Annotated in this window: 64 protein-coding genes, 1 tRNA gene and 1 riboswitch (1 of these 66 cut by a window edge); of the genes, 49 read left to right on the top strand and 16 right to left on the bottom strand. The window is 34.1% G+C overall.

The window, feature by feature from the left end; genetic code table 11:
* From ACCQ42_RS01400 to ACCQ42_RS01320, 17 genes are all read left to right on the top strand, one after another.
* Window positions 1–267, top strand: partial view of a YebC/PmpR family DNA-binding transcriptional regulator gene (locus ACCQ42_RS01400; protein WP_106460642.1) — the end only. 462 nt of this gene lie to the left of the window's left edge; 267 of the gene's 729 nt are visible here — the last part of the coding sequence; its start codon lies off the left edge, out of view; it ends in the stop codon at window positions 265–267.
* 1 nt (window position 268) lies between these two features.
* Window positions 269–1,069: a prolipoprotein diacylglyceryl transferase gene (lgt, locus tag ACCQ42_RS01395; RefSeq protein ID WP_106460641.1), complete on the top strand. Its 801-nt coding sequence runs from the start codon at window positions 269–271 to the stop codon at window positions 1,067–1,069.
* A gap of 108 nt (window positions 1,070–1,177) precedes the next feature.
* The gene (gene mraZ / locus ACCQ42_RS01390; protein ID WP_410035116.1) at window positions 1,178–1,591 is read left to right on the top strand and encodes a division/cell wall cluster transcriptional repressor MraZ; all 414 of its coding nucleotides are present in this window, start codon (window positions 1,178–1,180) and stop codon (window positions 1,589–1,591) included.
* 1 nt (window position 1,592) lies between these two features.
* On the top strand, window positions 1,593–2,516 hold the full coding sequence (rsmH, locus tag ACCQ42_RS01385; RefSeq protein ID WP_106461131.1) for a 16S rRNA (cytosine(1402)-N(4))-methyltransferase RsmH: 924 nt from the start codon (window positions 1,593–1,595) through the stop codon (window positions 2,514–2,516).
* Between the two features lies 1 nt (window position 2,517).
* Window positions 2,518–2,889 carry a hypothetical protein gene (locus ACCQ42_RS01380; RefSeq protein ID WP_106460639.1) on the top strand — a complete coding sequence of 124 codons (372 nt, stop codon included), beginning with the start codon at window positions 2,518–2,520 and terminating at the stop codon, window positions 2,887–2,889.
* 18 nt (window positions 2,890–2,907) lie between these two features.
* Window positions 2,908–3,855 (top strand): phospho-N-acetylmuramoyl-pentapeptide-transferase, encoded by a 948-nt coding sequence (gene mraY, locus ACCQ42_RS01375; protein ID WP_106460638.1) that lies wholly within the window; start codon window positions 2,908–2,910, stop codon window positions 3,853–3,855.
* A complete protein-coding gene (gene murD / locus ACCQ42_RS01370; RefSeq protein ID WP_106460637.1) occupies window positions 3,852–5,168 on the top strand; it encodes a UDP-N-acetylmuramoyl-L-alanine--D-glutamate ligase in 1,317 nt (438 codons plus the stop codon). The genes mraY and murD overlap by 4 nt, the downstream gene beginning before the upstream one ends.
* Before the next feature lie 2 nt (window positions 5,169–5,170).
* Entirely contained in the window at window positions 5,171–6,256 is a 1,086-nt protein-coding gene (gene murG, locus ACCQ42_RS01365) for an undecaprenyldiphospho-muramoylpentapeptide beta-N-acetylglucosaminyltransferase (RefSeq protein ID WP_106460636.1), read from the top strand.
* Window positions 6,256–7,047, top strand: a complete 792-nt coding sequence (locus ACCQ42_RS01360; RefSeq protein WP_106460635.1) for a cell division protein FtsQ/DivIB — start codon at window positions 6,256–6,258, stop codon at window positions 7,045–7,047. Before murG ends, ACCQ42_RS01360 begins: the two co-directional genes overlap by 1 nt.
* 42 nt (window positions 7,048–7,089) lie before the next feature.
* Window positions 7,090–8,193 carry a cell division protein FtsZ gene (gene ftsZ, locus ACCQ42_RS01355; protein ID WP_106460634.1) on the top strand — a complete coding sequence of 368 codons (1,104 nt, stop codon included), beginning with the start codon at window positions 7,090–7,092 and terminating at the stop codon, window positions 8,191–8,193.
* 1 nt (window position 8,194) lies between these two features.
* Window positions 8,195–8,662, top strand: coding sequence for a transcriptional regulator NrdR (gene nrdR, locus ACCQ42_RS01350; RefSeq protein WP_106460633.1), 468 nt, complete (start codon window positions 8,195–8,197; stop codon window positions 8,660–8,662).
* Window positions 8,663–8,689: 27 nt separating this feature from the next.
* Window positions 8,690–10,009, top strand: coding sequence for a replication-associated recombination protein A (locus ACCQ42_RS01345; protein WP_106460632.1), 1,320 nt, complete (start codon window positions 8,690–8,692; stop codon window positions 10,007–10,009).
* Window positions 9,999–11,387 (top strand): asparagine--tRNA ligase, encoded by a 1,389-nt coding sequence (gene asnS, locus ACCQ42_RS01340; protein WP_106460631.1) that lies wholly within the window; start codon window positions 9,999–10,001, stop codon window positions 11,385–11,387. The genes ACCQ42_RS01345 and asnS overlap by 11 nt, the downstream gene beginning before the upstream one ends.
* An 8-nt stretch (window positions 11,388–11,395) precedes the next feature.
* Entirely contained in the window at window positions 11,396–13,798 is a 2,403-nt protein-coding gene (gene leuS, locus ACCQ42_RS01335) for a leucine--tRNA ligase (RefSeq protein WP_410035115.1), read from the top strand.
* 191 nt (window positions 13,799–13,989) lie between these two features.
* Complete coding sequence (locus ACCQ42_RS01330; RefSeq protein ID WP_106460629.1) at window positions 13,990–14,583, top strand: TVP38/TMEM64 family protein; 594 nt, start codon at window positions 13,990–13,992, stop codon at window positions 14,581–14,583.
* Between the two features lie 8 nt (window positions 14,584–14,591).
* Window positions 14,592–14,930: an SdpI family protein gene (locus tag ACCQ42_RS01325; protein ID WP_106460628.1), complete on the top strand. Its 339-nt coding sequence runs from the start codon at window positions 14,592–14,594 to the stop codon at window positions 14,928–14,930.
* A 77-nt stretch (window positions 14,931–15,007) separates the two neighbouring features.
* Entirely contained in the window at window positions 15,008–15,319 is a 312-nt protein-coding gene (locus ACCQ42_RS01320; RefSeq protein ID WP_106461130.1) for a glutaredoxin family protein, read from the top strand.
* An 85-nt stretch (window positions 15,320–15,404) separates the two neighbouring features.
* Here ACCQ42_RS01320 and ACCQ42_RS01315 read toward each other — a convergent pair whose 3' ends face one another.
* The 6 genes from ACCQ42_RS01315 to ACCQ42_RS01290 form a co-directional block, all read right to left on the bottom strand.
* Entirely contained in the window at window positions 15,405–15,812 is a 408-nt protein-coding gene (locus ACCQ42_RS01315) for a DbpA RNA binding domain-containing protein (RefSeq protein ID WP_410035114.1), read from the bottom strand.
* Between the two features lie 8 nt (window positions 15,813–15,820).
* Window positions 15,821–17,026: a DEAD/DEAH box helicase gene (locus tag ACCQ42_RS01310; RefSeq protein ID WP_410035113.1), complete on the bottom strand. Its 1,206-nt coding sequence runs from the start codon at window positions 17,024–17,026 to the stop codon at window positions 15,821–15,823.
* A gap of 170 nt (window positions 17,027–17,196) precedes the next feature.
* Window positions 17,197–17,610: a DUF2871 domain-containing protein gene (locus ACCQ42_RS01305; protein ID WP_106460626.1), complete on the bottom strand. Its 414-nt coding sequence runs from the start codon at window positions 17,608–17,610 to the stop codon at window positions 17,197–17,199.
* Entirely contained in the window at window positions 17,603–18,268 is a 666-nt protein-coding gene (locus ACCQ42_RS01300) for a hypothetical protein (protein ID WP_106460625.1), read from the bottom strand. Before ACCQ42_RS01300 ends, ACCQ42_RS01305 begins: the two co-directional genes overlap by 8 nt.
* Before the next feature lie 66 nt (window positions 18,269–18,334).
* The gene (locus ACCQ42_RS01295) at window positions 18,335–18,883 is read right to left on the bottom strand and encodes a TetR/AcrR family transcriptional regulator (RefSeq protein ID WP_106460624.1); all 549 of its coding nucleotides are present in this window, start codon (window positions 18,881–18,883) and stop codon (window positions 18,335–18,337) included.
* A gap of 40 nt (window positions 18,884–18,923) precedes the next feature.
* On the bottom strand, window positions 18,924–19,244 hold the full coding sequence (locus ACCQ42_RS01290; protein ID WP_106460623.1) for a DUF4491 family protein: 321 nt from the start codon (window positions 19,242–19,244) through the stop codon (window positions 18,924–18,926).
* 159 nt (window positions 19,245–19,403) lie between these two features.
* Here ACCQ42_RS01290 and ACCQ42_RS01285 point away from each other — a divergent pair, with 159 nt between their 5' ends.
* Window positions 19,404–19,808: a helix-turn-helix domain-containing protein gene (locus tag ACCQ42_RS01285; RefSeq protein WP_106460622.1), complete on the top strand. Its 405-nt coding sequence runs from the start codon at window positions 19,404–19,406 to the stop codon at window positions 19,806–19,808.
* Between the two features lie 9 nt (window positions 19,809–19,817).
* The gene (locus ACCQ42_RS01280; protein WP_106460621.1) at window positions 19,818–20,165 is read left to right on the top strand and encodes a hypothetical protein; all 348 of its coding nucleotides are present in this window, start codon (window positions 19,818–19,820) and stop codon (window positions 20,163–20,165) included.
* Window positions 20,166–20,208: 43 nt separating this feature from the next.
* On the opposite strand, the gene ACCQ42_RS01275 is transcribed toward ACCQ42_RS01280, so the two are convergent.
* The 3 genes from ACCQ42_RS01275 to ACCQ42_RS01265 form a co-directional block, all read right to left on the bottom strand.
* The gene (locus ACCQ42_RS01275) at window positions 20,209–21,969 is read right to left on the bottom strand and encodes an ABC transporter ATP-binding protein (protein ID WP_106460620.1); all 1,761 of its coding nucleotides are present in this window, start codon (window positions 21,967–21,969) and stop codon (window positions 20,209–20,211) included.
* A complete protein-coding gene (locus ACCQ42_RS01270; RefSeq protein ID WP_106460619.1) occupies window positions 21,966–23,705 on the bottom strand; it encodes an ABC transporter ATP-binding protein in 1,740 nt (579 codons plus the stop codon). Before ACCQ42_RS01270 ends, ACCQ42_RS01275 begins: the two co-directional genes overlap by 4 nt.
* A 167-nt stretch (window positions 23,706–23,872) precedes the next feature.
* Entirely contained in the window at window positions 23,873–24,484 is a 612-nt protein-coding gene (locus ACCQ42_RS01265; protein WP_106460618.1) for a hypothetical protein, read from the bottom strand.
* Window positions 24,485–24,536: 52 nt separating this feature from the next.
* Between ACCQ42_RS01265 and ACCQ42_RS01260 the strand changes: the two genes are divergently transcribed.
* Window positions 24,537–26,729: a DNA internalization-related competence protein ComEC/Rec2 gene (locus ACCQ42_RS01260; RefSeq protein WP_106460617.1), complete on the top strand. Its 2,193-nt coding sequence runs from the start codon at window positions 24,537–24,539 to the stop codon at window positions 26,727–26,729.
* Window positions 26,726–27,739, top strand: coding sequence for a DNA polymerase III subunit delta (holA, locus tag ACCQ42_RS01255; RefSeq protein ID WP_106460616.1), 1,014 nt, complete (start codon window positions 26,726–26,728; stop codon window positions 27,737–27,739). Before ACCQ42_RS01260 ends, holA begins: the two co-directional genes overlap by 4 nt.
* A gap of 746 nt (window positions 27,740–28,485) precedes the next feature.
* Here the strand turns inward: holA and rpsT are convergent.
* Complete coding sequence (gene rpsT / locus ACCQ42_RS01250) at window positions 28,486–28,752, bottom strand: 30S ribosomal protein S20 (RefSeq protein WP_106460615.1); 267 nt, start codon at window positions 28,750–28,752, stop codon at window positions 28,486–28,488.
* Window positions 28,753–28,897: 145 nt separating this feature from the next.
* Here rpsT and lepB point away from each other — a divergent pair, with 145 nt between their 5' ends.
* On the top strand, window positions 28,898–29,458 hold the full coding sequence (gene lepB / locus ACCQ42_RS01245) for a signal peptidase I (RefSeq protein WP_106460614.1): 561 nt from the start codon (window positions 28,898–28,900) through the stop codon (window positions 29,456–29,458).
* Between the two features lie 16 nt (window positions 29,459–29,474).
* Window positions 29,475–31,286, top strand: a complete 1,812-nt coding sequence (gene lepA, locus ACCQ42_RS01240; protein ID WP_106460613.1) for a translation elongation factor 4 — start codon at window positions 29,475–29,477, stop codon at window positions 31,284–31,286.
* 21 nt (window positions 31,287–31,307) lie between these two features.
* Here lepA and ACCQ42_RS01235 read toward each other — a convergent pair whose 3' ends face one another.
* Both ACCQ42_RS01235 and ACCQ42_RS01230 read right to left on the bottom strand, forming a co-directional pair.
* Window positions 31,308–32,153 (bottom strand): zf-HC2 domain-containing protein, encoded by an 846-nt coding sequence (locus ACCQ42_RS01235; RefSeq protein ID WP_158698380.1) that lies wholly within the window; start codon window positions 32,151–32,153, stop codon window positions 31,308–31,310.
* Window positions 32,146–32,628 carry an RNA polymerase sigma factor gene (locus ACCQ42_RS01230; protein ID WP_106460611.1) on the bottom strand — a complete coding sequence of 161 codons (483 nt, stop codon included), beginning with the start codon at window positions 32,626–32,628 and terminating at the stop codon, window positions 32,146–32,148. The genes ACCQ42_RS01235 and ACCQ42_RS01230 overlap by 8 nt, the downstream gene beginning before the upstream one ends.
* Window positions 32,629–32,732: 104 nt before the next feature.
* Here ACCQ42_RS01230 and ACCQ42_RS01225 point away from each other — a divergent pair, with 104 nt between their 5' ends.
* The 9 genes from ACCQ42_RS01225 (at window position 32,733) to rpsU (ending at window position 41,308) form a co-directional block, all read left to right on the top strand.
* Window positions 32,733–33,593, top strand: coding sequence for a GNAT family N-acetyltransferase (locus ACCQ42_RS01225; protein ID WP_410035112.1), 861 nt, complete (start codon window positions 32,733–32,735; stop codon window positions 33,591–33,593).
* Entirely contained in the window at window positions 33,586–34,707 is a 1,122-nt protein-coding gene (hemW, locus tag ACCQ42_RS01220; protein ID WP_106460609.1) for a radical SAM family heme chaperone HemW, read from the top strand. Before ACCQ42_RS01225 ends, hemW begins: the two co-directional genes overlap by 8 nt.
* A 70-nt stretch (window positions 34,708–34,777) precedes the next feature.
* Entirely contained in the window at window positions 34,778–35,794 is a 1,017-nt protein-coding gene (gene hrcA / locus ACCQ42_RS01215) for a heat-inducible transcriptional repressor HrcA (RefSeq protein ID WP_321160849.1), read from the top strand.
* 18 nt (window positions 35,795–35,812) lie between these two features.
* A complete protein-coding gene (gene grpE / locus ACCQ42_RS01210; RefSeq protein ID WP_199792159.1) occupies window positions 35,813–36,346 on the top strand; it encodes a nucleotide exchange factor GrpE in 534 nt (177 codons plus the stop codon).
* A gap of 12 nt (window positions 36,347–36,358) precedes the next feature.
* Window positions 36,359–38,173, top strand: a complete 1,815-nt coding sequence (gene dnaK / locus ACCQ42_RS01205) for a molecular chaperone DnaK (protein ID WP_106460606.1) — start codon at window positions 36,359–36,361, stop codon at window positions 38,171–38,173.
* Between the two features lie 96 nt (window positions 38,174–38,269).
* The gene (dnaJ, locus tag ACCQ42_RS01200; RefSeq protein ID WP_410035111.1) at window positions 38,270–39,391 is read left to right on the top strand and encodes a molecular chaperone DnaJ; all 1,122 of its coding nucleotides are present in this window, start codon (window positions 38,270–38,272) and stop codon (window positions 39,389–39,391) included.
* Entirely contained in the window at window positions 39,388–40,689 is a 1,302-nt protein-coding gene (mtaB, locus tag ACCQ42_RS01195) for a tRNA (N(6)-L-threonylcarbamoyladenosine(37)-C(2))-methylthiotransferase MtaB (protein ID WP_410035110.1), read from the top strand. The genes dnaJ and mtaB overlap by 4 nt, the downstream gene beginning before the upstream one ends.
* A 55-nt stretch (window positions 40,690–40,744) precedes the next feature.
* Window positions 40,745–41,086, top strand: coding sequence for a histidine triad nucleotide-binding protein (locus tag ACCQ42_RS01190; RefSeq protein ID WP_106460603.1), 342 nt, complete (start codon window positions 40,745–40,747; stop codon window positions 41,084–41,086).
* Between the two features lie 39 nt (window positions 41,087–41,125).
* Window positions 41,126–41,308, top strand: coding sequence for a 30S ribosomal protein S21 (gene rpsU, locus ACCQ42_RS01185; protein WP_015778089.1), 183 nt, complete (start codon window positions 41,126–41,128; stop codon window positions 41,306–41,308).
* Between the two features lie 277 nt (window positions 41,309–41,585).
* Here the strand turns inward: rpsU and rsmI are convergent, their stop codons facing one another.
* Together rsmI and ACCQ42_RS01175 are read right to left on the bottom strand one after the other, a co-directional pair.
* The gene (rsmI, locus tag ACCQ42_RS01180; protein WP_410035109.1) at window positions 41,586–42,404 is read right to left on the bottom strand and encodes a 16S rRNA (cytidine(1402)-2'-O)-methyltransferase; all 819 of its coding nucleotides are present in this window, start codon (window positions 42,402–42,404) and stop codon (window positions 41,586–41,588) included.
* Window positions 42,404–43,114 (bottom strand): tRNA1(Val) (adenine(37)-N6)-methyltransferase, encoded by a 711-nt coding sequence (locus ACCQ42_RS01175; protein WP_410035108.1) that lies wholly within the window; start codon window positions 43,112–43,114, stop codon window positions 42,404–42,406. Before ACCQ42_RS01175 ends, rsmI begins: the two co-directional genes overlap by 1 nt.
* A 91-nt stretch (window positions 43,115–43,205) precedes the next feature.
* Window positions 43,206–43,319, top strand: a riboswitch (FMN riboswitch).
* Window positions 43,320–43,403: 84 nt separating this feature from the next.
* Here ACCQ42_RS01175 and ribD point away from each other — a divergent pair.
* Genes ribD through ACCQ42_RS01150 form a run of 5 tightly spaced genes read left to right on the top strand, consistent with a single transcriptional unit; the run spans window position 43,404 to window position 47,332 of the window.
* Window positions 43,404–44,480, top strand: a complete 1,077-nt coding sequence (ribD, locus tag ACCQ42_RS01170) for a bifunctional diaminohydroxyphosphoribosylaminopyrimidine deaminase/5-amino-6-(5-phosphoribosylamino)uracil reductase RibD (RefSeq protein WP_410035107.1) — start codon at window positions 43,404–43,406, stop codon at window positions 44,478–44,480.
* Window positions 44,458–45,072 carry a riboflavin synthase gene (locus ACCQ42_RS01165; RefSeq protein ID WP_410035106.1) on the top strand — a complete coding sequence of 205 codons (615 nt, stop codon included), beginning with the start codon at window positions 44,458–44,460 and terminating at the stop codon, window positions 45,070–45,072. Before ribD ends, ACCQ42_RS01165 begins: the two co-directional genes overlap by 23 nt.
* 1 nt (window position 45,073) lies before the next feature.
* Complete coding sequence (gene ribA / locus ACCQ42_RS01160) at window positions 45,074–46,285, top strand: GTP cyclohydrolase II (RefSeq protein ID WP_410035105.1); 1,212 nt, start codon at window positions 45,074–45,076, stop codon at window positions 46,283–46,285.
* Window positions 46,278–46,739, top strand: coding sequence for a 6,7-dimethyl-8-ribityllumazine synthase (ribH, locus tag ACCQ42_RS01155; protein ID WP_410035103.1), 462 nt, complete (start codon window positions 46,278–46,280; stop codon window positions 46,737–46,739). Before ribA ends, ribH begins: the two co-directional genes overlap by 8 nt.
* Complete coding sequence (locus tag ACCQ42_RS01150) at window positions 46,736–47,332, top strand: HAD family hydrolase (protein ID WP_410035102.1); 597 nt, start codon at window positions 46,736–46,738, stop codon at window positions 47,330–47,332. Before ribH ends, ACCQ42_RS01150 begins: the two co-directional genes overlap by 4 nt.
* Window positions 47,333–47,411: 79 nt before the next feature.
* Here ACCQ42_RS01150 and ACCQ42_RS01145 read toward each other — a convergent pair whose 3' ends face one another.
* Window positions 47,412–48,836: an aldehyde dehydrogenase family protein gene (locus ACCQ42_RS01145; RefSeq protein ID WP_410035100.1), complete on the bottom strand. Its 1,425-nt coding sequence runs from the start codon at window positions 48,834–48,836 to the stop codon at window positions 47,412–47,414.
* A 97-nt stretch (window positions 48,837–48,933) separates the two neighbouring features.
* On the opposite strand from ACCQ42_RS01145, the gene glmM reads away from it, so the two are divergent.
* From glmM to ACCQ42_RS01090, 11 genes are all read left to right on the top strand, one after another.
* Entirely contained in the window at window positions 48,934–50,283 is a 1,350-nt protein-coding gene (gene glmM, locus ACCQ42_RS01140) for a phosphoglucosamine mutase (RefSeq protein ID WP_410035099.1), read from the top strand.
* 40 nt (window positions 50,284–50,323) lie between these two features.
* Complete coding sequence (locus tag ACCQ42_RS01135) at window positions 50,324–50,599, top strand: aspartate 1-decarboxylase (aspartate alpha-decarboxylase) (protein WP_410035098.1); 276 nt, start codon at window positions 50,324–50,326, stop codon at window positions 50,597–50,599.
* An 80-nt stretch (window positions 50,600–50,679) separates the two neighbouring features.
* Window positions 50,680–50,829, top strand: coding sequence for a 50S ribosomal protein L33 (gene rpmG / locus ACCQ42_RS01130; RefSeq protein WP_106460592.1), 150 nt, complete (start codon window positions 50,680–50,682; stop codon window positions 50,827–50,829).
* 8 nt (window positions 50,830–50,837) lie between these two features.
* Entirely contained in the window at window positions 50,838–51,020 is a 183-nt protein-coding gene (gene secE / locus ACCQ42_RS01125) for a preprotein translocase subunit SecE (RefSeq protein ID WP_106460591.1), read from the top strand.
* A gap of 7 nt (window positions 51,021–51,027) precedes the next feature.
* Entirely contained in the window at window positions 51,028–51,615 is a 588-nt protein-coding gene (gene nusG / locus ACCQ42_RS01120; RefSeq protein ID WP_106460590.1) for a transcription termination/antitermination protein NusG, read from the top strand.
* Between the two features lie 52 nt (window positions 51,616–51,667).
* The gene (rplK, locus tag ACCQ42_RS01115; protein WP_106460589.1) at window positions 51,668–52,096 is read left to right on the top strand and encodes a 50S ribosomal protein L11; all 429 of its coding nucleotides are present in this window, start codon (window positions 51,668–51,670) and stop codon (window positions 52,094–52,096) included.
* A 37-nt stretch (window positions 52,097–52,133) separates the two neighbouring features.
* Window positions 52,134–52,844 carry a 50S ribosomal protein L1 gene (gene rplA, locus ACCQ42_RS01110; protein WP_106460588.1) on the top strand — a complete coding sequence of 237 codons (711 nt, stop codon included), beginning with the start codon at window positions 52,134–52,136 and terminating at the stop codon, window positions 52,842–52,844.
* A 194-nt stretch (window positions 52,845–53,038) separates the two neighbouring features.
* Window positions 53,039–53,587, top strand: coding sequence for a 50S ribosomal protein L10 (gene rplJ / locus ACCQ42_RS01105; protein ID WP_106460587.1), 549 nt, complete (start codon window positions 53,039–53,041; stop codon window positions 53,585–53,587).
* Window positions 53,588–53,616: 29 nt separating this feature from the next.
* The gene (gene rplL, locus ACCQ42_RS01100; RefSeq protein WP_106460586.1) at window positions 53,617–54,000 is read left to right on the top strand and encodes a 50S ribosomal protein L7/L12; all 384 of its coding nucleotides are present in this window, start codon (window positions 53,617–53,619) and stop codon (window positions 53,998–54,000) included.
* A gap of 232 nt (window positions 54,001–54,232) precedes the next feature.
* Window positions 54,233–54,676 carry a Fur family transcriptional regulator gene (locus tag ACCQ42_RS01095; RefSeq protein WP_106460585.1) on the top strand — a complete coding sequence of 148 codons (444 nt, stop codon included), beginning with the start codon at window positions 54,233–54,235 and terminating at the stop codon, window positions 54,674–54,676.
* A gap of 52 nt (window positions 54,677–54,728) precedes the next feature.
* A complete protein-coding gene (locus ACCQ42_RS01090; protein ID WP_106460584.1) occupies window positions 54,729–55,745 on the top strand; it encodes a YeiH family protein in 1,017 nt (338 codons plus the stop codon).
* Window positions 55,746–55,820: 75 nt separating this feature from the next.
* Here ACCQ42_RS01090 and ACCQ42_RS01085 read toward each other — a convergent pair.
* A tRNA-Thr gene (locus ACCQ42_RS01085) sits at window positions 55,821–55,896 on the bottom strand.
* A 129-nt stretch (window positions 55,897–56,025) separates the two neighbouring features.
* Here ACCQ42_RS01085 and ACCQ42_RS01080 point away from each other — a divergent pair.
* On the top strand, window positions 56,026–56,272 hold a 247-nt coding region (locus ACCQ42_RS01080; RefSeq protein WP_410035097.1), incomplete at its 3' end, for a GTP-binding protein.

Here is a 56,272-nt window from a genome sequence, read left to right as displayed (position 1 = left end):
GATGCCCTAGAAGTAGGTGCTAGTGATGTTGATGATTTAGATGGTTTTTATGAAGCGCTCACAGAAGTAAGCGACTTCAATGATTCAGTAGAAGGCCTAAAGAAAATGGGCTATGAGATAGAAAGAGCAAATATTTCATATATAGCTAACAATATCGAAGTAGATGCTTCTCATCATGAAAAGCTAAACAAATTAATAGATGCTTTAGAAGATCATGACGACATCCAAGAAGTATATCACAATTGGGATATGCCAAGCGAGGAATAAGATGGAATTTAATATAGATAGGGTAGCCTTTTCTATTTTTGGCCTAGACATATATTGGTATGCCATAATAATAATTGGAGGAATATTAATTTCCTCCCAATTTGCCAAGAAAGAATTTGTAAGAAGAGGTTTTGAAGAAGACTTTATTTACGATATACTTTTTGTAATCCTCCCAATAGGAATTATTGGAGCAAGGCTTTGGTATGTAGCTTTTGAATGGGATTTTTATGGAGCAAACCCAAGCCAGATACTAAACTTCAGGGCAGGAGGCCTTGCCATCCACGGCGGAATATTTGCAGGACTTATAGCCTTATGGATATATGCTAAGCATAAAAATATTCCAATATTAGATCTTACAGATGTTATGGTTCCATCCCTTATTCTTGCCCAAGCTATAGGCAGGTGGGGCAATTTTGCAAATTCTGAAGCTCACGGTGGTCCAACAAACTTGCCTTGGGGAATTATAATAGATGGGGTCAAGGTTCATCCTACCTTCCTCTATGAATCAATTGGAGATTTTCTAATATTTCTATTTTTAATATTTTATAGAAAGAAAAATCCAAGCAAGGGCAAGCAAACAGCCATATATTTTATAGGTTATGGAGTTTTGAGATTTTTTGTAGAAGGTCTTAGAACAGATTCCTTATATGTACTTGGTCTTAGGACTGCTCAGCTAGTCTCAATTGGTTTTGTAATAATAGGAGTTATTTTATTTATATATGCACATAAAAATAATCTCCCACCTTATTTTCAAAAAGCTAAATCTAAAGAAAAAGCTGATAGAATAATCAAATTTAAATAAGTTAGTAAATATTGACCGGTTTTAACACCGGTCTTTTTTCTTGCTTTTTTCCCTGATATAGGATAAAATGATAGTGAAATGGAAGATAGTGGTAAAAGGTGGTAAGAAATGTTCCTAGGTGAATATATCCATAAGATGGATTCAAAAAATAGAATAATGATGCCTAGTGAATTTAGACTTTCTCTCGGGGAAGAATTCTATCTTACCAAGGGACCTGAGAACTCCTTAGTAATTTATACAGAAGAAGAATTTCAAAAAAGGTCTCAAAACCTTGACCAGTTAATCTATGAAAATAAGAAAAATCGTGCAATAAAAAGGCTATTTTTCTCTTCCACTGTCAAGATGAACCTTGATAAACAAGGGAGAATCTTGATAAATAAGAATCTTAAGGACTATGCTAAAATCTCAGATGAGGCCATAATAATTGGCAATAACAATACCATAGAAATATGGGATAGAAAAGTTTGGGATGAATATATAAACGAAGTCGAGGTGAATTTATCCGACATTATGGATGAATGATATGAAATTTGAACATATACCAGTTCTTGCAAAAGAAACTATAGAAAATTTAAATATTAAACCAGACGGAATTTATGCTGACCTAACTCTAGGAAAGGGAGGTCATTCTAAGATGATCCTTGAAAGACTATCTGATAAGGGACTTCTTATAGGCATAGACCAAGATGAAACTGCCATTAAAGCTGCCAAAGAAAATTTAAAAGACTACAAAAATACTGTATTTTTTAATACTAACTTTGAAAATATTAAAGAAGTCTTGACTGAGGCGGGTTTTAATAAAATCGATGGTGCTCTGATGGACATTGGCGTCAGCTCGTATCAAATCGACAATCCAGAGCGTGGTTTTTCTTATATGAAAGATGGACCACTTGATATGAGAATGGATAGACAAAATGAGTTAACAGCAGAAAAGATTGTCAATGAATACTCTCAGGATGAACTTACAAAGATATTTTTTGATTATGGTGAGGAAAGATTCTCTAAATCCATAGCCAGAAATATAGTAAAGTATCGCGCAAATGAAAGAATTAATACCACTTTCAAACTCCGAAATATTGTTATGAAATCTGCGAACTTCAAGAATGAAGTTCATCCTGAAAAGAGGGTATTTCAAGCCTTAAGGATTGCAGTCAATAGAGAGTTAGACGTATTAGAAAATACCATTGATGATATTATAGATTTTATAAATAAAGATGGCAGACTAGCTATAATTACTTTCCATTCTTTAGAAGACAGGATAGTTAAAAATAAATTTAAAGACTTGGCGACAGATTGTATCTGTCCGCCAGAGATTCCAGTTTGCGTATGTGATCATAGGGCTAAGGTAAAATTGATAACCAAAAAGCCAATCACAGCAAGCAAGGAAGAGTTAGAAGCTAATTCTAGGAGTAAACCTGCTAAACTTAGAGTATGTCAAAGGATATGATATGGCTGAGCGTATAGAATATAAGATAATAAAAAATAATAATAAAGGAAGAGTTAGACTGAAGGTAAAAGAAAAACCAAAAAGATCTAAGTCTTACAATATCGATTTGCTAAGAAAGAGAGATAGGATTATGAAATTCTGGATAAGTCTCTTTGTTTTTTCTATGCTAATGGCTATGACTACTTTTTTGATAAATAAAAGAATAAATTTGTCAAATGAGAGATTTGAGTATAATAGACTACAGGCAGATATAGTAAGTTATGAGCTTCAAAGAGATAGGCTTAAGACTAGCCTTGATGAAGCCGTTGACTTAAATAGAATTCAAAGATATGCCATAGAAGATTTAGATATGGTATATCAGGATAATAATTAGCTGCTGATAGGAAGTAATATGAATAAGTATTTATTAATTTTATTGGGAATATTTTTAAGTTTGGGCTTGTCATTTTTTATAATTCCAATTCTTAAAAGCAAAAAAATCGGTCAAAATATTAGGGCAGTTGGTCCAAAAAGTCATCTAGCTAAGGCAGGCACACCAACCATGGGTGGAATAATCTTTATAATTTCTGCCTTCATCTTAAGTCTATTTTTCTTAGATAAAAGCATGGAAACTCTAATACTTTTAGTATCCATGGTGGGTTTTGGAGCAGTAGGCTTTATCGATGATTTCAAAAAACTAGTATTAAAACAATCTGAAGGTCTTAAACCAAAAGAAAAATTAGTCCTCCAATTTGGGCTAGCAATCTTGGTAAGTATTTTAGCCTTCATAAATGACAAGGAATCTATAACAAGATTACTCATACCATTTACTAATTTTTACCTACCAGTATCAATAATAGGAATTCCTATTATGGTATTTATAATAGTAGGTACTACAAATGCTACAAACCTAACAGATGGTCTTGATGGCCTCTTGGTAAGTGTATCAATCCCAGTATTTATTGCTCTAAGCATAATTGGAAAGACAACCAATAATGAAACTTTTGCACTAATTATGCTTGGAAGTCTCCTAGGATTTTTGGTATTCAACTTTAATCCTGCAAGTGTATTTATGGGAGATACTGGATCTATGGCAATAGGCGGTGCAATAGTAGCCCTTGCAATAAATCTTAAAATTCCAATTTATTTAGTAATATTTGGTGGAGTTTATATGATGGAAACCCTATCAGTAATAATTCAGGTTTTATCATATAGACACAGGAATAAAAAAAGAGTCTTTCTTATGACTCCTATTCATCATCATTTTGAATTAAAAGGTTACAAAGAATCAAAGATAGTAGCAGCCTTCGCTGTTGTATCTATCGTATTATCATTAATAAGTTTGGTGGCATTAGTATGAGTAAGGTATTAGTATATGGACTAGGTGTAACAGGAATATCATCTGTAAAATGTTTGGATAAAAAAGGATATGAGGTCTACACCTTCGATAAAAATAAAGAAAAAATAGAAGAACTCAAGGGCTATAACTATAGCCCTATTTCTTGCGCTAATTTAGAAGATCATAAGTTTGACTTTGTACTTAAATCACCTGGAATCAAGCCAAATGATGAATATGTAGAGCTTTTAGAAAAGAGAAACGAAATCATCTCAGATATAGAAGCGTCACAAAGGTTATTTCCTGAAAAAGAAAAGATTGCAATCACTGGTACAAATGGTAAAACTTCCACCACATCGATGGTAAACCATATTTTAAATCAGTCAGGTCATAAGGCCTATGCGGTTGGAAATATAGGCGAGGGAATCTTGTGGCAAATGTATAATAATGAGGGAGTCTTTGTTGAAGAATTATCATCATTTCAACTACATGATAGCAAGTTATATCATCCAAAATTTGCTGCAATCCTAAATATTAACGAAGACCATATAGATTGGCATGGTAGTTTTGATGATTATATAAATTCAAAGCTAAAAATATCATCAAATCAAGATCAGTCAGATTTTTTAGTGATAAACAAAGACGATAAGATTTTGAAAGCACATAAGTTAAGCTTTAAGGCAAAAGTTTATGAATTTTCAAGCAGGCAAAGGGTGGAAAGAGGTCTTTACCTAAAAGAAAATACAATCTACCTCATAGATGAAAATCATGATGATGAAGGCATTTTAGATGTTAGAGGTCTATCTGTAATAGGTAGGCATAACTATGAAAATGCCATGGCAGCTATCCTTTTAACTTATCTATATGGGATAAAACTTGATGATATTATAAAGTCAATTAAGACCTTCAAATCAATTGCTCACAGACTTGAGTTTGTAAAAACAATTGACGGAGTAGATTATTATAATGACTCCAAGGGGACAAATGTCGATAGCTCTGTAAAGGCTATTGAGTCTTTCGATATACCTATTATTATAATTGCAGGCGGCTATGATAAGCACATCGACTACACTGATTATGTCAAAGCTTTCAAGAAAAATGGCAAACTTATGATAATAATGGGCCAGACAAAGCAAAAGTTAGAAAATATCTGCAAGGACCTAGGAGTTTCTTATATAATGGTAGAAAATATGAAAGAAGCCTTAGATGAAGCTTATAAAGAAGCCAAAAGCGGTGATGTAGTTTTACTATCTCCAGCCTCTGCTTCGTGGGATATGTACAAGTCCTATGAACAAAGGGGAGATGACTTTAAAGACCTTGTAAAAAAGTTAGGATAAATATGAAAAGAGCAATAATAACTGGTGGTGGGACAGGTGGTCACATCTATCCTGCCATAGCAATAGGTGATAAGATAAAAGAAGAAAATCCAGGAGTAGAAATACTTTATGTTGGAATAAAAGGCGGCCCAGAAGAAAGGATAGCCAAGAAAAACGGATATAAATTTCATTCTATAGAAGCAATGGGCATACCTAGAAAGATTAATAAAAGATTATTTAAATCACTTTTAGCAAATATTAAAGGATTTGGCCAAGCTAAAAAAATTATAAAGGATTTCAAACCAGAATTAGTTGTAGGAACTGGTGGCTATGTATGTGCACCTATTCTTTACCAGGCTGCAAGAGCTCATATTCCATCAATTGTCCATGAATCAAATTCTTATCCAGGTATGGCAAGTAAATTCCTATCTCAAAGGGTTGATAAGGTATTAATTTCCTACGAGGAAGCAAAAAAGCATTTTAAATATCAAAAAAATATTGTAGTAACAGGCAATCCTGTTAGAAATAATTTCAATCTTACTTATACTGAAGAGGATTTAAAAAGTCTTGGAATAGATGAAGATAAGCCTATTGTATTTTCCTTTGGGGGATCAAATGGATCTTATGCATTAAATCAAGCGGTTTTAGAACTAAGCAAAAAGCTTGATGGAAAATATTACCTCCTCCATCAAACAGGAAATAGGTATTATGATGATTTTGTAAAGAAAGCATCACCAAGCAAATACCTAAAAGTTTTTGAATATATAGATAATATTGATCTTTTTTATGGCCTAGCAGATTTAATAATAGCTTCATCAGGAGCGATGAGTCTTGCAGAAATTTCATCAGTTGGCAAGGCTTCGATATTAATACCTAAGGCATACACTACAGAAAATCATCAAGAGTATAATGCAAGAACTTATATGGACCATGGAGCAAGCCTTATGATTTTAGAAAAAGATTTAAAAGCTGACCTATTAAATGAATCTATATTGAGTATAATAAAAGATAAAGATACTATGCAAAAAATGGGGGAAGAAGCTTATAAACTTGCTGATATGTCCGCAACTGACAAAATTTATAGCGAGATTACTAAGTTAATTGATTAATGACTAATAAAAACGATGATAGAATTATAAAAAAGGGATCAAAAATTTTTAGTAAAAAATATATAGCTAGAAGACCAGGTAAGGAAGAAATTGAAAAGCCTAAAAGTAAGATTTTCTTCTTCCTTATTTTATTGGCATTTTTGCTTGGCATATTTGTAAATCTTTACACGCATCCCTTTATGAAAATACAGGATATATACATAAAAGGTAATGTTATAACTGATGATACAGAGGTAATAAAGAAGCTTAGGTCACCAGTTGGTAAAAATATACTATTATATGATTATAAAAGAAGCGAAAAGGAACTTAAAAAATTAAACTTTGTAAAGACAGCAAGAGTTAGGAAGGTTTTTCCTAAGATTTTATCAGTAGAAATTGGGGAAGACTTCCCACTTTATAAGATAAAAAATAAGGATTTTTATGTATCAAATAATGGACTTATAACAGCTGATGTGGATAAGATAAATACCGAAAGGCTTATCGAAATAGATATAAACTCTTATAATAAAGAATTGGGTGAAAATTTTACCTCTTCTGAAACTACAATGAATTTTATTAAGGCTATAAGCACATCTCCTATTATAGGTAGGGTAAGTAAGTTAAATTTGGAAAATAAGCTTGATATTGGTATAATGGTAGAAGATATTGAAGTTAAGTTTGGTGATTTAAATAATGTTGATTACAAGATTAAATTACTAAATAAAGTTTTAGCCGATATAAAAAACAAGGGCAAAAAAGTAGAAAGTATTAACTTAAACAACGGCGATAAGCCAGAAGTTGTGGTAGATTAATCTTTTAGCTAAATCTAAAAATAGAAAACGACGGGGGAATTTATGGCAAACATTAATTATGATATGGAAAACAATTCTTTAGCTAAGATAAAAGTTATTGGTGTTGGTGGTGGTGGAAATAACGCCATCAGCAGGATGAGAGATAACGGCCTATCTGGTGTAGAGTTTATGGCACTTAATACTGACCTTCAAGCTCTACAAGGTTCAAACGCTGATATTAGACTTCAAATAGGTGAAAAGCTTACAAGAGGTCTTGGAGCAGGAGCTAACCCACAAGTAGGTGAAAAGGCAGCAGAAGAATCTAAAAGTGAAATAGAAGAAGCTATAAAAGGCGCAGATATGGTATTTATCACAGCTGGAATGGGCGGTGGTACAGGTACAGGTGCAGCTCCAGTTGTAGCACAAGTAGCAAAAGAAATGGGAATCCTAACAGTAGGTGTAGTTACAAAACCATTCTCATTTGAAGGTAGAAAAAGAGCTAATCAAGCAGAATCAGGTATTGAAAAATTAAAAGAAAATGTAGATACCCTAATAACAATACCAAACGATAAACTACTCCAAATTGTTGAAAAAAGAACATCAATGGTAGAAGCCTTCCAAATGGCAGACCAAGTACTTATGGACGCTGTAAGTGGTATATCTGAACTGATAGCAGTACCAAACGTAATTAACCTAGATTTTGCTGATGTTAAATCAATCATGGCAGATCAAGGAATGGCACACATGGGTATTGGTAGAGCAAGCGGAGAAAATAGAGCAGTTGATGCTGCGAAAGCTGCTGTTAACTCACCACTTCTTGAAACAAGCATAGAAGGAGCTAATGCAGTACTATTAAACGTTACAGCTGCAGAAGTAGGCTTAATGGAAGCAAATGAAGCAGCTGAGCTAATCAGAGACCACATAGATTCTGATGCAAACATAATATTTGGTGTTGGTTCTGACGAAACAATGGGTGAAGAAATCAAGATTACAGTAATAGCTACAGGATTTGATAATGCGGGCAGACCTAGAAGAGCAGATAGATCAAATTCGTCTGACGAATTAAGAGCTCCTCAAAGAAACAACGCAAACAACGTCAATAAAAATAGCCAAAGGAGATCATCAAACTTATTTGATGATTTAGAGCTTCCTGACTTCTTAAAATAATATGAGATGTCCCTATTGTGATTCTAAAAATACAAGGGTATTAGATTCTAGATCAACTGATGATGACAGGGCTATTAGACGAAGAAGATTGTGCGAAGATTGTGACAAGAGATTTTCGACCTACGAAAGGTATGAAGATTCCACAATCATGATTATCAAAAAAGACAACACAAGAGAGGCTTTTGACCCAAGAAAGCTAATCTCAGGCATTGTCAAGTCTTGCCAAAAAAGACCTGTCAGCATGGATCAAATAGAAGAAGTAGCTAAAAATATTGAAACCAAAGTTAATCATACTGGCAAAAAAGAAGTAACTTCAACATATATTGGACAGCTTGTCATGGATGAATTAAAAGACTTAGATCCAGTAGCATATGTGAGATTTGCATCTGTTTATAGAGAATTTAAGGATGTCGATTCATTTTATGAGGAGATTATAAATTTAAAAGATGATAAAGGTGCTAGTAATTAGCGCCTTTTTTTCTATTAAGGAGGGCAAATGGATTTATTTGAATTAAACAGACAAAGAGAACTTTCAAAAAATGCACCTCTTGCAGATAGGTTAAGGCCAAATTCTCTTGATAAATACATAGGTCAAGAACATTTAGTTGGTCAAGGTAAGATTATTAGAAGAATGATCAAGGCTGATAGGATTTATTCTTGTATATTTTATGGACCACCTGGAGTAGGCAAGACTACTCTTGCAAAAATCATATCATATACAACAAACATGGCCTTTGAGGAAGTATCTGCTGTAGCTAGTGGCATAGGAGATTTAAAGGAAAAGGTTCAAATTGCAAAGGATAATTTGTCTTATGAAAATAAAAGGACCATACTATTTGTAGATGAGATTCATAGATTTAACAAAAGCCAGCAAGATTACCTTTTGCCTTTTGTAGAAGATTCGACTATAACCCTGATTGGGGCAACTACAGAAAATCCATATTTTGAAGTAAATAAGGCTCTTATTTCAAGGATGTATGTATTTGAGCTTAAAGAATTAAGCGATGATGACCTTAAAAAACTTATAGATCTCGCCCTAAAGGAAGATGAGATATTAAAAAATAAGGATATTAGGTTAAGCGATAATGCTATTTCCACCCTTGTAAGATATTCTAATGGCGATAGCAGGGCCCTATTAAATGCTTTAGAAATCGCCATATTTTCAGAAGATGAAAAAGATGGTAGAATAGATATAGACTCTGCTACTATCGAAAATTCCATAAACAAGAAAATTGCCGTCTATGATAAAAATGGCGACAGGCATTATGATACGATTTCTGCCTTTATTAAGTCTATGAGAGGCTCTGATATTGATGCAGCTCTTTACTATCTGGCAAAGATGCTAGAATCTGGCGAAGATATCAAATTCATCGCAAGGAGGATGATAATTTTTGCAGCAGAAGATATTTCAAATGCAAATCCCAATGCCCTAGTCCTAGCTAACGCTTGCTTTGAAGCGATTGATAAGATTGGCATGCCAGAAGCAAGGATTATCCTGGCTCAGACTGTGGTTTATCTAGCAGCAAGCCTAAAGAGTAATTCGACCTATCTTGCTATCGATAAGGCAATAGATTTTGTAAGAAATAATAAAGATAGTACAGTACCAAATAAGTTAAAAGATAGTCACTATGCTGGAAGTAAGAATCTCATAAAGGATGAGTATTTATACCCACATGCTTTTGGTGGCTATGTAAAACAAGATTATCTGCCGGATGATTTTGTTGAAGAAAAATTTTATGAGCCTATTTTAAAAGGCTATGAGAAAGAAATGATCGAAAGATTAAATAAAGTTAAGGAAGGCAATAATGAAGATTAGAGAATTATTAGAGAAAGCGGAAAGTTTAGTTGATAGTGAAGTAGTTATAGAAGGTTGGATTAGAAACTCTAGATTTAGTAAAAACGTGGGTTTTATCGATTTAAATGATGGATCAACCTTTAAAAACCTCCAAGTAGTAGTGGGCAAAGAAATTGAAAATTACGATGAACTTGATAAACAACACCTATCTGCAAGTCTTAAGATAGAAGGTAAGCTTGTTTCAACTGGAAAAGATAACAATCCATATGAAATTCAAGCAGCTAGGGTAACTGTTCTTGGTGAATCTTCAGAGAAATTCCCAATTCAAAAGCAAAGACAAACCTTTGAATTTATGAGAACAATCCCTCACCTAAGACCTAGAACAAATACATATAGAGCTGTATTTAGAACAAGATCGATTTTAGCCTTTGGACTTCATAAATTTTTCCAAGAAAGAAACTTTGTATATGTAAACCCACCAATTATCACATCAAGTGATGCTGAAGGTGCGGGTGAGATGTTTAATGTAACAACAATCGATCCTAATGATCCACCAAGAAGAGAAGATGGAAAAGTCGATTACAACAAAGACTTCTTCAGCAAAAAATCTTACATGACAGTATCAGGCCAGCTTGAGGCTGAAGACTATGCCCTAGCTTTCGGAAATGTTTATACCTTTGGACCTACCTTTAGGGCTGAGGTATCAAATACACCTAGACATGCTGCAGAATTCTGGATGCTTGAGCCTGAAATGGCCTTTGCTGATTATAATGTATGCATGGATACTGCTGAAGATATGATAAAATATGCAATCGACTACTTACTTGAAAATGCCAAGGATGAAATGGAATTTTTCAACAAATGGATTGACAAGGGCCTAATTGAAAGACTAGAAAAGCTTAGAAATTCAGAATTTGCAAGAATTACCTATACAAAAGCTATAGAATTATTAAAAGAATCTGGTGAAAAATTTGAATTCCCAGTTGAATGGGGCATGGATCTTCAAACAGAACACGAAAGATACCTATCAGAAAAAATCGTAAATGGTCCAGTATTTGTAACTGATTATCCAAAAGACATTAAGGCCTTCTATATGAAGAGAAATGATGATGGTAAGACAGTAGCAGCATTTGATATGCTTGTTCCTGGAGTAGGGGAGCTAATCGGTGGTTCTCAAAGAGAAGAAAGATACGATGAGCTTGTAAAATCTATGGAAGATAATGGCCTAAATCCAGAAGAATATCAAAACTACCTAGACCTAAGAAGATTTGGTACAGTAGTTCACTCAGGTTTTGGACTAGGTTTTGAAAGAGCAATGATGTATGTAACAGGCATGAAAAATATCAGAGACGTGATAGCTTATCCAAGATATGTAAACGCGTTTGCTAACAACAACTAGGGGGAACAATGGTAGAATATAATCCAAATGCCATAGAAAAAAAGTGGCAAAAAAAATGGGAAGAAGAAAAAACATTTAAATCAGAAATAGATTCATCAAAGAAGAAATTTTATCCTTTAGTAGAATTTCCATATCCATCTGGCCAAGGCCTACACGTAGGCCATCCACGTCCTTATACTGCCCTTGATGTGGTAGCTCGTAAGAGAAGATTAGATGGAGAAAATGTAATGTATCCAATGGGTTGGGATGCTTTTGGCCTACCAGCTGAAAACTATGCTATAGAAAATAAAATCCATCCAGCAATTATTACAGAAAAGAACATAAACCACTTTAGGGACCAAATGAGATCAATTGGCTTCTCATTTGATTGGGACAGGGAAATAAATACAACAGATCCTGATTATTATAAATGGAGCCAGTGGATTTTTATCCAAATGTTTAAAAAAGGCCTAGCTTACAAGTCAGAAACATCTGTAAACTGGTGCCCATCATGCCTAGTTGGCCTTGCCAATGAAGAGGTAGTAGATGGAAAGTGTGAAAGATGTGGAGCTGAGGTAGAGCATAAGCTAAAAAATCAATGGATGCTAAAGATAACAGCTTACGCAGACAGGCTCATAGATGACCTTGCTGAAGTTGACTATGAATCAAGAATAAAAGCTAGCCAAATAAATTGGATAGGAAGAAGCCACGGGGCAGATGTTAATTTTAGCCTAAAAGATAGGGATGAAAAGCTTACAGTCTATACCACAAGACCAGACACAATCTTTGGTGTAACCTATATGGTAGTTTCACCAGAACATCCAATACTTGAAAAATACAAGGATGACATTAAAAACTATGACCAAATCCTTGATTATAAACACCAGGCAAGCCTAAAATCTGACTTTGAAAGAAGTGAGCTAAATAAGGATAAAACCGGGGTAATGATTGATGGACTATCAGCAATTAATCCACTAAATAACAAGGAAATCCCTATTTGGGTATCAGATTATGTCCTAATGTCTTACGGTACAGGAGCTATAATGGCAGTACCTGCTCACGATGAGCGTGACTTTGAATTTGCAAAGAAATTTGATATGCCAATAATTCCTGTTTATGATTCAAAAGATGAGCTTCCTGTAACAGATATTGAAAAGGGAACAGCTATAAATTCTGATTTCTTAAATGGCCTATCTGCAACAGAAGCCAAGAAAAAAGCCATTGAATATGTAGAAGAAAATAAACTGGGAGAAGCTAAGACAAACTTCAAGCTTCGTGACTGGGTATTTTCTAGACAAAGATATTGGGGTGAACCAATTCCAATGGTATATTGTGATGAGTGCGGTTGGGTGCCAGTAGATGAAAAAGACCTACCAGTAAGACTCCCTGAGATAGAGTCTTATACACCAACAGCCACAGGTGAATCACCACTAGCTAAGATAGATGATTTTGTAAATACAACCTGTCCGCATTGTGGAAAGCCAGCAAGACGTGAAACAGATACTATGCCTCAATGGGCAGGATCAAGCTGGTATTATCTAAGATATGCAGACCCACACAACCACGAAGAAATAGCAAGCAAAGAAGCACTTGATTATTACACACCAGTTGATTGGTACAACGGAGGAATGGAACATACTACCCTTCACCTTCTTTACTCAAGATTCTGGCACAAATTCCTTTATGATATAGGTGTAGTGCCAACAAAAGAACCATACAAAAAGAGAACAAGCCATGGCATGATCTTAGGATATGATGGCCAAAAAATGAGTAAATCAAGAGGAAATGTTGTAAATCCTGATGATATAATAAGAGATTTTGGTGCAGATACCCTAAGAACCTACGAAATGTTCATGGGAGATTTCTCATCAGTAGCCAAGTGGTCAGATGAGGGAGTTAAGGGATGTAGAAAATACTTAGAAAGAGTCTTTAACTTAATCGACCTTGTAGAAGATGGGGATGACTATAGCAAAGAGCTTGAAGTATCAATTAACCAAACTATCAAAAAAGTAAGTGATGATTTTGAAAATCTTAAGTTCAATACAGCCATAGCCGCCCTAATGAGTCTATTAAATGAAATGAGAGCTCTTGGAAAAATCACCAAGGCTGACTTTAAAACCTATATAACCCTACTAAATCCAGTAGCTCCTCACCTTACAGAGGAATTATGGCAAATGGCAGGCTTTGATGGAGAACTTAACCAAACAAGCTGGCCAAAATATGACGAATCTAAGCTAAGCTTTGATACAATCGACCTACCAGTCCAAGTAAATGGCAAGGTAAGAGGAAAGATAACAATAAGTAAAACAGCAAGTAAGGAAGAAGCTCTAGACTTAGCATCTAAAGAAAATAATGTAAATTCTTATATAGAAGGCAAGGAATTTAGAAAAGTAATCTATGTTCCAGGCAAAATTCTAAATCTAGTAGTTTAAAAAATATTTAAAAAGAGAAAATCTTCGGGTTTTCTCTTTTTTGATGATACGCTGAAATTTTATTATTAAGGAATTCTTAAAAATTATAACTTTTTTTAAAGTCATAATTGTGTTATTATATAAAAAGAACTTGACAGTTAAAAAGCATTAATGTATGATATCACTACATACATCATACAGTAGAGGCGAAAATGAAATCTTTTATCAAAAAAAATTTATTCAATATAATATCAATAATCCTATTAATAATAGCCTTAATACTTGCTTTTATAGTTTATAAGAAGGGCTATTTTAACTCTCTAGAAAGCTTCAGAGAACTGATTTTATCTAAGGGAGCCTGGGGTCCAGCTGTATTTATGATTATTCAGATAATACAGATAGTAATCCCGATAATACCAGGAGGCCTTACCTGTGTAGCAGGAGTAGTTATATTTGGGGCCTTTTGGGGCTTTGTTTATAATTATATCTCAATTTGTGCTGGTTCAATACTTGTGTTTTTTATTTCCAGAACCTTTGGTAGATCCATAGTAATAAGGATTTTTGGAGAAGATACATATAATAAACACAAGGATAAGCTAAAAGAGAAGACCTATGACAGATTTTTCGCCCTTGCTATATTTTTACCTGTAGCTCCTGATGATTTTTTGTGTTACCTAACTGGCCTAACTGATATAAGTGTAAAAAAATATATAGCCATAATCTTATTGTGTAAGCCAGCTAGCATCTTGGCCTATTCCATGGGATGGGCTCTTGGTTTAGACTTTGTGATGAAAAGTATAAGATAGGAGATAATATGAATTTTGAATCCTTGCCTATATTTTTAGTACCAGCTTATTTGGTATTTGTAGGTTATATTTCAAATATGATAAAGAACAAAGAAATAGATAAAAAATATGGTTATAGGAGCGATTTATCAATGAAAAATAAGCAGAATTGGTATTTTGCCAATGATTTTATGGCCAAAGGTGCCTTTAGCTTAGCTATAGTTTTTATCATCCTTGGCCTAATCTTAAATAAATTTGTTATAATGTATACCTATAGAAAGATCATCCTAGTAATTATAGAATTTATGGCCTATGTAATTCTTGGAATTATTTTAGAGTCCAGGCTTAAAAGGGTTCACAAGAAGTAGTTTTATTAAGTTTTTTCTTATAAGCTTTGGGTAAATATATATTAAGTAAGACGTTAATGTATATAGAAAGGATTTTTATGAGAAAAGAAATAGTAAGAGAATGGGATTTTGAACTTTATTTTAAACCTGATTGCCCATATTGCTTAAAAGTTTTAAATTATTTTAGAGACAATGATATAATCAAGTTTCCATCATATAATACAGAAGATGTAAACTGCGGTTATGAAAACCAAGATAAGCTAATCGAAGTAGGTGGAAAAGTCCAGGTTCCTTGCATGGTCATAGATGGCAAAGCTATGTATGAATCTGATGATATCATAGCCTATGCCAAGGAAAATTTCCTAGAAAAAGCCAAAGAAAATAAGGCTAAAAGAGAAGAAAATAAATAAGTATTTTAAAAGCCCAAATCTTTTTGACCTGAGCCCACCCATATTATGGATTTTGGACTCAAGGTCAATAAAGATAGGGCTTTTCTTATTTTTTAGCTCCTTCAACTTTTACTTTTTTACCTGATATTTTTTTGTTATTTAATCCTTTAATAGCCTTATCTATGAAGTTTTTATCTATATCTACAAAGCTGTAAGATTTTTGAATTCTAATTTGGCCAATTTGATCATTTGGAATATGTCCAAGTCGGTTTAGGGCTTTAACTATTTTATTTGCATTAAAATTATCAAGTTTTCCCCTATTTATAAATAAGGTTGCCATATTTTCATCATTATATTTTGGATGGGCCTTCTTACTCTTAGCTTGCTTATTAGATTTTTTTGCCTTATCATTGTCAATACCATCAATTTTTTCGTGATGATTTCTGGTTGATTTTCCAAGCTTTTCGCTTAGAAGGACCTGGGCAATGATGAAGGGATCGTAACCTTTTTCCATAAGAGCTATTAAGATAGCTTGTTCCTTGTCTGATTAGAATAATTTTCTAGCTTAGAGCTAATTTCCTCAATAATATTTTCTTCTTGACTTTTACCCATCTCAGCTAGGCTTGGGATTTCCATTTCCTCTATATGGGCCTTGGTATATTTTTCTATAGCCTTTAGTCTTTGCCTGTCCTTACCTGCTATAAAGGAGTAGCTAACACCACTTTTACCAGCCCTGGCAGTCCTTCCTATCCTGTGAACGTAGTATTCATCTAGTTGGGGTAGGTCATAGTTAAATACTATATCTACATTATCTACATCTAGGCCACGGGCAGCTACATCAGTTGCAACCAGGATATGGATAGTATTGTTCCTAAACTTTTTCATCACCTGGTCTCTTTGGCCTTGTTTTAGATCCCCATGGAGGCCATCTACAAGATAAGATTTTTTGCTTAGATTTTCTACAAGTCTATCGACTTTTCTTTTTGTATTACAAAATACTATGGCAAGTTGGGGCTTATTTATCTCAAGTAGCCTGGTTAGGGTCTCTTCCTTATCAGCTTCCTTCATAGGGATATAAAATTGGTCAATTCTATCAACAGTTAGTTCTTCAGCTTTTATCTTGATAGAAACAGGATTATTTTGATAGATTTTAGAAAATTCTGTTATTTCCTTACCCATGGTGGCAGAAAAAAAGCAAGTTTGTCTTTCTTCACTTGTCGCATCAAGTATAAATTTCATATCATCCCTAAAGCCCATATCAAACATCTCATCTGCTTCATCTAGGACTACTATATCTAGCTTATCTAGTTTAAGAACCTTTCTTTTCATCAGGTCTATTAGCCTACCAGGTGTACCGACCACGATTTCTACACCCTTCTTAAGAGCTTTTATTTGTCTTACGATTTGGGTGCCGCCATAGACAGATAAGATTTTGATATCCTTCTTATATTTAGCTAATTTTTCAATTTCTTTTGTTACTTGCATACATAATTCCCTAGTTGGGCATAGGATAAGGGCTTGTGTTATTCCGTTTGTCTCTACTTTTTCAACAATAGGGATAGCAAATGCTGCAGTTTTGCCTGTACCTGTTTGAGCTTGGCCAATCAAATCTCTACCTTCAAGGAGGACAGGGATGGTTTGTTCTTGTATTGGTGATGGACTTTCAAATCCCGTGTCTGCTAATGCTTTTAGTGTTTCTTCTGATATTTTTAATTCTTTAAATTCCATTAATTGTGTTTTATTCCTTTTCTCTTTGCTAATTAAAAAAGGCAGCCGCCATAAGACAACTGCCAAATACTATATCTATTATACCCTGACTTAATTATTAATCACTTATTTTGAGAAACATTTAGATTGCCATACAAAATATCAATTAACTCTATTATAAGAAAATGAACTTATTCTTTTACCAAACTATTAAGAAAAGAATAAAGAAAATAAAAAGCAAGGGCAAGAATTATATGGCCTAGGCCTGCAAAACCTGAAATACTTGCATCAAGAGCCATTTGATTTAGGTCATAAATTTGATAAAATCCCCTGGCAACTAGACTTAAAAGACTTAAGCTAAGGCCTATATTATAGGTGATATAAAATCTTTTTTCTTTCTTAATATCTGAAGAATCAAAGTTTTTAGCAAATAGGGTCAAGATAAGAAAAATTATAAAGCCAAGCACAAGGCTGTGGCCGTGAGCAAGGGCTAGGTTTGTCCTGCCTGTAAAGCCTATAAATTTTGTAAACTCCCTATAAAAGGCTCCTATAAATAAGGCAAAAATCCCGTAAGCAAAGGCTGTTTTAATATATTTTTTAGTCATTATTTTCTCCTCTCATTGCCAAATAACCAATAAGAATTGTCCAGATATAGGTGCAGGTTTTTGGTATCATCAAGATACCGATAAGTGGTATAGTTTTTTCAAATAAGACCACCGGCAAATAGAATCCAAAGCTTAGAACTATGGTTAACCAGAGATTTTTAAAGGCTAGGTCTCCTTCTTCTCTAGATTTCTTATAGAAAATGATTATTATAAGGAGTCCTAAGATAGCAAAGGGGATATTTCTATATATAGCCCAAGCAAATGGTGAATTTGTACTCAAAAACATATTTTCTGGGCATAGGACCAGGCTAATCCTTAATAAGGCTAAGATCCATATTAGTATAGTTAAGCTTTTCCTATCCTTAATCTTGTAGCGCAAACGCCAAATATAGTATAAAATTAGGTAAAATATGGTCATCGTGATAGAAGTAATTAACTTACCAAGACCAAGAGCAAAGGTCCAGTTTTCTAGGCCTGTAGTATTTAGGGCTAGGGCTCTGGGAACTAGGTGGAAAGCATCTCCTAGGCCTAAAACAAGGGCCATTAGGCCAAATAAGAAATATTGCCTATCTTTTCCCTCTCTAACCATCCTTATACCAAGGAATGTAACAGTTGTTAGGTAAAAAATATCAAAGAGACTTTCAAATATAGCTTGCATATTATCCTTCTTTCTGAACACTGTTCATTTTTGAGTTTTAGAAAACCCGCACCTTTTGCGGGTCTTTTAATAAATAATTTTTTCAATGACCTTTAAAAATAGGTCCTTATCGTAATTTTTGTCGACAATAAAGCATATGCTTGTGGTAAGGATATATTTTATAAGGTCATCCTTTGAAAAAGTATCGTTAAAAGTAGCTTGCTTAATTTTTTTATCCTCATTAAGAGCACAAATCATTTCTTTTTTGAGCTTTTCAAGATAGACATCCATCGAGCTTTTAGCCTTATCCTTGTTTTTTGACTTGAAAGATAGGGAGTGGATATTAAAAAAATTGGGATACTTTTTAATACCTGAGATAAGATGGTCTAAAACATGATCTAGATATTTTATAAAATCATCAAAAGCCAGGCTCTTATCATCGATTCTAAATATATCTTCCCAAACACTTTCTATAGTCTCTATCAACAAATCATCCTTCGATGGGAAATAGTTGTAGATTGATCCTACAGCAAGATCGCATCTGCTTGCAAGTTTTCTTATACTAAGGGCATTTAGCCCTTCTTCTGCTACAATTTCTCTCGAAAATATAAGGATTTTTTCTTTAGAAATACTCATTAAAACTCCTCATGAACATTGTTCATTTTCATTATAAGGTCTATTTATCTTTTGTCAAATTATTTCTCAAATCATCATAATATTTTTTTCTATTAGGATTTTCTGGAAACCAGCCCTTAAGAACTCTTTCCTCTTGTTCTACCACTTCCTTTATTGACCAAAAACAGCAGCAAGCAATCACTCCAGCAAAGATACTAGGTATTAGACTCTTAATTAAAATAGAAACAAGAGTAAAGATAAGTCCTGCTAGAAAAAAATATTTATTAACCTTTTTACCAAAATAATATTCTCCCTTTATCACTAGGGGATGAAAAATCCCTATAAGAAAAAATGTCACTAGACCAACTAAAATTCCTTCCATAAATCCTCCTTCTATAATTATCTAATATATAGGCTTATCAGTCAAATAATATTGAAATTGACCTATGTAAAAGAGTTTTTACATAAAAATAAGCCAATGTAAAGTATAATTGATAGACGAAAACAAAAAAATAAACTAAGATATCTTTAGGAGGTAGGGATGAAGATTGGAGAAAAATTAAAACAAGCAAGATTAAATAAAAAAATGACCCAAGAGGAAGTAGCAGACAAACTTTACGTTTCTAGGCAATCCATATCAAATTGGGAGAATAACAAAACTTATCCTGATATAGGAAATGTTCTTGCCTTATCCGATTTATATGAGATTAGCTTGGATGAACTTTTGAAAGGAAGCGATAATTTTATGAAACATTTGGAAGAATCAACAGATATAGTAAGATCAAACAAAAAACTCATTTTTTATATAATTATGGGCCTGGTCGCAATGGTTGTTATGGCAATCTTTACAGAATTTTTACCGGAAAAAGTAGTTTTAATTGCTATATTTATTCTGGCAGTAATAGTAACAGGCTTAGTTTATAGTGAGATTATTAAGAGATTTTAGGAGAAGGAAATGGATATAAAATTAATAATAATGGTTATAAGTGGGGCAGTATTTGTGGTTGGTGGTTTTATCCTCCAATACAATATCTACAAAATGACTCAAATTGATGCAAAAGCGAGAGGACTTAAACATCCTAGATTATTGGGTGTCTTAAATATTTCTGGAAACAACGGCAATGCCTTTTTGCTAGCATATTTAATAGGCAGGAAAAAATACCCAATACAAAATATTTCTAGGAAAGATTTGGCAGACCTTGAATTATATAAGAAAAAATCCTTCCTTGCCTTATCAATGAATCTTATAGCATCCTTGGTTTTTGTTATAGCCTTTATATACTATAAGGGTATGACATTTTAAAGATCTAAAAAGCTTAAGCGATTTTACGCCTAAGCTTTTTTCCTTATAGATATAATTCTGCTTGCGTTGTAAACATCTCTTTGTAGAGACCATCTTCTTTTATCAATTCTTCGTGGGTCCCATTTTCTGTGATTTTGCCCTGATCACATACTATAATTCTGTCTGCATATTTGGTGGATGATAGTCTGTGGGAGATGAAAAGGGATGTTTGACCCTTGGAAATTTTTAGCATATTTTCAAAAATTTCCTGTTCGCTCCTTGGATCTAGAGCACTGGTTGGCTCATCCATTATGAAAAATTTCCCTTGGTGGAAGATTGAACGGGCGAGGGCAAGCTTTTGACCGATTCCTCCAGATGGCTCTACTGACTTGTCTGAGAATAAATAGGTGAGGAAGGTATCTTCTTTTTCTACTTGTTTAGATATCCAATCAGATAAATTTAGAAGGTCAAAGGCCTTATCCATATTTTCATACTCAAGATCTGTAATATCTTCCTTCAATTTACTTGTGATATTTTCGCTAATCCTAAATGGAAATAGCCTAAAGTCTTGGAAGGTAGGGGATAGGATCTCATAGTATTTTTTGGTCGATATCTTACTTATATCAATATCATTTAGGTAGATAGTGCCTCCCGTTGGTTCGTAAAACTTACACAATAGTTTTACTATAGTAGATTTACCAGCTCCATTTTTGCCCACAAGGGCAAGAGTTTCGCCATTTTTTATTTCAAAAGAACAGTCTTTTAGGACATAATCTTCACTTGCTGGATACTTAAAGGATACATTGTCAAATCTAATCCTAATCTCATTTGTATCAAAATCGGTGATTTCTCCCTTATCAAGAAGCCCTTCTTCCATTTCAAGGAAGTTAAAAAATACTTCTAATTGAGCATTTACAGAAATAACCTTGGCGTAGTTTTGCTGGATAAGGTTGGTTGCGTTTATCACCTGTATTAGGGAGTTGAAATACATGGTGAAGTTGGCAAGGCTAATTGTCTTATCGATTAATTTATAGGTAAGATAAATTAAAGTTAAGATAATTGACCCATTGGCACTTACATTCATGATACCAGTGTAGATGCCATTTTTGTTGAAGTATTCTGTTGAAGAATCAATCATCTCTTGCTGGTAGAAGTCTGCTTTTTCTAGGACTAAATCTTGGCTTTCATAGATTTCTATATCCTTAAAATACCTAAGATCTGCCGCAAAATTTGCAAAAAATCTATATGTCCTTAAATCTGAAATATTATTTTCCTGGTATTTTAGTTCATTTTCCTTAATTAGACTTACTATTTTTTTGTTTATCAAAACTAATAAAATTAGCAAGATGATTATTGCAGGATTTAGCTTTACAAGTATTCCTAAAGCTAAGATTCCAGTTATAGCAGCTGATATTACCAAGATTATTATGTCATAGAGGGTGTACATTTCCCAAACCGCATAGTGGGCTTGTTCCATCATATCCTGGATTTCCTTACTGTCAGACTTTTCTATGGGTAGCCTTAGGGACTTTTGTGCAATCTTAAAGGTAAGTTTATCTGACATATCTTCAAAGGTGAGAGTTAGATAATTGTTTAGCCATCTATGGGTTACTTCTTTGATAAAACCAAGGCCTATAACCAAGAGTCCAAGACCTAGGCAGTAGGAAATTCTTTTTTGTCCCATAAGCTCATCAATAATTAGTTTTGGAGCAAAAATATTTATAAGCGGCAAAAATCCCAGAACAAGGTTTGTAATAATTACCCTAAGAGTAAATCCTGGCTGGTAGGTATCTATTAATCTAAAGAGTTTTCTAATATTTTTCATAGGACCTCCTTGTAATTTTTTGCTTGGAGACTATAGAGGTCTTTATAATCTTCACATGTCTTCATCAGCTCATCATGAGTTCCGTTTGCAAGTATTTCGCCATCTTTAAGATAAATTATCCTGTCACAAAACTTAGTCGATGCCAGCCTGTGGGAGATAAAAATCGAAGACTTATCTTTTGTCAGATCATCATAGAGCATATAGAGTTCTCTTTCATTAAGGGCATCAAGCTGGGCTGTTGGCTCATCTAGAATTAATAGTTTAGCCTTAGATTTTGCTATAGCTCTAGCTAAAAATAGCCTTTGCTTTTGTCCACCAGATAAATCAACCCCATCATTGTCTAAAATTCTAAGTAGGGTCTGGTCGTCTTTTTTCTCATACTTATTAATGATTTCATCTAGGTGGGTCATTTTGTAAATATCATCTATATTTTTATCCTTAGTTGACATAAGGATATTTTCCTTAAAGGAAAATGGCAAAAGATTTGAATCTTGGAAAACAGCTGAAATTAGCTTTTTATAGTCTATATGAGAATTTTTTACATCTTCTCCATTTATTAAAATAGTGCCTTCTGTTGGTTCGTACAGACCTGCAAGAAGTAAGGCAAGGGTTGACTTACCAGCACCATTTTCTCCTACAAGAGCAATAGTTTCAGAGTCTTTTATCCTTAGATTAATATTTTCTAATACATAAGAATCAGTACCTGGATATTTAAAAGAAACATTGTCAAGGACTATTTCCATTTGGTCTGGATAAAGTTCTTGTTTTTCATCCTTATAGACATCTGTAATCTTAAAAAATGGCTTAAACATGGTAAAGTTTCTTCGAATATCAGAAAAAACCCACATAGTTTGATGGTTAAAGGCAATAAAGGCAAATATCGCTGTAAAATATACATAGAAATTCGCTATAGAAATCTTTCCTCCAATAAGACCTGTCATTAGCCAATAGATTATAAGTCCGTCCCTGATTAGGTTAAATACATTTGCCAGGGTGAAAATTCTTAGAGTCTTTGTGTTGACATCTCCTAGGCGGATTATCCTGTCCCTATTGGTTTTGCCATAATAGGATTTAAAAATCCTGACTGTGTCAAAGATTAAAATATCCTGCTTGGATAGGGGAGATTTCATTTCGTTATTAAGCTTAGAAAACTTATCCCAGTTTGGACTCATTTCTTCCCAGTACTTGTCATATGACTTAGGGACTTGGTTTAAAAGCAACCATGAAATTATGGTTAGGATTATTGTTGTGGCTAGAACCCAAAGGTCCATAGAAGCAAAAATCCACAAAAATCCTCCAATCGAAATAAGAAGGGCAAAGATTTCTGGCAAATCCATCATAATGCCACCAACACCGCCCCAAGGTGATTCTACTGCCTTCATGGCATCACTTATTTTTTCGGATTCTGATTTTTCTTTTTTAAGAGCGTAGGGTAGGTAGAGCGAATACTCTGTAATCATATTCATTAGCTTATAGCGGACGTGGTTCATCCTCATCCTGTAATTGCCCATAACAAAGGCATCAAAAAAGCTAATTAATGAAGAAATAAAAAATAAGCCTATAAAAAATACTGGAAAAACTTTAGGATTTTCCTGGTAGTTTTTTAGGATATAGGCAGGGGAAATAATCCATAAGAAGGGTTTGATCCCTACAAATAGACCATAAAGTGTGATTAGTAAAAACATGATTGGCTCCAAACGAGCCATCTTTTTAATTAAAAATTTAAATTCTTTCATAGTGCCGAAATTTCGGCATCCTCCTTGTTTTTTCTTATGTAAGTCAAGGAGCTATCCTTACTTACTAGTTACTTGCTTCTTTTCCTTTTCTTAATTTTGTCATTTTTCTTCTCTCCTTTCTGTAAATTTATAATAGTTTACCATGCTGTAGTATTTTTGTCAATATCTTATCTACCAGCCAAAAAGCTTATGATAGTATTTTTTCCATCCTTGTGTACATCTAAGACCTTAAATTTTATAATCTTATAGGTGTTGTTAAAGCAAATATTAGAATTAATTACAGTTCCAAGTCCTGTAACTTCAGTTATTCCAGCCTGAGAATTGATAGGTAGGCTTGAGTCAATAGCATAGTTTATCATCTCATCAAAAAGCTCTGGGTCAATATCATCTCTATAATTAATAAGGCTTATGTAGGCCTCATCTTCATTTAGAAATAAATTTGTCTTAATCTTGCCATAAAATCCTTCAAGGAAAATTTGAAAGAGGATATAGGCTGTGTTGTAGGATAGGTTTCTGTATCTTAGATTCTTATCTACTTCAAGGACCACTTCTTCTTCACTTATCTTTCCATCTACAGAAATTAAGAGCTTGCCTCTATTTTCCTTTACCTCTATAATTTCCTTATCATCTAGGCTCTTATAATCATTTATTAATTCGTTATCATCAGCCATAAAGATATTTTTATCGACTATAACTTGGCTTATGTTATTTTTAAATCTCTTATCGAGGACTTTTGCCTTGATATTTAATATTTCAGGATAATTTTCATATATTTTCATAGGTCACCTCTAAATCTATTATAACATATGATATAATTAAATAGAGGTTTTTATGAAAAAAAATTTATCTTTAATCCTCCTAGGCCTAATTATGGGCATAGTGGGTTTTATAAATTTTGAAAATCTAAATATATTTAACCTAGGACTTGTAAGCCTAAGCCTTGCCTTTGTCCTTTATAGGAAAAATAGGGATTTTTCTCTAGTAGTTCTTGCAATTTTCTTGGGCTTTACTTTAAGCGTTATTAGGCTTTCTTCCTTTAATTTGCATGAAAGTGATATGGAAAATGTCCAGGTTAAGATTTTGGAAAAAAGAAAGTCAAATGACTCCTACAGGTATACAGTCCACATAAAAAATAAGGACTATGACCAAAAGGCCTTTATCTTTGATGAGGGAGATTTTGATATAGGAGATGTAATGGATCTTGAGGGCGAACTTAGGCTTATCAATAGGAATACCAACCCGAATTTATTTAATTTTAGGTCTTATGCTATTTCAAAAAATGTAAGCCTTGAATTTAAGCCTAAAAATCTCCATCAAGAGATTCTTAGAAGTCAGTCTAAAAATATATTTCTAAAGATAAGAAAGGGATTTTTTTCTTACATAAACAGGATTTTTTCTAATAACTTATCCAAGAAATCATCAGATTTTGTAATTTCACTTTTGTTAACAGATAATCTGATTGACAGGGAAAGCCTTGGCAAGATGGGCCTTGCCCATATTTTGGCAGTTTCAGGTCTTCACATGGATATGCTAATGACATTTTTATCCTTTGTTGGCCTTAAGCTAAAAATTCCTTATAAGTACACCAGGATAGCAGGTCTTATCCTAGTTGGACTTTATGCCTATATAATCGGTTTTCCCTATTCTGTCCAAAGGGTCCTTATAATAAATTTGATAGGCTTTGTGGGATTTTTGTCTAGAAAACCAATAGATAGGGTCAAATCATTAATAATTGCAGCCTTAATTATTTTGCTGATAAATCCTTTTGCTATTTTATCATCGGGCTTTATCCTATCCTTTGTAGCATGTCTTGCAATTTATAGGATTTACCCACGCTTTAAAAAGCTCTTTAAAGAAGGATTTATAAGAGATTCCTTTGCCTTTACAAGTGCTATCCAGCTTTCCACCTTGCCCTTTGTTGCCTATTATTTTAGGTATTATAATCTCTTATCCATACCAGCAAACTTTTTAATTGTACCAATATTTGAAATAGCCATATATTTGATGTTTTTTATTATCTTTACCTATCCGATTTTAGGAAGACTTCTTAAATTAGCCTTCCTTGGCCTGGATTTACTGGTAAATTCCATGCTTGATATGACAAGCTTTTTAGGTTCTATTTCATTTTTAAGCCTAGATTTTGTGGCAGAAAATATTTTGGTATCCATATTTTTATTTATACTAATTTATATATTTGCCAATGTAAAGGTAAAGAAGAACTTTGGTAAATTCCTAGGACTTTCCCTTGCTATAACTTCCATGTCGCTAGTCATGGATTTTATAAATAAAGACATAACTTATCAGATGATCGACATAGGCCAGGGCGATGCCTTTTTGATAGATGATAGGGGCAAATATTATATGATTGATGTAGGAGGACCTAAGTATAAGGACTATGATTCTGGAGAGAGAATCCTTGTGCCATATCTCAAAAGCATTGGGGTTAAGGAAATTGAGGGAGTCTTTATAAGCCATGAAGATAAGGACCATGCTGGTAACCTCAATTACTTGCTAGAAAATCTTAGGGTTAAAAATATAATAGTTGATAAGTCTCTATCAAAAGAATTTAAGGATAAATACCAGGCGAAGATAATAAATATAGGCGATGAAGTTAAGCTTTCTGATGGTTTTATCAGATGTATTTATGATGGGGAAAATAATGAAAATGAAAATGATAAGTCAATGGGACTATTGATAAATATAAAGGGTAAGACAATCCTAAGCCTAGGAGACCTATCAGCTGAATTTGAAAATAAATTAGACCAGAGGGCTGATATATTAAAGCTATCCCACCACGGGTCAAGGTCATCTTCAAGTAAGGAATTTATCGATAGGGTAGATCCAGATATTGCCCTAATATCAGCAGGAAGAAATAACACCTACGGCCACCCAAATAGGGAAGTTTTACATAATATTAGGGGAATAAAAACTTACAACACCCAAAGCGATGGCCTAGTTAAAATTAGGGTTAAAAATAAGGAAATTAAAGTAGAAAAATATTTGAAAGGAGGGTTTTTTAGATGAAATATGTAGATTTTTTTAAAAGTCTAAGTGGTAATCAAACTAGCGGAGTTTATTTATTTGATTCTGAGGAAGAATACCTCAATACCACCCTGATAGAAGAGGCAGAGAGAAAAATAAATATAAAAGACTTTAACCTAATCAGGATAAAGGGCGAAACAGACTACGAAAGTCTCAAAAATTCCTACGAAACCTATCCTGTCATGGAAGATAAGAAGATAATAATCTGGCAGAATATAGACCTAAGTAAAGATAAGGTCGCTTCTTACAAAGAAGTCTTAGATGAGCTAAGCAAAGATTTGGCAGATTTCCCAGCCTATGCTACTCTTATGATATTTTCAGATAATAAGCCGTTTAAGGGCAAGTTTTACAAGGAAGTTAAAAAGCAGGGAAATATCGTAGAAATCGAAAGGCTAAATAATAGGGAGCTGAGGTCCTTTATTGGCAAGAGATTCTTAAGCAAAAATAAGAAAATTTCAAACCAATTTATTGGAGAAATAGTAGACAGGTTTTCCTATCTTTCCTACAATAGCGAAGTAGACTTATATGAAATAGTAAACTCAGTAGATAAAATTATATCAAATTCAAATAATGAAGTCATCACAAGAGAGGATATAGAAGACCAACTAGATCAAGTCCTTAACCTATCCATATTTAACCTAACAGATGCCCTTTCCAAAAAAGACACAAAAACAGCCATGAAGACCTTCTTATCCATGGCAAAATCAGGAGAAGACCTTTTTATGGTCTACCATATGATAATAAGGCAAATAAGGATTTTAACAACCATAAAAAGCCTAAGTCAAGCATCCTACAACGACTCCTTTATGATGAAAACAGCAAAGATAGGAAGCTTTGAACTAAAAAAAGCCAAGGATTTTATAAGAAATTTCAGCCTTGATGAATTAATCGATATAAATGAAAGGTTATTTGATATGGAAAAAAGAAGCAAGTCAGAAAATTTTGATATGAAAGATGAGCTCTTGAAGTTGATTGCTTTTGTGGGGATTTAGGTAATTAATTGAATTTGATTGGATTAAAAAAGAACGTTGCTATTAAGACGTTCTTTTTAGTTTATTATAAGATTTTTATCGATTTCTATTTCTGATTCTCATTCGATAAATTGTGAAATTGCAAAAAAATTGCTTGCAAAGGTGTGTCTTTATCCTATGCGACTCGAGAAATTAAACGCTCCTGTTCGTCGCGTTGAATTTCTCTCCCTGCATAAAGTTTTTCTAGCAATGGGGTATCTTTATCCTATGCGACTACAAAAAAAGAACGCTCCTATTCGTCGCGTCCTTTTTTCTTCGCTGCATAAGGTTTTTCATCAATTTTCCTGCGCACTTCGTGCTTGTAAAATCGTGAAAACCGTAAAAATTTTGCTCGCAGGTCATGTCTTTATCCTATGCGACTACAAAAAAAGAACGCTCCTTTTCGTCGCGTCCTTTTTTCTTCGCTGCATAAGGTTTTTCATCAATTTTCCTGCGCACTTTGTGCTTGCAAAATTGTGAAAACCGCAAAATATTGCTAGCAATATTTGTGCTCTACTATTTGCGAATCGGAAAGCTCAACGCTCCTATTCGTCTCGTCGTTCTTTCCTCCCTGCATAATGTTTTTCATCAATTTATCTTCACAACTTTGTTGTTCGATAAATTGTGAAAACCGTAAAAATTTTGCTCGCAAAATTTTTACTACATTTAAAATGAGTGATTATCAGTAGTCATATGTCGGGATCCATTACTGATTATCACTCATTTTCTTATGCGTTTGCTGCGTTTAATTTTTTAGCTAATCTTGATGTTACAGATGCAACTCTGTTTTTATGGATTACATTTTTGCTTTCTGCTTGTTTTAGCTTTTTGTCAACTAATTTTAGTAATTCTCTAGCTTGGTCTAGTTCATTTGCTTCTATAGCTGCTTCAAACTTTTTGATGTAAGTTTTGATTGCTGATTTTCTTGACTTATTTCTAAGAGTATTTCTTTTAGCGACTTCAATTCTTTTTTGACTTGATTTAATATTTGCCATCTATTTTCACCTCTTCTCTTTTTTTACTTGACTTATGTATTCTACCATAAACTTTCAAAAAGCTCAAGTTTTTATTATATTTTTAAGAATTTTTTGAGAATTGACCCCATATAGTATATAATAATTCAAGGAATGAGAGGTTGTTATGGAAGATAAAAATAAAAAGAAGGATTCCATCTTAAGTGTGATTTGGGATTGGGTTAAAACTATTGCCGTTGCCTTGATCATAACTTTTTTTGTTAAGTTTTTTATTGTTGATGCCACTAGAGTATCTGGGGATTCGATGTTAAATACCCTACATAGTGATGATATGCTTATGGTTAATAAGATTGGAAAATATTTTGGCGACTATAAAAGGGGACAGATTGTTATTATTAATGCCCCAGATTATCCAAATAGATTGTATGTTAAAAGAGTTATAGGCACTCCTGGAGATACTGTCAAACTACAAGATGGCAAGGTCCTCATTAATGGAGATGTACTTGAGGAGAAATATATAGCTAGCGACCATACTCTAGAAGGTCTTGCTGGTAATGAATTTATCTTAGGTAGCAATGAATACTTAGTTTTTGGAGACAATAGGGATAATTCTAATGACTCCAGAAATTTTGGTAAGATATATAAAGAAGATATTGTAGGTCATGCATTTTTGAGGTTCTATCCTTTTGCTGATGCAGGACTTATTGATAATAATCCATATAAATAAGATTAGTAGGAGATATATGACAAAGAGAAAAGAAAATATTAGAAATTTTTCAATAATTGCCCATATTGACCACGGAAAGTCTACCCTTGCAGATAGGCTCATTGAAAAAAGTGAAAATATAAGCCAAAGGGATATCAAAGAGCAGATGCTTGATGATATGGAGCTTGAAAAGGAACGTGGTATTACAATTAAGCTTAAGTCTATTAAGATTCATTACAAGGCTAATGATGGCAATACTTATGACCTTAACCTTATTGATACTCCAGGCCATGTGGACTTTAATTATGAGGTGTCTAGGTCTCTTAAGGCTTGTGAAGGAGCTATTCTTGTTGTTGATGCTAGTCAGGGGGTTGAGGCTCAGACTTTGGCCAATACTTACCTAGCTTTAGAGCAAGATTTGGAAATTCTTCCGGTTTTAAATAAGATTGACCTTCCAAGTGCTAGACCTGATGAGATTAAACTTGAGATAGAAAATCAGATTGGCCTTGATACTGATGGAATTCCAATGATTTCTGCCAAGACTGGCTTAAATATTGAAGATGTTTTAGAAGATATTGTTAAAAACGTACCTGCTCCTGAAGATCATGATGATAAGCCTCTTAAGGCCCTTATTTTTGATTCTTATTATGACTCTTATGTGGGAGTTGTTTGTTATGTAAGAATCTTTGAAGGGGTCGTAAGACCAGGGGATGAGATTGTCATGATGAATACTGGCAAGAAATATGAGGTCAACCAAGTTGGTTATACAACAAGGGGTAGGATTGCTACAAAGGAACTAAGAAGTGGTGATGTTGGCTTTATAGAGGCATCTATTAAGGAAGTTAAGGATGCTAGGGTCGGTGATACTATAACAAGTGTAGCAAATCCAACAGATAAGCCACTTTCTGGCTATAAGGAAGTCCTACCAATGGTTTATTCTGGTATCTATCCAGCTGAAGGCGAATCTTTTGATAAGCTAAGAGATTCTTTAGAAAAGCTTCAGGTTAATGATGCTGCCCTTGTATTTGAGCAGGAAAATTCTCAAGCTCTTGGTGTAGGTCTTAGGGCAGGTTTCCTTGGACTTTTACACATGGATATCATAACCCAAAGGCTTGAAAGAGAATATGACCTAGATATAATCGCTACAGCTCCATCAGTTATTTATAAGATTAAATTAAAATCTGCGGATGAAGAGAAAGAATTACAAAATCCTAATGATTTCCCAGATCCTACAGAAATCCAATATATAAAGGAACCAGAAACAATTTCTGAAATAATTACTCCAAAGGAATATATTGGTCAAGTGATGGATTTGGCCCAATCTAGGCGTGGGGAGCTTATAAATATGACCTATATAGATGAAAATAGGGTTTCTATTAAATATAAGATTCCATTAAATGAGGTGATTTACAATTTCTTTGACAATCTTAAGTCAAGGACAAAGGGCTATGCTTCCCTTGATTATGAGGTGACAGGCTATAAGATTTCAGACCTAGTTAAGCTTAATATCCTAATTAACGAGAAAAATGTCGATGCCTTATCCTTAATTGTCCATAGGGATAGTGCATATGCAAGGGGCAGAGGAATTGTTGAAAAGCTAAAGGATGAGATTCCAAGACAACAATTTGCCGTGCCAATCCAAGCGGCAATTGGTGCAAAAATTATCGCTAGGGAGACTGTAAGGGCTCTAAGAAAAGATGTTATCGCCAAATGCTATGGTGGTGATATTTCTAGAAAGAAAAAGCTTCTTGAAAAACAAAAAGAAGGTAAGAAAAAGATGCGCCAACTTGGTAATGTTGAAGTCCCACAAGAGGCCTTCCTATCAGTACTTAAGCTTGATGATGAATAAAATAAAAAAGGGTGTGATTTCTCACATCCTTTTTTGGTCTATAAATATACTGATAAATATAAAAAACAGGTAAATTCCAAGGGTTAAGAAGGCGATGTATTTGAAATCTGTTGTTGGATAATAGGTTGCTGTATTTAATCCTTTAACTGCAATAATTGCTGAGAAAAGTGATAGGGGACCTCCCAGTAAAAATGTCTTTGTAGGTAAACTTAGAGATTTTTTTCTAAATTTTTCTAGCGCAAATATTATTAGCCCAAGGCCTATAAATCCAATAATAGAAGCTCTTGCATAAAATCCAAAGACAAGTCTTGGGAGAAGAGTTTGGCGAACTTCTCCAGATCCGATTACCATTTCTGGCATAGAATCGTGGTTTTGATAGAGGACAGTTTTTATCTTATCCTTATGAAAAGTAAGGGATTTTCTTGGCCTATCTTTATTAAAAATCTGGTCATATTTTGTGGTATAGGCATCAAGGTAGATGGCATCTTCTGTGTCAGTGTAATCAATCCCGCTAACCTTGTCAGAAAATTCTACTGTGTAGATGTCATCGCTCTTGTAAACTTTGTACAAGTCCTTTTCATACTCAATATGCCTTGGAATGCTTAGATAGGATATGATAAAAATGAGTATTGATCCGATAAACGAGACCACTGCTAGGGTAAAAAACCTAGTCTCTTTTTTTATCCTTTTTTCTACAAAAACTAAGGGCTTTGTATTTTTATTTTCAAATTCGATTTCATCTGTCAATTGCTTCTTGCACTTAGGGCAAGACTTTAAATGGTCTTCTACAAATTTAACTGATTCTTCGCTTAAAAGATTTTCCTTATATAAGGGAAGTAAGTCTTTTACAATATCACAATTATTCATCATTTTCCTCCATTAATATTTTTAATTTTTCCTTGGCCCTGTGGTATACAACACAGGCCCAGTTTTGATTTTTCTTATAAATCTCTCCAATTTCCTTAAAAGATAGGTCGTTAAGTCTTAGTTTCACAACATCTTTGTAAGGGTTTTCAAGACTTTCTATTGCCATATCCAAATTAGATAGATTTTCTTTGTACAATAAATCTTTCTCAAAAGATTCCAATTCCTGGTCAAAGTCTTCGATTTTATCAGTGACCAAAAGCCTTTTGTTCTTTTTATAATAGTTGTAATAGGTGTTTTTACCAATTTGAAAAAGATAAGCTTTTACCTTAGAATCTTCGATATTTTCTATGTTTTTCATGGCTCTTATAAAGCTTTCTGAGCAAATATCCTGGGCCACTTCTTTATTCTTGCATAGATATAGCAAAAATCTATACAAGTCATCAAAATATATTCTATAAATTTTTTCTATATCCATAGCCCCTCCTTCATATAGTAGACAAGTTACTTAGTCATATCTTACAAAATTTTAAAATAAATTCCATTATTGTATAGTATATTTATCATGGATAAGGAGTATTTATGGATATTAAAGTTGATTTTACTGATTTAGTTATAAAAACTGATAGGCTTGTACTTAGAGCCTTTAGAGATTCTGATTTAGAAGATTTTTTTGAATACGCAAAAATACCTGGACTTGGTGAAATGGCTGGTTGGCCTCATCATGAAAATCTAGATTACACTAGGGAAGTTTTAGAAAGATTTAAAAAAAATAAAAACGTCCTTGCTATAGAAATGGATGGCAAGGTAATCGGATCTATAGTACTTCGCCCAGTGGATGAGGATTTTTATAAAGAATTTGAAGGTAAAAAGGCCAAGGAGATAGGTTTTGTATTAAGTCCTGCTTACCATAGGCAAAAAATTATGACAGAAGCTGTTAGGGCTATGATGAAATATGCCTTTGAAGATTTGGGTCTTGATTATATTTCTGCTGGATATTTTAGAAATAATTTTAAGTCTAGGGATTTTCAAAAGAAGCTTGGATTTACTTTTTATGGTAGCCATATTGTGAAAGTTCCTATGGGAATTTTAGCCCCGGTTCACCAAACAATTTTCACTAAAGATGATTATAAAAATCATAAGATTGGCCAGGTAGAAGAAAAAAAGCCAGCTAAGGCAAGCGAGGAGCTAGTATTAAAATCTGATGAAGAAATAATTAGAAGATTACATTTTGAAAAGGAAAATGAATTTATACCACAAAATCCAGACCATGCCTATTATATAGTTGTAATAGATGGCAGGGTGAGGGTTATAGCAGATGGCAAGGAATACACATATTTTCCAGCAGATGCCCTTAGGATAAAAAAGGGATCTGATTTTAAGATAATAAGCAGATCTGTCGCTAAGTTAGTGCTTATAGAATTGATAGGTAAAAATGAATAAGATAGGAGCCTATATCCACATTCCATTTTGTGAGAAAAAGTGTTATTATTGCGACTTTGCAGCCTTTCCAAATTTAGAAAATTGGATTAGGCCCTATGTTTCTAATTTGATTAAGGAAATGAATTTTTATAGGCAAAGGATGGATGTAATCATTGATACGATCTACATTGGAGGAGGGACACCTTCTTATATAGACGCTCGACTCATTGAAGAAATAGTTGAGGAAATCTATAAATTTAAGACAGACATAAAAGAATTTACCATCGAGGCAAATCCAAATTCGCTTAATAAGGAAAAGCTTAAGACCTATAAAAAGCTTGGCATAAACAGGATCTCTCTAGGAGTCCAATCCTTTGATGATAGGGTCCTTAAAAATATTGGTAGAAATCATACAAGAGAGAGAGCCCTTAGGGATATAGATTTGATTAGGGAAGCGGGATTTAAAAATTTATCCTTTGATTTGATGTTAAACCTCCCAGGTCAAGATATGGATTCTGTAAAAAAGGACTTGGATTTTGTAAAGAAAATTAATCCAGACCATATTTCTTGGTATTCTTTGATATTAGATAAGGGTTCAAGGTTTTATGCTCTTGACAAAGAAGGCAAGCTTGATTTGATGGATAGTGACTTAGAGGTAGATATTTTTGATATGATAATAGATGAGCTTTCAAGACTTAATCTAAAAAGGTATGAAGTATCAAATTTTGCCAAGCAAGGTTTTGAATCACTTCATAACAAAAAATATTGGAATGGCGAGGGTTACTTTGGCTTTGGCCTTGGTGCTAGCGGCTATCTTTTAAATACCAGATATACCAATACAAGAAATCTAGCAATTTATGATAAGTTTATAAGAGAAAATAAGCTTCCTATTATAAATAAAGAATTCATTGATAGGGATGAGAAGGAAAAAGAATATATAATTTTTAAGTTAAGAGAGGCTCAAGGAATAAATCTTAAGACCTTTAAGGAAAAATTTAAGGCTGACTTCTTAGAAAAATATAAAGAGTCAGTTGATAAATTTTATAGGGATGGATTTTTTGAAATCTCTGATAGGATAAGCTTTACTAAGAAGGGATTTTCCCTTTCTAATGAGTTTTTTCTTGAAATAATATAATATTTCTTGACAAAGGAATCCTAGCTAGTATACTATAATTAGCAGTCGATACTAAAGAGTGCTAAAAGGAGTGAAAGACTTGAAAGATAGAAGAATGCAGATACTTTTCTCTATCATAAACTCCTATATCCTAGAGGGAGAACCAGTAGGCTCTAAGAGTTTGGCTGATGATTATTCCTTTGATGTATCACCGGCTACTATTAGAAATGATATGTCATCTCTAGAAAAGAAAGGCCTTCTAAAAAAGGCCCACTCCTCAAGTGGTAGGCTACCTTCAGATAAGGGCTACAGGTTTTTTGTAGACCATTTACTTGAAAATGGCCTGCTTGATCAGAAAAACGATCCTAAAAACTTGAGGCAAATCTTGGATAAGAGATACCATAATGCTACAGATATTGTAGATTCAGCTACAAAGATTTTAGCGACAATCACAAATCTAACAGCAGTGTCTATCACTTACAAAAATCAAATAAAATCAATAGCCAACATAGAGCTATTAAGGGTAAATGATTATGCACTCATACTTATAGTAGTCTATGACAATGGCCTAGTTGTTAATGATTTGATTTATCTAAAATATGAGATAGATGATCAAAGCTTATCGCAAGTTAATCATATATTAAGGAGCGAGCTAGTTGGTTCAAGTATTTATGATATAGGCAAGAAAATCATAAGTATAGAAGAGAAGTTAAATCTAAATTATAAGTATTTGCTCGATATAATCCAAACAAAGATGGAAAATGAATCTAGCAAGGATTCTGATAAGGAAATCAAGATAGAGGGTTTGGGTAATATATTCAATTTTAAAGAATTTGATGATATAGTTAAAGCTAAGGAATTTATCAATCTCTTTGAAAATCCAGATATTATTACAGATTTTCTAACTGATAAAAATGACCAAAGCCTAGTCATCACTATCGGAGAAGAAAATAAAATCGACCAGTTAAAGGAAAATACAATCATAACATCCTATTTTAAGGTAGACGAAAATACCATCGGTAAGATTGGTATAGTAGGTCTAACTAGAATTAGATATAAAGAAGTTATTGAAAGTATTAAGCTAGTTTCAGATTTACTAAATGAATAAAAAGGTAAGGTGAATGATTTGGCAGATGATAAAATAAAAGATGAAGAAAAATTAGAAGAAGAAAATATAAAAGAAAATCCAGAAGATGAAGAAGTAATCGATGCTGAAATAGTTGAAGATACGGAGGAAACTTCATCAGATGATAATGAATATTTAGAAAAATATCAGAGACTTATGGCAGATTTTGCAAATTATAAGCAAAGAGAAGAAAAGTCTAAAGCAGACTTTAAGAAATTTGCCTCAAGCTCTCTTATAGAAAAGCTTCTACCTGTCTTAGATAACTTTGATAGGGCTCTTAAAGATAAGGATATGGAAGATCCTTTTGTAAAGGGAGTCATAATGATAAGAGATGAATTTCTAAAGACCCTCAAAAGCGAAGGTTTAGAAGAAATTGAATCAGACGGATGCGTTTTTGATCATAATATGCATCACGCAGTAATGACGGAAGCAAGCGATACAGTTAAAGAAGATTATATAATAGAAACATTCCAAAAAGGATATACATTACACGGCAAAGTCCTTAGACCAGCAATGGTTAAGGTAAGCAAATAGGAGGAAAAACATATGGCAAAAATTATAGGAATTGACTTAGGTACAACCAATTCTGCAGTAGCAGTAATGGAAGGTGGACAAGCAACAATTATACCAAACAGTGAAGGTAATAGAACAACTCCATCAGTAGTAGCTTTCTCAAAAGATGGCGAAAGATTAGTTGGTGAAACAGCAAAAAGACAAGCAATTACTAACCCAGATAGAACAATAGCATCAGTAAAAAGAGAAATGGGACATGATTGGAAGTCTCCAGAAATAGATGGCAAGAGATACACACCAGAAGAAATTTCAGCAATGATTCTTCAAAAATTAAAAGCAGACGCAGAGGCTTATCTAAATGATACAGTAACAAATGCAGTAATCACAGTACCTGCCTACTTTACAGATGCTCAAAGACAAGCTACAAAAGACGCTGGACAAATTGCAGGTCTAAAAGTAGACAGAATCATCAACGAGCCAACAGCTGCTGCTCTTGCATACGGTATGGATAAGGAAACAGACCAATCTAAGATTATGGTTTACGACCTTGGTGGTGGTACATTCGATGTTTCAATACTTGAAGTAGGTGATGGAGTATTTGAAGTACTTTCAACAAGAGGAAACAACAAACTTGGTGGAGATGACTTTGACCATGCAGTAGTAGAATATCTTGCAGCTGAATTCAAGAAAGAATCAGGTGTTGATTTAACAAAAGACCTAACAGCAATGCAAAGACTAAAAGATGCAGCTGAAAAGGCTAAAAAAGAGCTATCATCAACACTTACTACAAATGTTAACCTACCATTTATAACAGCAGTAGATGGCCAACCTGTCCACTTAGACATCAACCTAACAAGGGCTAAATTCAACGAATTAACTCATGATCTTGTAGAAAAAACAAGAAAACCAGTAGAAGATGCTTTAAAGGATGCAGGCCTATCAGCTTCTGATATAGACAAGGTCCTACTAGTAGGTGGTTCTACAAGGGTGCCAGCAGTTCAAGAGCTAGTTAAAAATATAATCGGTAAAGAACCACAAAAAGATATCAACCCAGATGAATCAGTTGCATTAGGTGCAGCTATCCAAGGTGGTGTTCTAACAGGTGAAGTAAAAGACCTATTACTACTAGATGTAACACCATTATCATTAGGTATTGAAACACTTGGTGGTGTAGCTACAAAATTAATCGAAAGAAATACAACAATACCTACAAAGAAGAGCCAAATATTCACAACTGCAGCAGATGGACAAACAGAAGTAGACATCCACGTAGTACAAGGTGAACGTGAAATGGCAGCAGACAACATAACTCTTGGTAGGTTCCAACTTACAGGAATTCCTGCAGCTAGACGTGGTGTTCCACAAATCGAAGTAACCTTTGATATAGATGCCAACGGTATAGTAAATGTAACAGCTAAAGATCAAGGCTCAGGTAAGGAACAAAAGATAACAATCACATCATCTTCAAACCTAACAGAAGAAGAAATCGATAAAAAGGTAAAAGAAGCAGAACAATTTGCTGAAGAAGATAAGAAGAAAAAAGAAACAATAGATGCTAAAAATAACGCTGAAAACCTAGTTTACCAAGCTAGAAAGACAGTAGAAGATGCAAAACTAGAAGGCAGCGAAAAAGAAGCTATAGAAGCTAAGGCTAAAGAACTAGAAGATGCAATAGCAGCTGATGACTTAGATAAAATTAAAGCACTTACAGAAGAGTTAACAAATGAAATCTATAAGGTAAGTGAAAAGATGTATAAACAAAGCCAAGCTGGAGCAGAAGGTGCTAGCCAAAGCGATGAAGATGTAGTAGATGCTGACTACGAAGTAATCGATGAAGATGAAGAATAATCTTTTGAAAGATTTATTATAGCTAGTATAATAAAAACAATTGATAAAAGGGGCTATTTCCTAGAGAAATAGCTTTTTTTATGATTTGGAGGTAAAATGAGAGATCCGTATGAAGTGCTTGGAGTAAGCAAAGACACCAGCACTGCTGATATAAAAAGAGAATATAGAAAACTAGCCAAAAAATATCATCCAGACCTAAATCCTGGAGATGAAGATGCTGAAAGCAAATTTAAGGAAGCAACCCTTTCTTATGAAATCCTATCAGATCCTGAAAAGAAACAACAATACGATATGTATGGGGCAGCTGCCTTTGAAAATGGTGGGGCTGGAGCTGGTGGATTTTCATCAGGTTTTGGTGGCTTCGGTGATATATTTGGCGATTTATTTGGAGATATATTTAGCCAAGGCTATGGGGCAAGCAGGGCCAAAAGACCTGTAAAGGGTGCTGATATCCAGCAAGTAATAAACCTATCCTTCCAAGAAGCTGCCTTTGGTGTTAGCAAGGAAATTCAAGTAAGAAGAGAAGTAGAATGCCATGTATGCCACGGTTCTAAGGCGGAAGAGGGCTCTGAAAAGCACACTTGTCCAGATTGCCATGGCCAAGGAGTGGTAAATCAAGTTTCAAGAACAGCCTTTGGAACCATGTCAAGAACAGTAACTTGTGATAAGTGCCATGGGACTGGTGAAATAATTGATAAACCATGCAAAAATTGCAAGGGCTCTGGTAAGGAATTTAAATCAGAAAAAATTAAAATCGATATACCATCAGGCATAGAAGATCAAAATGTAATAAGGCTAAGTGGCAAGGGTCATATGGGCGAAAATGGCGGTCCTTACGGTGACTTATATGTAATAGTAAGGGTAAGTGACCATGAAATATTTAAAAGAGATGGTCTAGATATCTATTACGAAATGCCAATAAGCTTTCCGACTGCAGCTCTAGGTGGCAAGATAGATGTGGCAACCTTAAAGAAGAGTGTCGAGTTTGAAATACCAGAAGGAACTCAAACAGGTCAAAGATTTACCCTAAGAAACGAAGGAATCAAAGATTTACGTACAGGCAGACAAGGCAATCTCTACTTCTATGTCAAGATTGTAACACCTAAGAAGCTAAATAAAGCTCAAAAAGAAGCCTTAAAAGCCTTTGCTGATGCAAGTGGAAATAAGGTAAAAGAAGAAAAATCATTTTTTGATAAAGTTAAGGATTTTTTTGAATGACAAAAACATTTAATATAATAACCTTAGGATGTAAGGTAAACCAGTATGAATCTGAAGCTATCGAAGAAATCTTTGAAGCAAGAGGATTTGAAAGAAAAGAAGAAAATGCAGATATCTATGTCATAAATACCTGTACAGTTACAAACATGTCTGACAGGAAAAGTCGTCAAATGATATCAAGAGCAAGGAGCGACAATCCTGATGCTATAATAGCTGTAATGGGTTGTTATTCCCAAGTAAAACCTGAAGAAGTAGCCAAAATAGAAGGTGTGGATATAATTCTAGGATCTAGAAATAAGGAAGAAGTAGTGGATCTTTGTGAAGATTTCTTACAAAATAAAGAGGCGACAGATAAGTTAATATCAGTCTCTGAAGAAAAATCTTATGAAGATTTGGCAATTTCTAACCAAATAGGTATGACCAGGGCCTATATGAAAATTCAGGATGGTTGTAATATGTATTGCTCTTACTGCTTGATTCCTTATGCAAGGGGTAATGTGGTAAGCCGTCCTATGGATTCAATAATAAAAGAAGCCGAACGCCTTGGATCAAATGGCTTTAAGGAAATAGTCCTAACAGGAATTCATGTGGCAAGCTACGGCAAAGATTTTAAAGACGGGACATCCCTAATAGATGTAATAGAAAATGTAGCCAAGGTTGATGGGATTAAAAGAATCAGACTTTCATCCATGGAGCCAAGACACATAACAAAAGATTTCCTAGAAAGGATGAAGGCTACGGGAAAGGCTTGTGATCACTTCCACCTATCCCTACAATCTGGATCAGATGATATCCTAAAGGCTATGAATAGAAAATATGACACAAAAACTTTTAAAGAGAAGGTAGACCTAATCAGAGAAGTTTTCCCAAATGCAGGTCTTACAACAGATATCATAGTAGGATTTCCAACAGAAACAGAACAAAATCATAAGGACACTATGGCATTTGTAGATAGAATTAAATTTGCCAAAACCCACCTATTTAAATATTCTCAAAGAGATGGGACAAAGGCAGCCAAAATGGGCGGCCAGGTAAATGGAAATATCAAAAAAGATAGGCTAAAAGATTTAGAAAAAATTGAAGATACAAATAGAAAAGAATTTTTAGACAAACAAATTGGAAAGACTCTTTCAGTCCTATTTGAGTCCAAGTCAGATATAAAAGGCTTCAAATCAGGATATTCAACCAATTACTTAAGGGTAAATGTCAAAGACCCATCTATAAAAGATAATGAAATTTTTGATGTAAAGATCACCGGCATAGAAAATAATGAACTTATTGGTCAAATTATTAAATAAAAAACTTTACTCTTAAATTCAATTATGGTATTATATATACTAATGGGGGTGAAGTATGGATTGTGTATTTTGTAAGATTATAGATGGAGAGATTCCATCAAAGATAATCTATGAAGATGAAGATGTAATTGCATTTGATGACGTAGATCCACAAGCACCTATCCATTTTCTTGTTATACCAAAAAAGCACATTAAATCTTTAGATGAGCTTAGCGAGTCAGACTCTTCCTTGATAGGAAAAATATTTTTAACTATCAAAATGATAGCTCGTGAAAAAGGCATAGCTGAAAATGGCTACAGAGTAGTCCATAACATCGGTGAAGATGGAGGACAAAGTGTAGCTCACATGCATTTTCATGTCCTAGGCGGAAGAAGCCTACAATGGCCACCAGGCTGATTTGAAATCTTAAGTGCGGATACGAGAGGGGGGATAGAGATGACAGAAATCAGAGTTGGAGAAAACGAATCAATTGACAGTGCGATTAAAAGATTCAAAAGACAATGCGCAAGATCCGGTGTACTTTCTGAATATAGAAGAAGAGAACACTACGAAAAACCAAGCGTTATAAGAAAAAAGAAAAATGACGCTGCTAAAAGAAAAAATAGAAAAAACAGATAATAATTTAACCATCCATAACCTGGATGGTTTTTTTATGGAAAAAGAAAGACCTAGACTATATTAAGTGTCTAGGACTTTGTTTTTTTTTATTTAATCTTTTTTACTTACAAAATATATAACAAGAACAAGATAAGCCATGTAAATGATATATGTTATATTATTAGACCATGGAAAGGACGCTTCTGGATGATTTAGAGCAAAAAATATAAGATTATTTCTATTACAAGCATTACCAAGCCTATACTTAAATTCTTTTTTGTTATTTTCATAAGATTTCCTATTTAAAATTAATCACATATTCATATATTTCATTTTTTGAAAAAGAAGATTCTTTTCTAATTATCTTTACGATTTCTTTGGTAGACTTACCCTCTTCAATCATTTGTCTTATTTCTTCATCAAAGTTTGAAATATCCTCAAATTCTTCTTCCTTTTTGCCTTCCAAAATAAGAACGAATTCACCCTTAAAGGTTATCTCTTCTGGGTCTATATCTTTAATAGTATAGGTCTTATATTCTTCAAATTTTTTGGTAAGTTCTCTTGCTATTGTAAGCTTTCTTTCAGGGAAGATTTCCTTGAAGTCTTCGATGGTTTTTGGAAGGTTGTGGACAGAATCAAATATTATTGATGTCTTATCTTCATTTTTTAATTTTTCGTAAAATTCTTTCTTCTCCTTTGTTTTCTTGCCTATAAAACCATAAAAGGAAAAGGCTGACATATCTTGACCAGACCCTATGAGGGCTGTTAGGATTGAGCTTGGGCCAGGTAGGATTGTATAAGAAATATTGTTTTCTTTGCACTTTTTAATTAAGATTTCACCTGGATCTGACATGCCAGGCATGCCCTGGTCGCTTATTACTCCTATTGTCATACCCTCACTTGCTTTTTTTATTAATTCTTCGCCCTTGGTTTGTTCGTTAAATTTGTGGTAAGAAGTTAAGGGCTTATCTATTTCGTAGAAATTTAAGAGTTTTTTAGACTCCCTGGTATCTTCGCAGGCTATTAGGTCCACTTCTTTTAGAGTTTTTATTGCCCTTAGGGTCATATCTTCGAGGTTGCCGATTGGTGTTGGCACAAAGTATATTTGATAATCCATTATTCCTCCTTGTAGGTTCCGTTTATTTTTCTAACTTGGTCGGTATATGATCCGTCCTTATAAATTATAATTGGGTCTTCGATTTTAAGGCCATCTTTAGCATTTTTTACAAATTCTATGAGGATAAATTGGGGCTTAGTATCAAAGGTAGATGATACAAAACGGATTCTTTTTGCCTTAAGATTGCCTGATTTTTGAAAGATTTCTACCATTCTTTCCGGCTTGTGGACCATAAAAAGTTTGCCCTTATCCTTTAAGGTCTTGTTGGAAAATGTAAATATATCATCCAGATTAAGATAGATTTCTTGTCTTGAGATAAGAAATTCCCCCTCCTTATTGCCTATATTGTGGCCTTTCTTATAATAGGGTGGGTTTGTAATGATATAATCTAGAGAGTTTTCCTTAAAATCTATTTTATTTAGGTCATTAGCGATAATTTCGATATTGTCTATGCTATTTAGGTCTAAGTTTTCCTTTAAAATTTCTACCTTTTGCTTTTGAATTTCTACAGCGTAGACCTTATCAAGCTTGTAAAGGTCATTTGCCATCATGGCGAGGATGCCATTTCCTGATCCTATATCTAAAAGGCTCGTTCCTTTTTTCATCTTTGCAAAATCCCCTAAGAGGATTGAATCAATCCCAAAGGAATAGGACCCATCTACATGAATCATTTTTATTTTTGTTCGTGGTATATAATCTAGTTTTCTCATAAGTCTATTATATCAGATTATGATAAAATATAAATTTAAAATAATATTTGACATTAGGAAAACCTTATATTATAATATAGATGTAATTAGAAATAATCTTCAGGGCGGGGCGTAATTCCCCACCGGCAGTTATAGTCTGCGAGCGAAAGCCGAATCGGTGAAATTCCGATACCGACAGTTAGAGTCTGGATGAGAGAAGTTTATATTTTTTTCCTATATTTGTGAAAAATTTTTCTTTTAATTTTAGTCCCTGAAAGGGGACTTTTTTCATTCCCCAAAAGGAGGAAATTTGAATTACGAAGATTTGATGAAAGAGTGCTTCAAACTAGCTAAAAAGGGAGCGGGAAGGGTTCTTACCAATCCCATGGTTGGAGCACTTGTATATAAGGATGGAGAAGTTATAGGCAGGGGCTATCACAAGTCTTTTTATGATGAGCATGCTGAAATTGATTGCTTTAAGAATCTAAAGGAGGATCCGAAGGGTGCTACACTTTTTGTAAACTTAGAGCCATGCTCACATTTTGGCAAACATCCACCTTGTGTTGATGAAGTCATAAGAAGGGGCATAGCTAAGGTTGTTATAGCAAACCTTGATACTAATCCAAAAGTCGATGGGATTAAAAAGCTCAAAGAAGCAGGTATTGAGATTGTTACAGGAGTTTTAGAAGATGAAGGTAAGAAGCTAAATGAGAAGTTCTTCTTTAATATGAAATATAAAAGACCTCTTGTAAGTCTAAAATATGCCATGAGCCTTGACGGGAAAATAGCTACAGAAACTTATGATTCTAAACGGATAAGCGGCGAGAAATCAAGGACCTATGTCCATAAACTTAGGAATGACTATGATGCTATTATTATAGGTAAAAATACCCTCCTAAAGGATAAGGCAAGGCTTAATTGTAGGCTTAAAGATGGGGTGGATCCTATTAGGGTAATAGTTGCTTCTGACTTAGCTTTCGATCCTGACCTTGATATTTTTAACCTAGAATCAGATAAGAAAACTTATATAGGAACCATAGGAGATAAGGAAACTAACCTAAATGCTGATCTTATTTACTGCAAGGAAAAGGACGGTCAGGTTGATTTAAAGGACTTGGTTGCAAAATTATATGAAATGAATGTTTCATCAATCTTAGTTGAAGGAGGATCTATACTTAATTCTTCCTTTTTGGAAGAAGACTTAGTTGATAAAGTATATGAATTTATAGCCCCAATCGTGGTTGCTGGAGAAAATTCTAGATCAGCCTTTATGGGCGAAGGAGCCAAGACTATAAAAGATGCTAAGAAATTTAGAATTGACCATATAGAAAGATTTGATGAAGACATTATGCTAGAGGTGAGAAATGTTTACAGGAATTTCAGTTGAATTAGGAAAGGTAAGCCAGTTTTCCAATAGGTCTGACAATGTAGAGATTAAGATCACTTGCAAGGAAGTCTTAGAAGATTTAAAACTTGGAGACTCTATTATGACTGATGGAGTTTGCTTAACTGTTAAGGAATTTGGTCCTGATTATTACAAGGCAGATCTAATGCAGGAAAGCCTAGATAAGACAAAATTTACTCCTTCAATGCTTGGAAAATATGTCAACCTAGAAAGGGCCCTTCGCTTTGCTGATAGGCTTGATGGTCACATTGTCCAAGGTCACATAGATGGAGTTGGAAAACTTATTTCAATTAATAAAAATGTCTATAGGTTTAAAACAAAAAGAGAAATTTGTAAGTATATAGTTAACAAGGGGTCGGTAGCCATAGATGGCATATCCTTAACTGTATCAAAAGAATCAGCAGATACTTTTGAAGTTTCACTCATTCCTGAAACTATTGCAAATACGAATTTTAAATATAAAAAAATAGGCGATTTGGTAAATATAGAAACAGATATAATCGGAAGATTTGTAGAAAAATTATACAAAAATGAAAATAAGGAGGACTTAAGCTCACTTTTGGGGCTAAATTGATATGGACAGTGTAAAAGAAGTAATAGAAGCATTAAAGAGAAATGAAATCGTAATAGTAACTGATGATGAATCAAGAGAAAATGAGGGAGACTTCATCTGCCCTGGCGAAAATGTGACAGGACAGATGGTAAATATCATGGCAAGCTACGGAAAGGGCCTGATTTGCACACCAATATCAAAGGCAGTAGCAGAAAGCTTAAACCTCCATCCAATGGTTGAAAATAATACAGATAATCATGAGACAGCCTTTACAGTTTCTATCGACCATGTCGATACAACTACTGGAATATCAGCCTTTGAGAGGGCTAAAACAATCAGAGAGCTTGTAAATCCAAAGTCAAAAGCAGAGGACTTTAGAAGACCAGGCCACGTCTTTCCTTTAATAGCCAAGGAAGGAGGAGTCTTGGTAAGGGATGGCCACACAGAGGCAACAGTTGACCTTATGAGGCTAGCAGGCCTTAAAGAAGTAGGCCTTTGCTGTGAAATTATGGCAGAAGATGGCCATATGATGAGGGGGGATGACCTTAAGAAATTAGCTAAAGAACTTGGTATGAAGATGACAACTGTAGAAAAAATCCAAGAATATAGGAGATCTCTTGAGGAGCTAGGACTTAAAAAAACAAATCCAGTGAAACTACCAAGTGATTATGGAAACTTTGTTGCCTATGGTTTCCTCGATGAAAAAACAGGCAAAGAGCACATAGCCATAACTAAGGGTGATATCAAGGCTAAAAATGTCTTAACCAGGATCCACTCAGAATGTTTGACAGGTGATGTGCTAGGGTCAAAAAGGTGTGATTGCGGTAGCCAACTCCACAAGGCTCTCAAGAAAATCGAAGAGAACGGCCAGGGCGTCCTTCTCTACCTCCGTCAAGAAGGCAGGGGCATAGGCTTATTTAATAAGCTTAAGGCCTACGAACTCCAGGAACAAGGCTATGACACTGTCGATGCCAACATAAAGCTCGGATTTCCAGAGGATATGAGGGACTACAAAATAGCAGCAGAAATGCTTAGAAAGCTAGGAGTAGAGTCAATTAGCCTTATGACAAATAATCCTGATAAGATAAATCAAATAGAAAAATATGGGATTAGGGTAGAAAAACGAGAACCTTTAGAAATAAGGTCAAACAATATTGATAGAAATTACCTAAAAATAAAAGCTATAAGAATGGGACATGAATTAAAAGAATTTAAGGAGATAAAAAATGCGTGAATATAGTGCTAATTTAGTTTCAAATAATAAAAAATATGCTATAGTAGTTGCAAGATTTAATAATTTTATAACAGATAGGTTGCTTGAAGGTTGCCTTGATGCCTTGAAAAGACATGAGGTGAAAGATGATGAAATATTTATAGTAAGGGTGCCTGGTGCCTTTGAAATACCTCTTGCTGCTAAGAAACTTGCAAAAAAAGATGATATAGATGCTGTAATTTGCTTGGGAGCTGTTATTAGAGGAGATACACCACACTTTGATTATGTTTGTGCAGAAGTATCTAAGGGAGTGGCAGCTGTTGGCCTTGATAGTGAAAAACCAGTGATATTTGGAGTTGTAACAACAGATAATGTAGACCAAGCAGTCCAAAGGGCAGGAGTTAAGTCAGGCAATAAAGGGGCTGAAGCTGCTATTTCTGCTATAGAAATGGCAAATCTTGTTGACCTTATATGATCTTAGTATTTGACTTTGACGGGACAATTCATAAGACAGAAATAGCCTACAAAAAAGCTATCGAAGAAAGCCTCAGCGATTTAAAATTATCAATAGATGATTTTGACATCAAATCCTTTATTGGGATGGGGCCAAAGGAAGTTTGGGATATAATTTTAAAAGATGATTCTGACAAAACGCCCTATATAAGGAAAAATGGTGATAGGATTATTAAATATATGACAGAAGAAGGACAGCTTTTTGAAGGGGCTCATGAGACTCTTTCCTATTTAAAAGAAAAATATGACCTATATATTTTATCAAAATGTAGGAGGGTCTATATGGATGCTGCCAGGGAAAAATTTGGTTTAGATAGGTATTTTTCAAAATATTTTATAGGGGAAGACTACGATTATTTGGATAAATATAAGATTCTTAGAAAAGAACTGAACGATTCTTATATAATGATAGGAGACCGCAGGGAAGATATGGAAGCAGGCCTTAATAACAAGCAAAAAACAATTTTTGCGACTTACGGCTATGGAAAGACTGTCGAGGCTTGTGGAGCGGATATAAAAATCTCTTCAATATTAGAGTTAAGAGATATTTTATAAAGTATTAAATTAAAAAGCTAGACTTAAGGAATGGCAAGTACATTCAACAAGGCTAGCTTTTTTATAATTTAATTTGGTATTAGGCAGTATGGATTGACTTAGGTTCTAGGTATTCCATGAGTCCGAATTTTCCACCCTCTCTGCCTATTCCTGATTGCTTGCGACCACCAAAAGGTAATTCTGGGCTTCCACCGTTAGAATTTAGGTAGACATCACCTGCTTTTAATTCATAGGCAATTTCAAGAGCTTCTTCTTCATTGCCAAAGACAGCGGAAGATAGTCCGAAGTCTACAGCATTTGCTACTTCTATAGCTTCTTTTTTATCTTTTACCTTGATTACTGAAACAACTGGTCCGAAAATTTCCTTATCATGGATGGCCATACCTGGCTTAACATCGGTAAAGATAACAGGTTTTACATAATAACCAACTTGGCTTTCTTTTGGGACTTCTCCTTTAAGAAGGGTAGCGCCTTCCTTGATTCCTTCTTCTATAAAGCCTTTTACTCTGTTAAATTGTTTTTTACCAGCTAGACTTCCTACGACAGTTTTTTCATCATCAGGATCTCCTACTGGATAATTATCATATTGGGCTATGAATTCTTTTATTACATCATCGTATATATCTTCAGTTATAATTGCTCTTGATAGGCAGGAGCAAGTTTGACCTACATTTAGGTAGACTCTGTTTAAGACTTGCTTTACACCCATCTTAATGTCTGCTCCCTTGATAAAGATAGCTGGAGACTTGCCACCAAGCTCTAGGACTACTTTTTTGGATGTTTCCATGGCGTGTTTGGCTGAAGAAGAACCACCAGCTAGACTTCCTGTATAGGAGACCATGGCTACTTTTGGATGTGAGTTTAAAACATCGCCTACTTCTGCCCCTGAGCCGGTTATTAGGTTAAATACGCCCTTAGGAAGGCCAATCTCATCAAAAGCCTTAGCTACAAAATAAGCTGTAAGTGGTGTATCTGAAGCCGGCTTTTGGACAACTGTACAACCCATAAGTAGGGCTGGTATAACTTTCATTATGATTTGCCCTAGAGGATAATTCCAGGGTGTAAGGCTAGCTACAACTCCAATTGGCTCCATCCTTACATAGCCACCATCCATATCAATTTTGTATTCGATTTTCCTAGCTTGATCGATAAAGACATCTATTCTTCTCATTTGCTTATCAAATTGACCTGGTTTTGCAATTCTTATAGGTACACCTAGCTCATCTTTAATAGTTTCCATTATTTCATCTTGGTGATCTATCATCCAATTTTTAAATTTCTCTATATAAGCAATTCTTTCCTCAAGACTAGTTTTAGAAAAAGTTTTAAAAGCCTCATAAGCAGACTCAACTGCAAGATTAATTTCATTGTTACTTGCCTTTGGGACTTTGGAAATGATTTCGTTAGTTGCTGGATTTTCAACTTCTATCCATTCATTTCTCTCGCTATCAACATATTTTCCGTCTATATATAGTTTTTCATTGTTAAGTTTTTCAAAATTCATACTTTACTCCTTCCTGATTTTTCTACCCAATTTTTTGTAAATTTATCAATAGGGTATAATATAAAAAGTAAAGAAGTTAAATTTTAAGGAGATATAAATGAAATATTTTGGTACAGATGGTTTTAGAGGAGAGGCTAATGAAGGGCTTAATGTTTATCATGCCTTTAAAATCGGAAGATTTATAGGAGATTATTTTTCAAAAAAGAAAAATGGTAATGGTAAAATTCTTATAGGCAAGGATACCAGAAGGTCTTCATATATGTTTGAAGATGCCCTATCAGCTGGTATTACTTCATCAGGATCAAATGCTTATCTTCTCCATGTTACTACAACTCCTTCAGTTTCATATATAACTAGAGTAGAAGATTTTGACTGTGGAATTATGATTACAGCAAGTCATAACCCTTACCATGACAATGGTATAAAGCTTATAAACAAAAATGGTGAGAAAATGGAGGATGACTTCCTAGAAAGTCTTGAAGAATATATAGATGCAGACATAAAATCTATTGAACTTGCTAAGGGTGAAGATATAGGAAGGACTGTTGATTATATAGGCGGTAGGAATAGATATATAGCATATTTAATTCAAACTGTAACTAAATCTTTTGAGGGAATGAGAGTGGGTCTTGATCCAGCAAATGGAGCAGCCTTTACAATTGCAAAACCAGTATATGATGCGCTTGGAGCTGATACCTTTGTAATAAATGATGAACCTAATGGTTTTAATATAAATAACAATGCTGGATCAACTCATATAGACGTCTTAAGGGATTTTGTAGTTAAAAATAAACTTGATATTGGCTTTGCTTATGATGGAGATGCTGATAGATGTATAGCAGTAGATTCTGAAGGAAATATAGTCGATGGGGATGCTATACTTTATATACTTGCAAACTACATGAAAAAAGAAGGCGGTCTAGAATCTAATAAGGTAGTTACAACTGTAATGTCAAATATTGGCCTATATAAAGCCTTTGATAATTTAGGAATTGGCTATGAAAAAACTGATGTAGGTGATAAATTCGTCCACCAAAGAATGTATGAAGAGGACATAGAACTAGGTGGAGAGCAATCAGGACATATAATATTAAAGAAATTTGCCAATACAGGTGACGGAATCCTAACATCTCTTAAAATTATGGAAGCTGTTATAGAATCAAAATCTGATATTAAAACTTTATTAAGAGATTTAAAAATCTACCCACAAGTCTTAATAAATGTAAGGGTTAAGGATAAGGATACAGTTTTAGATAATGCAGGAGTGGCTTCTGTGATTGAAAAAATAACATCTAACCTTGCTGACTCAGGTAGAGTTTTAGTTCGTAAATCTGGAACAGAGCCACTTGTTAGGGTAATGGTTGAGGCAGAAACAGAAGAAGGCGCCCACGAAGCTGCAGAAGAAATTGTAAAAGCTATCAAAGATAATGGATTAAGCCTTGATTAAAGATTTTAAGTCTGGACGAGAAATAGATATTAGAGAGAAGATGTTAATAATAAAAGATAGGGTTTATGCCAAAGAATCCTATATAGCCTTTGATACATCAAATCTTAAGGGCTATCCACCAGTAATGTACTATGACAGGGAGGATGAGTACCTAGGAAGGGTTTATGAAGATGGTCTTTATGAGCTTGATGATATAGAAGATATACTCATTTCTTATTCGGATTATTGCTTTTCAAATCATGATTTAGATGATTTAAGAAAAGTTCTTATCAAAAAGAGAGAAACTTTTTTAAAAAATCTTCTAAAAATCGACTAAAAATATTGACAAAGGTAGACTTAGATGGTAATATAATTCATTGTATGGAAGTATCCGTATAAGTAAATAGGAGGTGTTTTATGAGAACTAAAGTTAAATTAGAATGCACAGAATGCAAAAACAGAAACTATGATACAACTAAAAACAAAACTACTCATAGTGAAAGAATTGAGCTTAAAAAATATTGTCCATTCTGCAAAAAGCACACAGTTCATAAAGAAACAAAGTAGGAGTAACAATGGCTAAGAAAAAAGATTCTTTCTTTAGTGGAGTCATTAAAGAATATAAAAAGATTCAATGGCCTACTTTAAAGACTACAATTGAGTATTCTTTAATAGTAATAGCTATTAGTGCTGTAACAGCAGTATCTATTTGGGTCCTTGATAAGGTCTTCCATTTCCTACTTTCAATTATAATGTAGGTGAATGATGACTGATTCTTTAAATTTTGACGAGAATATAAAGGAAGAAGAAAACAAGACAGAACTTACAGAAGCAGAGAAAAATGCTAAATGGTATGTAGTTCACACCTATACTGGATATGAAAATAGAGTCTCTGATAAGATTCAGATGATGATAGATAATGAACAAAATCCAGATATTATAGATGTAACTGTACCAACTGAAGAATATGTCGAAGTAAAAAATAACGACAAAAAAGTCAAAACTAGAAAGCTATTTCCAGGCTATGTAATGGTCAAGATGAACATAACCAATAAGTCTTGGTATATAATAAGAAATACCCAAGGGGTAACAGGTTTTGTTGGACCAGATGGTGATCCAGTAGCTCTTACACCAGCTGAAGTAAGAAAGTTTGGTGTAAAAGAGAAAGAACCAGTTCTTAATATTAATGTAAATGTAGGTGATAGTGTAAATATTATTGCCGGACCATTTAAGGATTTCGTAGCAAAAATCGATGAAATCGACAAGCAAAAGGGTACTATCAAGGCGTACGTAGATATGTTTGGCCGTGATACATTAATAGATTTAGAATATAGCGATATAGAAGAAATTTAGTACTGTCTAAATAAGTGGGAGGGGGAACCCGAATCACCACAAGGAGGTAAAAATGGCAGAAAAAGATATACAAGCGATAGTAAAATTACAAGTACCAGCAGGAGCAGCTTCTCCTGCACCACCAGTAGGTACCGCACTAGGACCTCACGGAATTAACATCATGGAGTTCGTACAAGCATTTAATGCTAAGACAGCTGACCAAGCAGGAATGATAATACCGGTAGAAATGACTATTTATACGGATAGAACATTTAAATTTATAACAAAAACACCACCAGCACCAGTATTAATCAAGAAAGCAATAAATCTTGCTAAGGGTTCTGGAGAACCAAACAAAAAGAAAGTTGGATCAATCAAGAGAAGCCAACTTGAAGAAATTGCTAAAACAAAGATGGAAGATCTTAACGCTGCAAGCTTAGAAGCTGCAGTAAGTATGATAGCAGGAACAGCAAGAAGTATGGGAGTCACTGTAGAAGATTAGTGGGAGAGATTAACTCGTTTACCACAGGAGGAATTAAATGGCTAAAAGAGGAAAAAAATACTTAGAATCAAAGGCATCTTATGATTCTACAAAAGAATACGAACTAAATGAAGCGATAGAAATAGTAGAAAAAACAGCAAAGGCAAACTTTGACGAAACAGTAGAATTACACTTCAAGCTCGGTGTTGACAGCCGTCACGCTGACCAACAAGTAAGAGGAACTGTAATCCTACCACACGGTACAGGTAAGGTTCAAAGAGTACTTGCATTTGTAAAAGATGATAGAATAGATGAAGCTCTATCAGCTGGAGCAGATTTTGCAGGTAATGAAGAATATGCTGAAAAAATCCAAAAAGATGGTTGGTTAGATTTTGATGTAGTAATAGCTACACCAGATATGATGGCAACAGTAGGTAGACTAGGTAGAGTACTAGGACCTCAAGGCCTAATGCCAAACCCAAAAACAGGTACAGTAACAAATGATGTAGCACAAGCTATCGCTGACATCAAAGCAGGTAAGGTAGAATACAGAACAGACAAAGCTAACCTTATCCACGTACCAACAGGAAAAGTATCATTTGGTGCTGAAAAACTTACTGAAAATATCAGAGCTTTAATTACAGAAGTAGTAAAAGCTAGACCAGCAGCAGCAAAGGGTAAATATATCAGATCAATCACCGTATCATCAACAATGGGTCCTGGTGTTAAACTAAACCCAGCTAAAGCTGCAGAATTAGCTGAAAAATAATTTGCATTTTTAGAAATTGGTGATATAATATAAAAGTCAAATAAACAGGCTACCAAAGACTACGCAGACATAAATGTTTAATAATTGCGTATAGGTGGGAAAATTACACACATCCCCACCGGTATGGGCATCTTTAAGGTGTCTTTATAAGTGGGGTTTTTATATACCTACCATTAGCCTTAGGAGGTGAAAAAGTGAGCGAAAAAGCTATAGCAGCTAAACAGCTAGTAGTTGATGAAATCAAAGGAAAAATCGAAAATGCGAAATCAGTAACATTAGTAGGTTTTGACCGCATGGACGTTAAGGAAATCACAGATCTTCGTAACAAATTCAGAGAAAAAGACACTGAATACAAAGTTTACAAGAATACAATGATGAGATTTGCTTTTGAAGAACTTGGATATACAGAATTAATCGAAGACCTAAAGGGATCAAACGCACTAATCTTCTCAAACACAGAATTAGTTGACGGACCAAAGATAGCAGTTGACTACAGAAAAGAAAACGACGAAAACGCAGACAAGTTAACACTTAAATCAGGTATAGTTGAAGGAAACTACCAAAATAGTGAACAAATGATGGCAATAGCTACATTACCAGGAACAGAAGTACTTCACTCAATGCTTGCAAATGTATTACAAGCACCTATTAGAACTCTTGCTGGAGATCTTAATAACACTATATCTAAACTTGCTATCGCCCTTAATGAAGTGGCAAGCAAAAAAGAAAACGAAGCAGCATAATAACAATATAATTTAAGGAGAATATAAAAATGGCATCAGAAAAAGTAACAAACCTATTAGAAGAAATCAAAAATCTTACAGTTCTTGAACTTTCAGAACTAGTTAAAGCAATCGAAGAAGAATTTGACGTATCTGCACAAGCAGCAGTAGCAGTAGCAGCTCCAGCAGCAGGCGGAGCAGCTGGTGAAGCAGCAGCAGAAAAATCAGAATTTGACGTAGTTCTTAAATCAGCTGGACAATCAAAAATCAACGTAATCAAAGTTGTTAAAGATGTAGCTGGTCTTGGACTAAAAGAAGCTAAAGCACTTGTAGACGGTGCTCCAGGAAACGTACTTGAAGGCGTAGCTAAAGATAAGGCTGAAGAAGTTAAAGCAGCTCTAGAAGAAGCAGGCGCTGAAGTAGAATTAGCTTAATTAAATAATAATTTAAATTTAGTAAAGGCTCCTAGTATTCAACTGGGAGCTTTTAAATTTTTATATAATCACTTAATAGTAAGAATACTTATTCATATACTTATAGGCTTTTATTCAAAAAATTTAAAAATAACCCTTTTTAAACGTAGAGGATTGATTTAGATAATCATTCCCAATGGTTGACAAATAGACATTTTCACGTATATTCTAAAATAGAAAGGTGTGGGAAAATATGCACAAGTATGTAGAGAGTTTAAGAGATGAAGATCCTGATAAACGACTTAATAAACTCAAAAAAATTCTTCAAGACAAAAATATAAGGATATCTCACCAGAGATTATTAATTTTGGATTATTTGATAACCCATCCTATTCACCCAACAGCAGAGATGATTTTTAGTGACTTAGTAACTAAGGATCCTGTAATTAGTCAAGCTACAGTTTACAATAGCTTAAATCTTTTCGTAAAAAATAAACTTGTAAAAGAGCTCGACTTTAATATGTCTTCAAAGAGGTATGAATTTAAAAGGCCTAACCATGGACACTTTATTTGTGAATCTTGCGGCAAAATTCAGGATTTGGAAATATCAGACATGAAAAAACCAGATATGCTAAAAGATTATATAATAGATACCACAGAAGTAATCTATAGGGGTGTATGCCCAGAATGTAAGTGAAAATTTAGCGTTTTTTCAAACGCTTTTTTTTATTAGTAAGAATGGAGGGAAAATGAAAAAAATATTATTATATTTACCAGGCATAGGCTTGGCTTTACTAATTGCTTTTGTTTCGCAATTTTTAGAAAATTTATTGCCAATACACGTAATTGGTGGATCGGTTATAGCATTATTTATAGGAATGTTTTTAAATACAATAATCGATACCGAAAAAGTCCTAAAAGATGGTATAAGATTTACATCAAAAAGGCTTTTAAAATTTGCAATCATTTTATTTGGAGCAAGCCTTAACATAAATATGGTTTTATCTGTAGGTAAGCTATCAATATATGTAATGGTATTTACCTTATTAACATGTTTTGGAGCAGGATATTTTATAGGAAAAGCCTTAGGTCTTAATTGGAAGATGAGTAATCTCATATCAGCAGGCACAGGTATTTGTGGAGGATCTGCAATAGCAGCCATAGCACCTGTTATAGAGGCTGAAGATACGGATATTGCCTATGCAATGAGCGCAACATTTTTATTTGATATGCTAATGATAGTAGTCTTTCCTATAATGGGTAAGGCTCTAGGACTTTCGGATATGGCCTACGGGCTTTGGACAGGAACAGCCGTTAATGATACAAGTTCTGTAGTAGCAGCGGGTTTTGCTTATTCAGATGCTGCAGGAGATTTTGCTACAATGGTAAAACTTACCAGAACCCTATCAATAATACCAGTTGTACTGATATTTAGACTTATACATCATAGGTTGGAAGTTAAAAAACTAGGACATGATTATATAGAAAAGAAATTTTCTGTTAGTTCAATAATTCCTTATTTTATTTTAGGATTTTTAATAATGGTTGGCCTAAACTCAATGGGGCTTATATCTCAAAATTTATCAAATAATCTAAAAACCATATCAAAATTTTTGATGGTGGCAGCTCTTGCTGCAATAGGATTAAATACTAAGTATAGGGATATGAAAAAGGCAGGCATTAATCCAATGATTCACGGTTTTGTTATTTCCTTATTAGTAGTAATAGTTGCTATAGCAGTAATTTATGCCATGGGTCTAGTATAAATAAAAAAACAGACTTATTTTAAAATCTCCATTTATGTGGGGATTAAAAAATAAGTCTGTTTTTTGCAAAAAAAATGGAGCCACTTCCCGGAATTGAACCGAGGACCTCTTCCTTACCATGGAAGCGCTCTACCTACTGAGCTAAAGTGGCACATATTCTATTATACAAGCTATATAAAAAAATGCAAGTAAAACTTAATAAAATAATTATCTATAAAATAATAGAATTTTTATTATAAATATGGTAAAATAAAGAATAAGAGTACATTAGGAGGAATTAATGAGTAAACAAACATTTGAAAGAAGCAAACCACATATTAATATTGGTACAATCGGCCACGTAGACCACGGTAAAACAACAACAACAGCAGCAATCACCCAAGCCTTAAACAAAAAATATGGTACAGGTGAATACATCGATTATGAACACATCGATAAAGCTCCAGAAGAAAGAGAACGTGGAATCACAATCAACACATCAGTAGTAGAATACGAAACTGAAAAAAGACACTACGCACACATCGACG

Origin of the sequence: Anaerococcus kampingae, from assembly GCF_046365475.1 — a bacterium.
GTDB lineage: Bacteria > Bacillota > Clostridia > Tissierellales > Peptoniphilaceae > Anaerococcus > Anaerococcus kampingae.
This window is presented reverse-complemented; position numbering and strand designations above follow the sequence as displayed.

Coding starts and splice junctions, on each gene's coding strand:
- lgt (WP_106460641.1), top strand. CDS start 269: ATGGAATTTAATATAGATAGGGTAGCCTTTTCTATTTTTGGCCTAGAC.
- mraZ (WP_410035116.1), top strand. CDS start 1,178: ATGTTCCTAGGTGAATATATCCATAAGATGGATTCAAAAAATAGAATA.
- rsmH (WP_106461131.1), top strand. CDS start 1,593: ATGAAATTTGAACATATACCAGTTCTTGCAAAAGAAACTATAGAAAAT.
- ACCQ42_RS01380 (WP_106460639.1), top strand. CDS start 2,518: ATGGCTGAGCGTATAGAATATAAGATAATAAAAAATAATAATAAAGGA.
- mraY (WP_106460638.1), top strand. CDS start 2,908: ATGAATAAGTATTTATTAATTTTATTGGGAATATTTTTAAGTTTGGGC.
- murD (WP_106460637.1), top strand. CDS start 3,852: ATGAGTAAGGTATTAGTATATGGACTAGGTGTAACAGGAATATCATCT.
- murG (WP_106460636.1), top strand. CDS start 5,171: ATGAAAAGAGCAATAATAACTGGTGGTGGGACAGGTGGTCACATCTAT.
- ACCQ42_RS01360 (WP_106460635.1), top strand. CDS start 6,256: ATGACTAATAAAAACGATGATAGAATTATAAAAAAGGGATCAAAAATT.
- ftsZ (WP_106460634.1), top strand. CDS start 7,090: ATGGCAAACATTAATTATGATATGGAAAACAATTCTTTAGCTAAGATA.
- nrdR (WP_106460633.1), top strand. CDS start 8,195: ATGAGATGTCCCTATTGTGATTCTAAAAATACAAGGGTATTAGATTCT.
- ACCQ42_RS01345 (WP_106460632.1), top strand. CDS start 8,690: ATGGATTTATTTGAATTAAACAGACAAAGAGAACTTTCAAAAAATGCA.
- asnS (WP_106460631.1), top strand. CDS start 9,999: ATGAAGATTAGAGAATTATTAGAGAAAGCGGAAAGTTTAGTTGATAGT.
- leuS (WP_410035115.1), top strand. CDS start 11,396: ATGGTAGAATATAATCCAAATGCCATAGAAAAAAAGTGGCAAAAAAAA.
- ACCQ42_RS01330 (WP_106460629.1), top strand. CDS start 13,990: ATGAAATCTTTTATCAAAAAAAATTTATTCAATATAATATCAATAATC.
- ACCQ42_RS01325 (WP_106460628.1), top strand. CDS start 14,592: ATGAATTTTGAATCCTTGCCTATATTTTTAGTACCAGCTTATTTGGTA.
- ACCQ42_RS01320 (WP_106461130.1), top strand. CDS start 15,008: ATGAGAAAAGAAATAGTAAGAGAATGGGATTTTGAACTTTATTTTAAA.
- ACCQ42_RS01315 (WP_410035114.1), bottom strand. CDS start 15,812: ATGGAAAAAGGTTACGATCCCTTCATCATTGCCCAGGTCCTTCTAAGC.
- ACCQ42_RS01310 (WP_410035113.1), bottom strand. CDS start 17,026: ATGGAATTTAAAGAATTAAAAATATCAGAAGAAACACTAAAAGCATTA.
- ACCQ42_RS01305 (WP_106460626.1), bottom strand. CDS start 17,610: ATGACTAAAAAATATATTAAAACAGCCTTTGCTTACGGGATTTTTGCC.
- ACCQ42_RS01300 (WP_106460625.1), bottom strand. CDS start 18,268: ATGCAAGCTATATTTGAAAGTCTCTTTGATATTTTTTACCTAACAACT.
- ACCQ42_RS01295 (WP_106460624.1), bottom strand. CDS start 18,883: ATGAGTATTTCTAAAGAAAAAATCCTTATATTTTCGAGAGAAATTGTA.
- ACCQ42_RS01290 (WP_106460623.1), bottom strand. CDS start 19,244: ATGGAAGGAATTTTAGTTGGTCTAGTGACATTTTTTCTTATAGGGATT.
- ACCQ42_RS01285 (WP_106460622.1), top strand. CDS start 19,404: ATGAAGATTGGAGAAAAATTAAAACAAGCAAGATTAAATAAAAAAATG.
- ACCQ42_RS01280 (WP_106460621.1), top strand. CDS start 19,818: ATGGATATAAAATTAATAATAATGGTTATAAGTGGGGCAGTATTTGTG.
- ACCQ42_RS01275 (WP_106460620.1), bottom strand. CDS start 21,969: ATGAAAAATATTAGAAAACTCTTTAGATTAATAGATACCTACCAGCCA.
- ACCQ42_RS01270 (WP_106460619.1), bottom strand. CDS start 23,705: ATGAAAGAATTTAAATTTTTAATTAAAAAGATGGCTCGTTTGGAGCCA.
- ACCQ42_RS01265 (WP_106460618.1), bottom strand. CDS start 24,484: ATGAAAATATATGAAAATTATCCTGAAATATTAAATATCAAGGCAAAA.
- ACCQ42_RS01260 (WP_106460617.1), top strand. CDS start 24,537: ATGAAAAAAAATTTATCTTTAATCCTCCTAGGCCTAATTATGGGCATA.
- holA (WP_106460616.1), top strand. CDS start 26,726: ATGAAATATGTAGATTTTTTTAAAAGTCTAAGTGGTAATCAAACTAGC.
- rpsT (WP_106460615.1), bottom strand. CDS start 28,752: ATGGCAAATATTAAATCAAGTCAAAAAAGAATTGAAGTCGCTAAAAGA.
- lepB (WP_106460614.1), top strand. CDS start 28,898: ATGGAAGATAAAAATAAAAAGAAGGATTCCATCTTAAGTGTGATTTGG.
- lepA (WP_106460613.1), top strand. CDS start 29,475: ATGACAAAGAGAAAAGAAAATATTAGAAATTTTTCAATAATTGCCCAT.
- ACCQ42_RS01235 (WP_158698380.1), bottom strand. CDS start 32,153: ATGAATAATTGTGATATTGTAAAAGACTTACTTCCCTTATATAAGGAA.
- ACCQ42_RS01230 (WP_106460611.1), bottom strand. CDS start 32,628: ATGGATATAGAAAAAATTTATAGAATATATTTTGATGACTTGTATAGA.
- ACCQ42_RS01225 (WP_410035112.1), top strand. CDS start 32,733: ATGGATATTAAAGTTGATTTTACTGATTTAGTTATAAAAACTGATAGG.
- hemW (WP_106460609.1), top strand. CDS start 33,586: ATGAATAAGATAGGAGCCTATATCCACATTCCATTTTGTGAGAAAAAG.
- dnaK (WP_106460606.1), top strand. CDS start 36,359: ATGGCAAAAATTATAGGAATTGACTTAGGTACAACCAATTCTGCAGTA.
- dnaJ (WP_410035111.1), top strand. CDS start 38,270: ATGAGAGATCCGTATGAAGTGCTTGGAGTAAGCAAAGACACCAGCACT.
- mtaB (WP_410035110.1), top strand. CDS start 39,388: ATGACAAAAACATTTAATATAATAACCTTAGGATGTAAGGTAAACCAG.
- ACCQ42_RS01190 (WP_106460603.1), top strand. CDS start 40,745: ATGGATTGTGTATTTTGTAAGATTATAGATGGAGAGATTCCATCAAAG.
- rpsU (WP_015778089.1), top strand. CDS start 41,126: ATGACAGAAATCAGAGTTGGAGAAAACGAATCAATTGACAGTGCGATT.
- rsmI (WP_410035109.1), bottom strand. CDS start 42,404: ATGGATTATCAAATATACTTTGTGCCAACACCAATCGGCAACCTCGAA.
- ACCQ42_RS01175 (WP_410035108.1), bottom strand. CDS start 43,114: ATGAGAAAACTAGATTATATACCACGAACAAAAATAAAAATGATTCAT.
- ACCQ42_RS01165 (WP_410035106.1), top strand. CDS start 44,458: ATGTTTACAGGAATTTCAGTTGAATTAGGAAAGGTAAGCCAGTTTTCC.
- ribA (WP_410035105.1), top strand. CDS start 45,074: ATGGACAGTGTAAAAGAAGTAATAGAAGCATTAAAGAGAAATGAAATC.
- ribH (WP_410035103.1), top strand. CDS start 46,278: ATGCGTGAATATAGTGCTAATTTAGTTTCAAATAATAAAAAATATGCT.
- ACCQ42_RS01150 (WP_410035102.1), top strand. CDS start 46,736: ATGATCTTAGTATTTGACTTTGACGGGACAATTCATAAGACAGAAATA.
- ACCQ42_RS01145 (WP_410035100.1), bottom strand. CDS start 48,836: ATGAATTTTGAAAAACTTAACAATGAAAAACTATATATAGACGGAAAA.
- glmM (WP_410035099.1), top strand. CDS start 48,934: ATGAAATATTTTGGTACAGATGGTTTTAGAGGAGAGGCTAATGAAGGG.
- ACCQ42_RS01135 (WP_410035098.1), top strand. CDS start 50,324: ATGTTAATAATAAAAGATAGGGTTTATGCCAAAGAATCCTATATAGCC.
- rpmG (WP_106460592.1), top strand. CDS start 50,680: ATGAGAACTAAAGTTAAATTAGAATGCACAGAATGCAAAAACAGAAAC.
- secE (WP_106460591.1), top strand. CDS start 50,838: ATGGCTAAGAAAAAAGATTCTTTCTTTAGTGGAGTCATTAAAGAATAT.
- nusG (WP_106460590.1), top strand. CDS start 51,028: ATGACTGATTCTTTAAATTTTGACGAGAATATAAAGGAAGAAGAAAAC.
- rplK (WP_106460589.1), top strand. CDS start 51,668: ATGGCAGAAAAAGATATACAAGCGATAGTAAAATTACAAGTACCAGCA.
- rplA (WP_106460588.1), top strand. CDS start 52,134: ATGGCTAAAAGAGGAAAAAAATACTTAGAATCAAAGGCATCTTATGAT.
- rplL (WP_106460586.1), top strand. CDS start 53,617: ATGGCATCAGAAAAAGTAACAAACCTATTAGAAGAAATCAAAAATCTT.
- ACCQ42_RS01095 (WP_106460585.1), top strand. CDS start 54,233: ATGCACAAGTATGTAGAGAGTTTAAGAGATGAAGATCCTGATAAACGA.
- ACCQ42_RS01090 (WP_106460584.1), top strand. CDS start 54,729: ATGAAAAAAATATTATTATATTTACCAGGCATAGGCTTGGCTTTACTA.